54 protein-coding genes and 1 pseudogene (2 of these 55 cut by a window edge) are annotated in these 57161 nt (G+C 70.6%); 28 read left to right on the top strand and 27 right to left on the bottom strand.

Annotation, left to right across the window (positions count from 1 at the left end; genetic code table 11):
* Positions 1-972, bottom strand: partial view of a carotenoid oxygenase family protein gene (locus tag QNJ12_RS03635; RefSeq protein WP_300618925.1) — the 5' portion only. The gene continues 330 nt to the left of window position 1, outside the view; 972 of the gene's 1302 nt are visible here — the first part of the coding sequence; its start codon is at positions 970-972; its stop codon lies beyond the left edge, outside the window.
* Positions 969-1697, bottom strand: a complete 729-nt coding sequence (locus QNJ12_RS03630; protein WP_300618922.1) for an alpha/beta hydrolase — start codon at positions 1695-1697, stop codon at positions 969-971. Before QNJ12_RS03630 ends, QNJ12_RS03635 begins: the two co-directional genes overlap by 4 nt.
* A gap of 122 nt (positions 1698-1819) precedes the next feature.
* Between QNJ12_RS03630 and QNJ12_RS03625 the strand changes: the two genes are divergently transcribed.
* Entirely contained in the window at positions 1820-2428 is a 609-nt protein-coding gene (locus tag QNJ12_RS03625; RefSeq protein WP_300618919.1) for a TetR/AcrR family transcriptional regulator, read from the top strand.
* An 85-nt stretch (positions 2429-2513) separates the two neighbouring features.
* Complete coding sequence (locus QNJ12_RS03620; RefSeq protein WP_300618916.1) at positions 2514-2735, top strand: hypothetical protein; 222 nt, start codon at positions 2514-2516, stop codon at positions 2733-2735.
* Between the two features lie 26 nt (positions 2736-2761).
* On the opposite strand, the gene QNJ12_RS03615 is transcribed toward QNJ12_RS03620, so the two are convergent.
* Genes QNJ12_RS03615 through QNJ12_RS03600 form a run of 4 tightly spaced genes read right to left on the bottom strand, consistent with a single transcriptional unit; the run spans position 2762 to position 6049 of the window.
* Complete coding sequence (locus QNJ12_RS03615) at positions 2762-3868, bottom strand: PLP-dependent aspartate aminotransferase family protein (protein ID WP_300618913.1); 1107 nt, start codon at positions 3866-3868, stop codon at positions 2762-2764.
* Between the two features lie 10 nt (positions 3869-3878).
* On the bottom strand, positions 3879-4310 hold the full coding sequence (locus tag QNJ12_RS03610) for a PaaI family thioesterase (protein WP_300618910.1): 432 nt from the start codon (positions 4308-4310) through the stop codon (positions 3879-3881).
* A gap of 10 nt (positions 4311-4320) precedes the next feature.
* Positions 4321-5352: an alpha/beta fold hydrolase gene (locus QNJ12_RS03605; protein ID WP_300618907.1), complete on the bottom strand. Its 1032-nt coding sequence runs from the start codon at positions 5350-5352 to the stop codon at positions 4321-4323.
* A 40-nt stretch (positions 5353-5392) separates the two neighbouring features.
* The gene (locus QNJ12_RS03600; protein WP_300618904.1) at positions 5393-6049 is read right to left on the bottom strand and encodes a response regulator transcription factor; all 657 of its coding nucleotides are present in this window, start codon (positions 6047-6049) and stop codon (positions 5393-5395) included.
* Positions 6050-6112: 63 nt separating this feature from the next.
* On the opposite strand from QNJ12_RS03600, the gene QNJ12_RS03595 reads away from it, so the two are divergent.
* Positions 6113-7348, top strand: a complete 1236-nt coding sequence (locus QNJ12_RS03595; protein ID WP_300618901.1) for a histidine kinase — start codon at positions 6113-6115, stop codon at positions 7346-7348.
* A gap of 38 nt (positions 7349-7386) precedes the next feature.
* On the opposite strand, the gene QNJ12_RS03590 is transcribed toward QNJ12_RS03595, so the two are convergent.
* Entirely contained in the window at positions 7387-8628 is a 1242-nt protein-coding gene (locus tag QNJ12_RS03590) for a carboxypeptidase-like regulatory domain-containing protein (protein ID WP_300618898.1), read from the bottom strand.
* 180 nt (positions 8629-8808) lie between these two features.
* On the opposite strand from QNJ12_RS03590, the gene QNJ12_RS03585 reads away from it, so the two are divergent.
* The 5 genes and pseudogenes from QNJ12_RS03585 to QNJ12_RS03565 all read left to right on the top strand — a co-directional run bounded on the left by QNJ12_RS03585 (position 8809) and on the right by QNJ12_RS03565 (position 14101).
* Positions 8809-9408: a hypothetical protein gene (locus tag QNJ12_RS03585; RefSeq protein ID WP_300618895.1), complete on the top strand. Its 600-nt coding sequence runs from the start codon at positions 8809-8811 to the stop codon at positions 9406-9408.
* Between the two features lie 153 nt (positions 9409-9561).
* Positions 9562-10488: pseudogene (gene bioB, locus QNJ12_RS03580) on the top strand (biotin synthase BioB); the annotation flags it as partial.
* A gap of 68 nt (positions 10489-10556) precedes the next feature.
* Positions 10557-10871: a hypothetical protein gene (locus QNJ12_RS03575; protein ID WP_300618890.1), complete on the top strand. Its 315-nt coding sequence runs from the start codon at positions 10557-10559 to the stop codon at positions 10869-10871.
* 43 nt (positions 10872-10914) lie between these two features.
* Complete coding sequence (locus QNJ12_RS03570; protein ID WP_300618887.1) at positions 10915-12612, top strand: AMP-binding protein; 1698 nt, start codon at positions 10915-10917, stop codon at positions 12610-12612.
* Positions 12613-12655: 43 nt separating this feature from the next.
* Positions 12656-14101, top strand: a complete 1446-nt coding sequence (locus QNJ12_RS03565) for a hypothetical protein (RefSeq protein ID WP_300618884.1) — start codon at positions 12656-12658, stop codon at positions 14099-14101.
* Here the strand turns inward: QNJ12_RS03565 and QNJ12_RS03560 are convergent.
* Positions 14086-14406 (bottom strand): PRC-barrel domain-containing protein, encoded by a 321-nt coding sequence (locus QNJ12_RS03560; RefSeq protein WP_300618881.1) that lies wholly within the window; start codon positions 14404-14406, stop codon positions 14086-14088. The genes QNJ12_RS03565 and QNJ12_RS03560 overlap by 16 nt on opposite strands.
* 88 nt (positions 14407-14494) lie before the next feature.
* Between QNJ12_RS03560 and QNJ12_RS03555 the strand changes: the two genes are divergently transcribed.
* Positions 14495-15556, top strand: a complete 1062-nt coding sequence (locus tag QNJ12_RS03555) for a histone deacetylase family protein (protein WP_300618879.1) — start codon at positions 14495-14497, stop codon at positions 15554-15556.
* Between the two features lie 163 nt (positions 15557-15719).
* Here QNJ12_RS03555 and QNJ12_RS03550 read toward each other — a convergent pair whose 3' ends face one another.
* Positions 15720-16652 (bottom strand): hypothetical protein, encoded by a 933-nt coding sequence (locus QNJ12_RS03550; protein ID WP_300618876.1) that lies wholly within the window; start codon positions 16650-16652, stop codon positions 15720-15722.
* A 177-nt stretch (positions 16653-16829) separates the two neighbouring features.
* On the opposite strand from QNJ12_RS03550, the gene QNJ12_RS03545 reads away from it, so the two are divergent.
* Both QNJ12_RS03545 and QNJ12_RS03540 read left to right on the top strand, forming a co-directional pair.
* Complete coding sequence (locus QNJ12_RS03545) at positions 16830-17528, top strand: response regulator transcription factor (RefSeq protein WP_300618873.1); 699 nt, start codon at positions 16830-16832, stop codon at positions 17526-17528.
* Positions 17525-18895 carry an ATP-binding protein gene (locus tag QNJ12_RS03540; RefSeq protein ID WP_300618870.1) on the top strand — a complete coding sequence of 457 codons (1371 nt, stop codon included), beginning with the start codon at positions 17525-17527 and terminating at the stop codon, positions 18893-18895. The genes QNJ12_RS03545 and QNJ12_RS03540 overlap by 4 nt, the downstream gene beginning before the upstream one ends.
* A 24-nt stretch (positions 18896-18919) precedes the next feature.
* On the opposite strand, the gene QNJ12_RS03535 is transcribed toward QNJ12_RS03540, so the two are convergent.
* Together QNJ12_RS03535 and QNJ12_RS03530 are read right to left on the bottom strand one after the other, a co-directional pair.
* Positions 18920-19939: an LLM class F420-dependent oxidoreductase gene (locus QNJ12_RS03535; RefSeq protein ID WP_300618867.1), complete on the bottom strand. Its 1020-nt coding sequence runs from the start codon at positions 19937-19939 to the stop codon at positions 18920-18922.
* A gap of 467 nt (positions 19940-20406) precedes the next feature.
* The gene (locus tag QNJ12_RS03530) at positions 20407-21294 is read right to left on the bottom strand and encodes a proteasome assembly chaperone family protein (RefSeq protein WP_300618864.1); all 888 of its coding nucleotides are present in this window, start codon (positions 21292-21294) and stop codon (positions 20407-20409) included.
* 68 nt (positions 21295-21362) lie between these two features.
* On the opposite strand from QNJ12_RS03530, the gene trxA reads away from it, so the two are divergent.
* Positions 21363-22067, top strand: a complete 705-nt coding sequence (gene trxA, locus QNJ12_RS03525; RefSeq protein ID WP_300618861.1) for a thioredoxin — start codon at positions 21363-21365, stop codon at positions 22065-22067.
* Between the two features lie 56 nt (positions 22068-22123).
* Here the strand turns inward: trxA and QNJ12_RS03520 are convergent, their stop codons facing one another.
* On the bottom strand, positions 22124-23251 hold the full coding sequence (locus QNJ12_RS03520; RefSeq protein ID WP_300618858.1) for a DUF3179 domain-containing (seleno)protein: 1128 nt from the start codon (positions 23249-23251) through the stop codon (positions 22124-22126).
* Positions 23252-23346: 95 nt separating this feature from the next.
* On the opposite strand from QNJ12_RS03520, the gene QNJ12_RS03515 reads away from it, so the two are divergent.
* Entirely contained in the window at positions 23347-24051 is a 705-nt protein-coding gene (locus QNJ12_RS03515; RefSeq protein ID WP_300618855.1) for a helix-hairpin-helix domain-containing protein, read from the top strand.
* 11 nt (positions 24052-24062) lie between these two features.
* Here the strand turns inward: QNJ12_RS03515 and QNJ12_RS03510 are convergent, their stop codons facing one another.
* Complete coding sequence (locus QNJ12_RS03510) at positions 24063-24404, bottom strand: hypothetical protein (RefSeq protein WP_300618853.1); 342 nt, start codon at positions 24402-24404, stop codon at positions 24063-24065.
* On the opposite strand from QNJ12_RS03510, the gene QNJ12_RS03505 reads away from it, so the two are divergent.
* The gene (locus QNJ12_RS03505) at positions 24403-25962 is read left to right on the top strand and encodes a ComEC/Rec2 family competence protein (RefSeq protein ID WP_300618850.1); all 1560 of its coding nucleotides are present in this window, start codon (positions 24403-24405) and stop codon (positions 25960-25962) included. The two genes, QNJ12_RS03510 and QNJ12_RS03505, sit on opposite strands and share 2 nt — an antisense overlap.
* The gene (holA, locus tag QNJ12_RS03500) at positions 25937-26905 is read left to right on the top strand and encodes a DNA polymerase III subunit delta (protein WP_300618847.1); all 969 of its coding nucleotides are present in this window, start codon (positions 25937-25939) and stop codon (positions 26903-26905) included. Before QNJ12_RS03505 ends, holA begins: the two co-directional genes overlap by 26 nt.
* A 165-nt stretch (positions 26906-27070) precedes the next feature.
* On the opposite strand, the gene QNJ12_RS03495 is transcribed toward holA, so the two are convergent.
* On the bottom strand, positions 27071-27502 hold the full coding sequence (locus tag QNJ12_RS03495; RefSeq protein ID WP_300618844.1) for a hypothetical protein: 432 nt from the start codon (positions 27500-27502) through the stop codon (positions 27071-27073).
* A 125-nt stretch (positions 27503-27627) separates the two neighbouring features.
* Positions 27628-27873 carry a 30S ribosomal protein S20 gene (rpsT, locus tag QNJ12_RS03490; RefSeq protein ID WP_300618841.1) on the bottom strand — a complete coding sequence of 82 codons (246 nt, stop codon included), beginning with the start codon at positions 27871-27873 and terminating at the stop codon, positions 27628-27630.
* Between the two features lie 123 nt (positions 27874-27996).
* Here rpsT and QNJ12_RS03485 point away from each other — a divergent pair, with 123 nt between their 5' ends.
* The 4 genes from QNJ12_RS03485 (at position 27997) to QNJ12_RS03470 (ending at position 32408) form a co-directional block, all read left to right on the top strand.
* On the top strand, positions 27997-29019 hold the full coding sequence (locus QNJ12_RS03485) for a phosphotransferase (protein WP_300618838.1): 1023 nt from the start codon (positions 27997-27999) through the stop codon (positions 29017-29019).
* 32 nt (positions 29020-29051) lie between these two features.
* On the top strand, positions 29052-30836 hold the full coding sequence (gene lepA / locus QNJ12_RS03480; RefSeq protein WP_300618836.1) for a translation elongation factor 4: 1785 nt from the start codon (positions 29052-29054) through the stop codon (positions 30834-30836).
* 197 nt (positions 30837-31033) lie between these two features.
* Positions 31034-31513, top strand: coding sequence for a signal peptidase I (lepB, locus tag QNJ12_RS03475; RefSeq protein WP_300618833.1), 480 nt, complete (start codon positions 31034-31036; stop codon positions 31511-31513).
* Between the two features lie 106 nt (positions 31514-31619).
* Positions 31620-32408 carry an endonuclease/exonuclease/phosphatase family protein gene (locus QNJ12_RS03470; protein WP_300618831.1) on the top strand — a complete coding sequence of 263 codons (789 nt, stop codon included), beginning with the start codon at positions 31620-31622 and terminating at the stop codon, positions 32406-32408.
* A 29-nt stretch (positions 32409-32437) separates the two neighbouring features.
* On the opposite strand, the gene QNJ12_RS03465 is transcribed toward QNJ12_RS03470, so the two are convergent.
* The 5 genes from QNJ12_RS03465 to QNJ12_RS03445 form a co-directional block, all read right to left on the bottom strand.
* Complete coding sequence (locus QNJ12_RS03465; RefSeq protein ID WP_300618828.1) at positions 32438-32851, bottom strand: DUF5655 domain-containing protein; 414 nt, start codon at positions 32849-32851, stop codon at positions 32438-32440.
* Position 32852: 1 nt separating this feature from the next.
* Positions 32853-33314 (bottom strand): PPOX class F420-dependent oxidoreductase, encoded by a 462-nt coding sequence (locus QNJ12_RS03460; protein WP_300618825.1) that lies wholly within the window; start codon positions 33312-33314, stop codon positions 32853-32855.
* Between the two features lie 181 nt (positions 33315-33495).
* Positions 33496-33888, bottom strand: coding sequence for a nitroreductase family deazaflavin-dependent oxidoreductase (locus QNJ12_RS03455; protein WP_300618822.1), 393 nt, complete (start codon positions 33886-33888; stop codon positions 33496-33498).
* Positions 33889-33928: 40 nt separating this feature from the next.
* Positions 33929-38737 carry an extracellular solute-binding protein gene (locus QNJ12_RS03450; RefSeq protein WP_300618819.1) on the bottom strand — a complete coding sequence of 1603 codons (4809 nt, stop codon included), beginning with the start codon at positions 38735-38737 and terminating at the stop codon, positions 33929-33931.
* A 93-nt stretch (positions 38738-38830) separates the two neighbouring features.
* A complete protein-coding gene (locus tag QNJ12_RS03445) occupies positions 38831-39370 on the bottom strand; it encodes a hypothetical protein (RefSeq protein WP_300618816.1) in 540 nt (179 codons plus the stop codon).
* A 710-nt stretch (positions 39371-40080) separates the two neighbouring features.
* On the opposite strand from QNJ12_RS03445, the gene QNJ12_RS03440 reads away from it, so the two are divergent.
* The 4 genes from QNJ12_RS03440 (at position 40081) to QNJ12_RS03425 (ending at position 44850) form a co-directional block, all read left to right on the top strand.
* Positions 40081-40734, top strand: a complete 654-nt coding sequence (locus QNJ12_RS03440) for a hypothetical protein (RefSeq protein ID WP_300618814.1) — start codon at positions 40081-40083, stop codon at positions 40732-40734.
* A 55-nt stretch (positions 40735-40789) separates the two neighbouring features.
* A complete protein-coding gene (locus tag QNJ12_RS03435; protein ID WP_300618811.1) occupies positions 40790-41893 on the top strand; it encodes a hypothetical protein in 1104 nt (367 codons plus the stop codon).
* Positions 41894-41974: 81 nt separating this feature from the next.
* The gene (locus tag QNJ12_RS03430; protein WP_300618809.1) at positions 41975-43699 is read left to right on the top strand and encodes an amidohydrolase family protein; all 1725 of its coding nucleotides are present in this window, start codon (positions 41975-41977) and stop codon (positions 43697-43699) included.
* Positions 43696-44850 carry an amidohydrolase family protein gene (locus QNJ12_RS03425; RefSeq protein ID WP_300618806.1) on the top strand — a complete coding sequence of 385 codons (1155 nt, stop codon included), beginning with the start codon at positions 43696-43698 and terminating at the stop codon, positions 44848-44850. Before QNJ12_RS03430 ends, QNJ12_RS03425 begins: the two co-directional genes overlap by 4 nt.
* A 7-nt stretch (positions 44851-44857) precedes the next feature.
* Here the strand turns inward: QNJ12_RS03425 and QNJ12_RS03420 are convergent, their stop codons facing one another.
* Complete coding sequence (locus QNJ12_RS03420; protein WP_300618803.1) at positions 44858-45526, bottom strand: hypothetical protein; 669 nt, start codon at positions 45524-45526, stop codon at positions 44858-44860.
* Entirely contained in the window at positions 45523-47613 is a 2091-nt protein-coding gene (locus QNJ12_RS03415; protein WP_300618801.1) for a hypothetical protein, read from the bottom strand. The genes QNJ12_RS03420 and QNJ12_RS03415 overlap by 4 nt, the downstream gene beginning before the upstream one ends.
* A gap of 160 nt (positions 47614-47773) precedes the next feature.
* Between QNJ12_RS03415 and QNJ12_RS03410 the strand changes: the two genes are divergently transcribed.
* Positions 47774-49045, top strand: coding sequence for an MFS transporter (locus QNJ12_RS03410; RefSeq protein ID WP_300618798.1), 1272 nt, complete (start codon positions 47774-47776; stop codon positions 49043-49045).
* 16 nt (positions 49046-49061) lie between these two features.
* Here QNJ12_RS03410 and QNJ12_RS03405 read toward each other — a convergent pair whose 3' ends face one another.
* From QNJ12_RS03405 to QNJ12_RS03390, 4 genes are all read right to left on the bottom strand, one after another.
* Positions 49062-49307 (bottom strand): hypothetical protein, encoded by a 246-nt coding sequence (locus QNJ12_RS03405; RefSeq protein ID WP_300618795.1) that lies wholly within the window; start codon positions 49305-49307, stop codon positions 49062-49064.
* Between the two features lie 85 nt (positions 49308-49392).
* Positions 49393-50349 (bottom strand): NAD(P)-dependent alcohol dehydrogenase, encoded by a 957-nt coding sequence (locus tag QNJ12_RS03400; protein ID WP_300618792.1) that lies wholly within the window; start codon positions 50347-50349, stop codon positions 49393-49395.
* Between the two features lie 64 nt (positions 50350-50413).
* A complete protein-coding gene (locus QNJ12_RS03395; protein WP_300618789.1) occupies positions 50414-52801 on the bottom strand; it encodes an FtsX-like permease family protein in 2388 nt (795 codons plus the stop codon).
* Positions 52798-53547, bottom strand: a complete 750-nt coding sequence (locus QNJ12_RS03390) for an ABC transporter ATP-binding protein (RefSeq protein ID WP_300618786.1) — start codon at positions 53545-53547, stop codon at positions 52798-52800. Before QNJ12_RS03390 ends, QNJ12_RS03395 begins: the two co-directional genes overlap by 4 nt.
* A 153-nt stretch (positions 53548-53700) precedes the next feature.
* Between QNJ12_RS03390 and QNJ12_RS03385 the strand changes: the two genes are divergently transcribed.
* The 4 genes from QNJ12_RS03385 to QNJ12_RS03370 are packed head-to-tail and all read left to right on the top strand — an operon-like array spanning position 53701 to position 56723.
* Complete coding sequence (locus QNJ12_RS03385) at positions 53701-54999, top strand: deoxyribodipyrimidine photo-lyase (RefSeq protein WP_300618784.1); 1299 nt, start codon at positions 53701-53703, stop codon at positions 54997-54999.
* 10 nt (positions 55000-55009) lie between these two features.
* Positions 55010-55417 carry a hypothetical protein gene (locus tag QNJ12_RS03380; RefSeq protein WP_300618781.1) on the top strand — a complete coding sequence of 136 codons (408 nt, stop codon included), beginning with the start codon at positions 55010-55012 and terminating at the stop codon, positions 55415-55417.
* A 29-nt stretch (positions 55418-55446) separates the two neighbouring features.
* Positions 55447-55809 carry a VOC family protein gene (locus QNJ12_RS03375; RefSeq protein ID WP_300618778.1) on the top strand — a complete coding sequence of 121 codons (363 nt, stop codon included), beginning with the start codon at positions 55447-55449 and terminating at the stop codon, positions 55807-55809.
* Positions 55806-56723 carry a PaaX family transcriptional regulator C-terminal domain-containing protein gene (locus QNJ12_RS03370; protein WP_300618776.1) on the top strand — a complete coding sequence of 306 codons (918 nt, stop codon included), beginning with the start codon at positions 55806-55808 and terminating at the stop codon, positions 56721-56723. Before QNJ12_RS03375 ends, QNJ12_RS03370 begins: the two co-directional genes overlap by 4 nt.
* A gap of 5 nt (positions 56724-56728) precedes the next feature.
* Here QNJ12_RS03370 and QNJ12_RS03365 read toward each other — a convergent pair whose 3' ends face one another.
* Positions 56729-57161, bottom strand: the 3' end of a protein-coding gene (locus tag QNJ12_RS03365; RefSeq protein ID WP_300618773.1) for a 2Fe-2S iron-sulfur cluster-binding protein. The gene runs 668 nt beyond the window's last position; the window shows 433 of its 1101 coding nt (coding positions 669-1101); the start codon falls outside the window, past its right edge; it ends in the stop codon at positions 56729-56731.

Here is a 57161-nt window from a genome sequence, read left to right as displayed (position 1 = left end):
GATCCGCGGGAACTCCTGGATGCGGTCGTCGATCAGCTCGCGCTTGACCTCGGCGGCGTCGCGGTCGAGCGTCCAGCGCCACAGCTGGGGCGGGAACGGATCGCCGGGGCCGGTCGGGTCGACGTCGAAGATCCGGTCGAACTGGCACACGTCGACGACGACCCCGTGATCGGTCTCGTACGCGTTCACCGGGTGGAAGACCCAGCACGGTTCGATGTCGTACCAGCGGACCGGGGCGCCGGCGTCGTGCCGGTCGACGAGGCCGACGCGTGCGGCGCCCTCGCGGTTCCACCGGAACGGGACATCGGGGTCGGCGCCCTCGTGAACCATCTCGAGCGGCAGATCCCACACGACGGCGTGGTCCGGCGTGAACGCCATGTCGTGCACCGAGCGTGGACCGAGCAGGTCGATGCGGCGCTGCGACGCCAGCCGGCCGTCGCCGCCGATCGTGTAGAGCGTGCAGCTCGGGTCGTCGTCGGCGGCGTAGCCGACGGCGAGGACCTCACCCGTCGCCGGGTCGGTGTGCGGATGGGCGGTGAAGTGCTCGACGCCGGCACCGAAGTCCTCACGGCCGAGCGTGGCGAGGTCGGCGTCGAGGCGGTACGGCGGGCACGTCTCGGTGAGCGCCAGCAGCTGCCCCGCGATGTGCAGGGCGCTCGTGTTCGCGATGTCGGCACCGCTCGTGACCGGTGCGAGCGCGGTCTCCTCGCCGAGCTCGTCGCTGACCGGCACGGTGCGCACCCACCGGTTGACGAACCGCGTCGCCCGGCCACCGTCGAGGTCGATCGCGTGCACCATGCCGGCGCCGGCGAACCAGTGGTGCTCGTCGGCGACGGGGCCGATCGGGTTGGGTCCCATCCGGACGAGCCGGCCCGACAGCGAGGGCGGCAGCGCGCCGGTCACCTCGAGGTCGGCGACGTCGAGTTCGTCGTGGACCGGCGCCTTCGTGCCGGTCACCCACTTGCTGGTCATGCAGTGCTCCTCGCTGTCTCGTGCGCGGTGTGGCGGGCCGTGGACGCCGTGTCGGCGGCCAGCCGGATGGCGATGCCGGCCCAGACATCCGGATCGAGGCTCATGCCGACGTGGGTTGCGCGCACCTCGACGTTCTCGACGCCGGGCGTCGTGCGGTCGATGCACGCCTCGGGCGCGACCACGCCGTCGTTGCGGCTCCAGAACGCCGTCACCGGCACCGTGATCGGCGTCTGCTCGCGCTCGGCGATCGCCGCCTGGACCTCGGCGAGGTACGCCGGGTCGTACCGGTGGCCCATCGCGGTGTACGCCGGGCCGCCGACGACGGGCGTGCCGAACGTGACGACCCGCTCCACGGCGTCGGGCCGATCCCTGGCGGCCTCTCGTGACAGCACACCCCCGAGACTCCACCCGATCAGCGTCACCGCACGGCCGGTCTCGTCGGCGATCGCGGCCGCCCGCTCGGTGACGACCGGGAACTGGCCGGGCACGTCGTCGCTGATGCGGCCCATGCCGACGGGTCGAGCATCGTGGCCGAGGCGCGTCAGGAAGCGGCGGAGCGGCGCGAGCGCGGCGTCGGTCGCGCCGTACCCGGGCACCAGCACGACCGGGGCACCGGTGCCGTGCTGGAGGGTGCGGAGTCGTCGCGACCGCATGGCCAGTCGAGCGACGTCGCGGCCGAGCAGCAGTTCGCGGCTGCGCTGGCGGAGGTCGGGGGGAGCGATCATGGCCGAGATCCTAACATCGTTGGAACACTGTTGGAACACCGTTGGAGCACTGTTTCACGTAGACTTCACCATCGTGGAAGCCGGCAGCGTGACGGAGTGCTCAGCGTGACGGAGTGCCCGGTGTGAACGTCGACGTGCGTCGGTCGAGCGGGGACACCGCCGTCTTCGCCGTCGCCGAGCGGATCGTGCGTGACGAGGGCCCGCACGCGCTCTCCGTGCGCCGGATCGCCGACGAGGCCGGCACGTCGACCCAGGCGATCTACACCGAGTTCGGGGGGAAGCCGGGCCTCGCCGACGCCCTGTACCGCGAGGGCTACGCTCGCCTCGCCGACCGGCTCGAGCGCCTCGATCGGTCCGCACCCGTCCTCGACCGCATCCGCCGGCTCGGCGAGGCCTACCGCGACAACGCGCTCGAGAACCCGCACCTCTACGACCTGATGACGGCCCATCCGCTCCCCGAGTACGAGCCGCCGCCCGCGAGCCGCGGCTTCGCCCGCACCACGCTGCAGCCGCTGATCGACGCGGTCGCCGATGCGGTCGAGGCCGGCGAGCTCGCCGGCGACGCCGAGCGGATCGCGCACGAGATGTGGGCGTCGGGGCACGGCGTGCTGAGCCTCACGATCCACGGGCTGCTGTCGCGAGAGCGCGCCATCACGATGATCGACGACATGACCGAGATGCTCCTCGGGCAGCACGCGCCGGCGACGCAGGCGCCGTCCTCGTCGGCGTGACCGCGCCCATCGACGCAAGACGTGCCTGTTCCGGTCTTGCGAAGTCGGCGTGAAAGGTCGACGCTGGAGGTGAGGGGTGAACGCGATGACCGCCTGGATCCTGCTCGGGATCGTGTTGTTCGCCGTCGGCGCCGAGAGCTTCCGGCGCGCCGGCCGCCTCGGCGAGTACGTGGTGCTCTACCGAACGCCGCGGAACCGCGCCGACGCCGACCGAGCGCTGATGACGGTCACCGGGTTCCGCATCATCTTCAGCCTGCTCGCATCGGCGGGCGTGTTCTGCGTGCTCGGCGGGATCGCACTCGCCTGATCGTCAGCGGGCGTCGGCGGTGGTGCTCAGGCCGTCGCCGTCAGCGCGTCGTCGAGGTCGCGCCACAGGTCGTCGACGTGCTCGCAGCCGACGCTGAAGCGGATCAGCGTGGGCGGCATCGTCTCCTGACCCGGTACGAGCGCACGGCGCTCCATCGTCGACTCGATGCCGCCGAGGCTGGTGGCGTTGTTGATCAGCTCGGCCGCCTCGACGAAGGCGCTCGCCCGTTCGCCGGTGCCGGTCACCTCGAAGCTCATCATCGCGCCGAAGCCCCGCATGAAGCCGGCGGCGTGCGCATGGGTGTCGTGCGTCGGTAGGCCTGGATAGCGGACGCGTGCGACCTCGGGGTGTGCGTCGAGCCGTACCGCCAGCACCTCGGCGTTGGCCATCGACTTCTCCAACCGCAGTGCGAGCGTGCGGGCGCCGCGGATCGCGAGGTACGCCTCCATCGCGCCGATCGTTCCACCGTTGCGGACCCGCCGGTGGTACAGGTCGTCGTAGAGGGCCTCGTCGGTCACGGTGAGCACCCCCGCCAGCAGATCGGAGTGGCCGCCGATGAACTTCGTCGCCGAGTGCATCACGACGTCGGCGCCGAAGTCGAGCGGGCGCTGCACGAGCGGCGTCGCGAACGTCGAATCGACGGCGACCACGCACCGATCGGGACGCGAGGCGCCGCAGATCGCCGGCAGGTCGGCGACCGTCATCAGGGGGTTGGCGGGCGATTCGAGCCAGACGAGGTCGGCATCCGGCATCGCCTCGATCCATGCGCCGGTGTCGGCGAGGTCGAGTCGGAGCACGCTCCATCGACCCTGGTCCTCGCCCTCGACGGCCAGCCCGTTCACGGCGTGGTACGGGTCCTCGGGTATCACGAGCGTGGAGCCGACGGGCAACCCGTGGAAGAGGGTCGCCACCGCCGCCATGCCGGACGAGAACGCGAGCGAGCGTCCGCCCTCGAGCCCGCCCATCAGCGTCTCGAACGCGACCTGAGTCGGCGTGCCTTCGGTGCGGCTGTAGTACCGCTCGCCCGGCAGGCGGAAGTTCGACGCCATCACGGGCGGCACGTTCAGCGGGTCGCCCGACTCCATCGGCCGACCGCCGTAGATCAGCCAGCTGGACGGGTCGAGCTCGTGCATGGCGGCAACGCTAGGACGAGGCCGTCTGCGAGGGCACCTCGAACACGGCGAAGCTGCCGGTGGCGCTGGCGATCAGCCGCCCCTCGCCGTCAACGGTGCGCGCCTCGAGCTGGACGACCCGGCGTCCGGCTGTGAGGACGGTTGCCGTCGCGGCGAGCTCGCCCGCGAACGCCGGTCGGTGGAACCGGGTGTGCACCTCGATCGTCGCGCACAGGTGCCCCTCCTCGACGACGTCCATCACCGCTGCGCCCATCGCGGTGTCCATCAACGTGAACGCGACCGCGCCGTGGGCGGGCCCGTGCGGGTTGAGGTGACGCTCGTCGAGCACGACCGACGCGGTCGCCGAACCCGCGTCGTCGTGTCGGATCGTGAAGCCGAGGAACTCCTGGAGAGGGAAGTGCGGCGCGCCTGCCTGCTCGCGGGCCGCCTCGTCGCTGCTCACGTGTCGTCGCTCACACCGTGCGGCAGAAGTGGGCGATGCTCGCCGCGGTCTCGTGGCTGACGTCGGGGCACGAGATCGAGAAGATCTCGGTGCCGTGGATCGTCCCCATCACCTGCCGGCACTGGGCAGCGACCCCCGCCTGCACGAGCAGACGGTAGAACTCGACGCCTTCGTCGCGCAGCGGGTCGCACTCGTTGACGCTGATCATCGTCGGCACCAGCCCCTCGACGTCCATCACGGTCGCGAACGACGGCCAGGCGAGCGGGTCCTTGGCCTCGAACGCTTCGATGCCGTAGGCCATCCGCGGCCGGTTGTCGTGAAGGTGGAGGAGGATGCCCTCGTTCTCGGTCGACGACGGGAAGCGCTCCTGCGGCCACTCGCCGGCGATGAACGGGCACAGTGCGTAGAGGCCCTTGATCAGGCTGAGGTCGCCGTCGCGCTTGAGCTTCATGCCGGTCGCCAGCGTGAGGTTCCCGCCGCCGCTCTCGCCGGCGACGATGATCCGGTCCGGATCGATGCCGAGCTCTGCGGCGTGCTCGTGCACGTACTTCACGCCCGAGACGCAGTCGTTCAAGCCCGCCGGGAACGGCGCCACCTCGGGCACCGACGACGGCGTCAGGCAATTGCGGAAGTCGACCATGATCACGGCGACGCCGTGGCTCGCCATCAGGCGGCCCCATGACCGGTACATCCCGAGGAAGCACGACATCGACATCATCCCGCCGCCGTGGATGTAGTACACGCACGGCAGCGGATCGTCGCCGTGGGGCCGGATGACCTGCAGCCTGCACGTGTTGCCGTCGGGCGCGGACGTGTACTCGACGGTGCGGATGTCGACGCCCTCGGTCGGTGCGATCGTCTCGTCGTCGATCGCGTCGAGCAGCGTGTTCAGCTGCGAGTGGAAGGCGATCGCCTCGGGCGTCGACGCCTCTGCGAGCAGCTCCTCCCGGTCGGCGACGTCGGCGCGGGGCAGCAACGGGAAGCTGCCCATGAGCGCCTTGATCCGCGGATCGATCCGGGGGTCTTCCGTGATCCTGTTCATGTCCCGATTCTGACAGGGCGGCGACCAGCCGTCCGAAGCGCTACTGGGTGAGCCACAGCAGCACGGCCTTGACACGGCGGTGGGCCTGGGGTTCGCCGCCGAGGTCGAGCTTGGAGAAGATCGAGTTGATGTGGTTGGCGACGGCCTTCTCGCTGAGCACGAGCTCGCCGGCGATCGCGGCGTTGTTGAGGCCCTCGGCGATCAGACTGAGCACCTCGCGCTCGCGTGGCGTCAGACGGTCGATCGCCGACGGGCGACGGGTACGGGCCTCGACCAGCACCTCGACGATGCGCGGGTCGATCAGCGAGCCACCGGACGCGACGGCGCGGATCGCGCGCCCCAGTTCGCCGGGGCTGACGCGCTCCTTGAGCAGGTAGCCGAGGCGGTCGGACCCGTCCTGGAACAGCTTCAACACGTACGACGGGTCGTCGAACTGCGACAGCACGACGACGCCCGTGTCCGAGTGGCGCTGGTGGATCGCGATCGCCGCCGTGATGCCCTCGTCGGTGTGGGTGGGCGGCATCCGGATGTCGGTGATCACGACGTCGGGTCCGAGGGTCTCGACCGCGTCGTCGAGCTGGCCGACGTCCTCGCACTGCGCAACGAGCTCGACGTCGTCGAGCGCCTCCAGGATCGCCGCGACACCCTCGCGGATCAGGACGTTGTCGTCGGCGAGCACGACGCGCAGCGTGGACACCCCGTCAAGGTACTCACGCCGTCCGGCTCGGGCCGTGCCGATCCGATGTGTACCGTGCCGGGCATGCAGCCGACGGTCGGCGACGAGCACGGCGATGTCGGCCCCGACGGCGACCGCACGCTGATCTCGCAGTTCATCCGGATCGACATGATCGGCGCCGCAGGCGGTGTGGCGTTCGTGACGATCGTCAACGGCGTCGCCGTCCGCGAACGCGGCGTCTGGGTCGTCGTGCCGTTCCTGCTCGCGTTGATCGCCGCGCTCGCCGTGGCGCGCCGGCTCGTGCACACGGCGCTCGGTCCTGCGCTCGCGCTCGTGATGGTCGGCAACTGGATCGTCGCGGTCGCCGTGAGCGTGCTGTTCCCGTTCCTCTGGCCGGTCATGATCCTCGCCGTGCTGCTCCCGCTGGTGCTCGCCACGCCGTACCTGGCGCCGGGCACGCTCGGTGTGGCGATCGCCGGCTCGGCGGTGGTGGGCGCGGTGGTCGCCGGCATCGGCCTCCTGCTCGACGACGAGGGAGTCATCGAGGACATCGACGACACCGCGGAGCTGGTGCTCGTCATCGGCGCACTGGCGGCGCTGATCGTGCCGATCGCCCTCGTCATCCGCCAGAACAACGCACTGCAGCGCACGGCACTGGAGCGAGCCCGGGCGCTCAACGTCGAGTTGTCGCGTTCCGCGCGCGAGCTGCTCGCCTCGCGCCGACGCGTCGTCGAGGCGGCGGACACCGAACGCAGCCGGATCGAGCGCAACCTCCACGACGGCGCGCAGCAGCGATTGCTCGCGCTGGGCATGCGGCTGCGCCTCCTCGAGAGCCGTACGGCCGACTCGCCCGACGTGCACGAGTCGGTCGCCGGCCTGTCCAGCGAGGTCGACGCCACGGTGGAGGAGCTGCGCGAACTTGCGCACGGCATCTACCCGCCGCTGCTCGAGACGAGCGGTCTCGCCGAGGCGCTGACGGCCGCGGCGCGCCGGGCGCCTGGCGACGTGCAGGCCGACATCGCCGACGTCGGCCGCCACGGCCGAGGCGTCGAGTCGGCGCTCTACTTCACAGCGCTGGAGGCGCTGTCGAACGCCGCCAAGTACGCGCCCGGGGTGCCGGTCCGGCTGCGTCTCGAGCGCGCCGACGGGGCGATCCGGCTGGAGGTCGGCGACGACGGACCGGGCTTCGACACCGACGATGCCGTTCCCTCGCTCGGCTTGCTGAGCATGACCGACCGGGTCGCGGCGATCGGCGGCGAGCTCGCGATCGACTCGCGCACCGGTGCCGGCACCACCGTGGTCGCGGTGCTGCCGACGTAGCCGGCTCGGCAGGAGGTCGCTCGTGGCGCCGCCGGCGCTCAGCTGGTCTGAACCCGCCGAGCCGTTCGCATCGCCAGCGTGCCGGTCAGGATCGTCGCCAGCGCAACGATCGAGAGGCCGACGTCGAGCGAGCTGCCCGTCGGGGGGAGCACGTCGACGGGCTGCTGTGCGACGACCGTGGTGGACGTCGGCGGCGTCGTCGTTGTCGTCGCCGGGGGAGCGATCGGCGCAAGTGCCGCATCGATCCCGCCGACGGTCGAACGCGGCGCCGCGGTGATCGGGTCGCCGGGGATGCCGGCCAGTCCACTGCCGAAGTCGGTCCGGTCGTCCCAGCACTCGTCGACGTAGCCGTCCTTCGAGAAGCACACCAGCACGTCGATCGCGTGCAGCCCGCGGACCTGGTAGGCGCCGCGCTCGTCACTGTCGATCCCTGGGTGCGGGCCGAGGCGGCTGCCGTCGGTGTTGAGGCCCACCCAGTCGACCTCGACGCCCTCGAGGGGTTCGCTGGTCGACGCATCGGTGACGATGCCCTGGACGATGCCGCCGAACGCGAGGTCCCACTCGATCGTGGTCACCTCGCCGGCGAACACGGTGACGAGATCCGCCGAGCCGAACGTTGCGTCGTCGTAGTACTCGACGGCGTAGTCGGATGGCGTGAGCTCCACCAGGTTCCCTGCGACCAGGCGGTACTCGCCCGGGTCGAGGCCTTCGAAGCCGAAGCCTCCGAGATGATCGGTCGTCGCGCTGCTGGAATCCGAGTCGCCCGACGCCATGACCCGCACCCCTGCGATCGGCTCGTCGGTCTGGTCGTCGACGAGCGTGCCGCGGATGGATCCCGTGGTCACACCGATCGTGACCGAGGCGTCAGCGGTGATCATCACCTCGGTGTCGTCGGCGCGGATCACCCTGACCGTGATCGTGTCGGTCACCGTCCCCGGGTCGCCGGTGATCACGACCTGGTACTCGCACCCCCAGTCGTACGCCCCGAAGCTGTCGCCGGGTGCGACAGGGTCGGGCACCGTGCAGGTCGTCGCGACGATCGCTGGGTTGGTGGCGTCGGTGACGTCACCGTGCAGCCCGCTCTCGATCGACGTGATCGTCACCGCCTCGTCGACCGGGATCAGGAGCACGGGTGTGAACGTGACGTTCGCCCCCGAGAGCACGACGGTCTCCGGCGACACGAGGACGTCCAGGACGACGTCGGACTGTCTGGCGAGGCCGATCTCGGCCGGCGTCAGTGTCAGCAGGGCCGCTCCGAGTGCTACTGCCGTGGTACGCATCGCACGCCTCCGATCGGTGCAGGGCGTGGCGAGCGGTCGCCAGCCCGCAATTCCAGTGAAGGACGATTCCTCCGGAGGGGCAACCGAACTCGCCCGTGATCACGTCGATATCGCCGCGATCACCCGGCCCGGCGGCAGGGATCCTCGGAGCTGTCCGTACATTTCGATACGGTGAGCGTGGTGAGAAGCACCTCGTCCGTCGTCGCCGTCGTCCTCGTGCTCGTGCTCGTGCTCGTGCTCGGAGCGTGCGGCGACGACGATGCTGCGGCCGACACCGACGGCGTGGCCGAGTTCACGTTCCGCGAGCAGGTGGTCGAGCTCGACGACGCCGTCCGCACGTGGTCCGACACCGACACGATCGAGGCCGCGCACGCCGCCGCCGAGGCGGCCGCCAACCTCGTGGTCGGCGAGGGCGGGCCCGGCTACGGCGACCGCGACGGCGACGGCACGGTCAACGGCGCGTCGCCGTTCGGCCTGCTGCCGGGCCTCGACGGCACACCGTCCGGCCTCGCCGAACCGCTCGCCGACAACGACTGCGTGGCGGCGGACGTGCTCGGAGGAACCTGGCACGACCCGGCCGATCGGTGGGCGACCATGCTGGACGCCATCGACGCCTGGCGTCCCGACGGCAACACGATGCCCGGCCTGCCGAGTCATCCGATGCGCGTCGTCGGCTGGGCGACGTTCACGCTGGCGTCCGACTCCCTCGACGAGGCGCGTGAATTCGCAGGCCATGCCCAGCTCCACGTCGACGTCACGATCGACGCTCTCGACTGCTGATCGAGGTCTCGAGCGCCGAGCGCAGCGCCTGAACGAGCACGCCCGGGTCGGCCGCCGTCAGTTCACCAGGGTCTCGCCTCGGCGGGGAGCGCGACGGTGCCGGCCCCGCGGAAGCGTTTGGTGCCATCGGGCGCGATGCGGCACGGTGGCGGCATGTCAGCTCCACGCCACGACTGGACGGTCGACGAGGCCGTTGCACTGCTCGAGACGCCGTTCCACGACCTCCTCGCGGACGCCCACGCCGTGCACCGCGAGCGCTTCGACCCGCACGTCGTCGAGGCCGCGATGCTGCTGTCGGTCAAGACCGGCGCCTGCCCGGAGGACTGCGCGTACTGCCCTCAGTCCGCCGCGTGGAACACCGAGCTCGAGCCGGAGCGACTGATGGCGACGGACGAGATCGTGACAGCCGCACGGCGCGCGCAGCAGGCCGGAGCGACGCGGTTCTGCATGGGCGCCGCCTGGCGGGCCCCCAGCGATCGCCAGGTCGAAGCAGTCGCCGACGCCGTGACGGCCGTTGCGGAGCTGGGCATGGAGACCTGCGTGACGCTCGGCATGCTGACGGCGTCGCAGGCGAACGTCCTGGCCGGAGCGGGGCTCGACTTCTACAACCACAACCTGGACACATCGCCCGAGTTCTACGGCGAGATCATCACGACCCGCACGTACCAGGACCGGCTGGAGACGCTCGCCCACCTCCGCGCCACGTCGATCAAGCTCTGCTGCGGCGGCATCGTGGGGATGGGGGAGTCGAGGCGGGACCGTGCCGGGCTGCTCGTCCAGCTCGCACGCCTCGACCCGCATCCCGAGAGCGTCCCGATCAACCTGCTCGTGCGGGTGCCGGGTACGCCGCTGTTCGGCGCTGATCGGCTCGACCCGCTCGAGCTCGTCAGGACCATCGCGGCGGCACGGCTGATGCTGCCGGCTTCCGTTGTTCGCCTCTCCGCAGGACGCTCGGACATGACCGACGAGCTCCAGGCACTGTGCCTCCACGTGGGGGCGAGCAGCGTCTTCCTGGGCGAGAAGCTCTTGACGACCGCCAACCCGGGCGAGGCGCACGATGCCGACCTGCTCGATCGGCTCGACACCGAGCTCGTCGAGCCGGTTGCATCCGGCGAGGCCAGCGCCTGAGCACCGCTACCCTTCTGGCGATGGCGATCGACATCGTCTGTCCCCGCTGCGGCACCGACGACGACCTCCGCGGCACGCGTCGCGACGACGACCTGATCGAGCTGACGTGCGAGGCCTGCGACGTCAGCTGGACGCGCGACCCGAGGCCGACATGTCCCGCCTGCGGCGGCCATGACATGGAGGCCAGCCCGCAGCTGATCGTCGAGAAGTCGCGCGGGACCCAGATGTCGATCCAGGGCGTGCACCGCGAGTTCCTGTGCCGGGACTGCGACGCCGATCAGCTGGCGTCGAAGCGCGATGGTCACCTTCCCGACCGTCTGCCCGGAAGCCAGTGACGAAACCGACGCGCGCCCGCTGCAGGCAGTAGCGTCGTCACCCATGACTTCAGCGTCTCCGTCGACGATCGAACGTCTGGAAGCCGCCGCCGACATCGACACCGGTGTGCGGTTCGTCGGCCACTCGGTCGCCCCTGACGGCCCGGTCTACGTGCCATGGCGGCAGATCCACGACGAGGCCCGCGCCGTCGGCGCGGCCCTGCAGGCCCGCGGGCTGCTGCCGGGTGACCACGTCGCCGTGCTCGGACCGACCAGCCGTGACCTGATGACGATCGTCCGCGGCTGCTGGCTGGCCGGCATCACCTCGATGGTGCTGCCGCTGCCGATGCGGATGGGTTCGCTCGAGGAGTTCGTCAAGTCGACGCACGCCCGCATCCGCCACGGCGACGCCGAGCTCGTGCTGATCGACGAGCAGCTGGCGCCGTTCTACGAGACCACCGACACCGACCCGCCGGTCGTCCCGATGTCGGCGGTGCTCCCCGGCGCGCCCAACGTGCCGAGCGGCGATGCGCTCGAGCTGCCCGACCACGATCCCGAACGGCTGATCATCCTGCAGTACACGAGCGGCTCGACGAGTGAGCCGAAGGGCGTGATGATCCCCGACCGGGTGCTGTCGGCCAACATCGATGCCGCGTGCGACGCGGCGACGCTCGGCGACGGCGAGGTGATGGTCTCGTGGTTGCCGTTGTACCACGACATGGGCCTCGTCGGCTTCCTGGCGCTGCCGATGACGAAGGGCGTCGACCTCGTCCAGGCGGGCCCGCAGGACTTCATGGCCAAGCCGGGCAACTGGATGCAGTGGATCTCGGACTGGGGCGGTACGGCGACCGCCGGCCCGAACTTCTCGTGGGTGCTCGCGACCCGCGCGCTCCAGCGTGCGGAAGGGCTCGACCTGTCGTCGCTCACGCTCGCGCTGAGCGGCGCCGAGCCCGTGGACCCGAAGGCGGTCGAGGCGTTCGTGGCCGCAGCCGAGCCGTTCGGCTTCAACGGCGGCAGCGTGTTCCCTGCGTTCGGCATGGCCGAGGTGGCGATCGCCGGCTCGTTCCCCGAGCGCGGCGTGGGGCTCGTGTGCGACACCGTCGACCGCGAGGTCCTCGAGCGAGACCGCGTCGCCAAGCCGGTCGAGATCGTCGACCCCGACGACCTCGCCGTACGAGCTCGACGGCTCCCGATGCTCGGCACCGCGGTCCCCGGTCTCGAGATGAAGGTCGTGCACCCCGACACGTTCGAGGAGCTGCCCGAGCGCCACGTCGGCGAACTGCTCCTGCGGGGCACGTCGGTGACGCCCGGCTACTACAAGCGCGAGGCGGCGACGCAGGCGATGTTCCACGACGACTGGCTGCTGACCGGCGATCTCGCCTACCTGCTCGATGGTCAGCTCGTGCTCTGCGGGCGCATCAAGGACGTCATCATCGTCGGCGGCCGCAACGTGTTCCCCGAGGACATCGAGCGCGCGGTCGGCGGCCTCGAGGGCGTCCGCGCCGGCAACGTGATCGCGTTCGGCATGGAGGGCTACAAGGGCAAGGAGTCGGTCGTGGTGGTGGCCGAGGTGCGCGCCGGCGATCTCGAGGACATCCACCACGACATCCACCACCGCACGCTCGAGGTGTGCGGGCTGCCCCCGCGCGACATCATGCTCGTCCAGCCGGGCACCCTCCCGAAGACGAGCTCCGGCAAGCTGCAGCGCGCCAAGTGCCGCGAGCAGTACCTCGCCGAAGAGCTCGCCCTCGTGGAGGAGTGAACCGACGAGGGAACCGCGGCGCACCGGCGAGCGTCGGACCCACATGACCGTTCTGGTCGGCCGCCTGGTGGTGCTCACGCTCGTGTCGGCATCGCTCGGCGTCGCATCGGCATCGAACGGTGTCTCCGCGTGCTCGTGTCGCGTGACCGAGCCGCTGCATGCGCTGCTCGCCGCCGACACCATCGTCGTCGGCGAGACCATCGGCTTCGTCGACAACTCGACGGACGAGCGAGTCGATCGTCATTGGCTCGTGCGGGTGCACGAACGATGGCGCGGCGACACCACAGACACGATCGCGATCGATCTCGACATCGAGACCGGAGACTGTGGCGACACACGCACCGTGCTGCCCGGGGTGCTTGCGCTCGAGGATCTCGGCGACGGTCGCCATCACCTGCCCGGCTGCTACACCGGCATGAGCCACGAAGCGCTGAGGTCGTTCTTCGAGCCGCCGCCGGAGCCCGACGGCACCGGCCCTCCCCACTCGATCTCGGCCATCGATGTCGGTGGCCACAACCTGGTCGTCATCGACGAGCAGCGCCGGCCGCTGCGCTACCTGGAGGGTGCCGCGCCGACGTTCGGCCTGTCCGCGTGCCCTGGCGGCACCCACTTCGTGCAGGTCCGCGGATCGAGCGTCGACCGTGCGCGGCCGCAGATGCTCGAGCTGGTGCGGTGGCGACTCGACGACTGGTCGATCGTCGACGTCACTCCGATCGACAGCGGTGCCAGGCCGTTCCAGCTGCCGGTGCCGGTGATGTGCGGCCGGGCCGATGGCCTCGACGTGACGATGGCGCTTGCGGCACTGCGGCGCTACGTCGACGGCGAGCCGGTGCCGACGTTCGACTCGCAGGGGCCGTCGGTCGCCGGGCCGGGCGGCCTCTACCTCTCGCTCGAAGCGAGCCAGTGGATGATCCTCCGCGTGTCCGACGGCGACAACTCCGAGCTCGTCGCCGAGGTCGAGGCGCCCGACGACGTGGCGGGTGCCGACCCGTGGTTCGACCTGGTCTCGATCGAGTCGACCGACACGCACTGGCGGCTGTCGTTGCTGACCGGCCATCCGCCCGGTCTCTCGACCTACTCACGCTTCGACGTGTTTCCCGATGGTGCGGTCGTTCCGATCGACATCGTCGCCGGATTCGATCACGGCGGCACGCAGACCCTTGCGGTCATCGATCCGACGGTCGCGGTAACGCTGACGATCGACCCCGGCCCGAGGCCGACGGCGTTGTTCGAGCGGAGTGGCGACCGGGTCGATCGGCCGCCCCCGACGCTGCCACCGGCGCAGTCGATCGAGGAGCCAACCGGGGGCGAGGCGGAGCCACCAACCGATGTTGCGGCAGTCACCGATGTCGCGAGGGCTCGCGAGGTGCCGGATGCCGACAGCCGTACGACTGGCCTGATCGGACTCTCGATCGTGGTCGCCGTCGCCGCGGTGGCCGGTGGCTGGTGGCTCCGTGCTCGCCATCGCCGGCGTCAGACGCCGGCGTAGTGGACGTGGAGATCCGTGCGGTCGATCGGTGTGAGCAGGTGGTCCTTGCTCGCCTTCGGTGAGTGCTTGATCCACTGCTTGTTCCACGGCACGACGATCTGGCCGTCGTTCGTGTGATACGCGCCCTCGACCGGGACGTAGTGCGCCGCCCGGAAGATGCCGGGGTCGACGACGAGGAACTCGGGACGACTGCCGGTCTTGTCGTAGACGACGTCGGTGACCGCGCCGACGGGAACGCCGTGCTCGTCGATGACGCCGTGGCCGGTGTAGGTGGGGGTGGATCGCTCCTCGGATGATGAGCTCATGACATGGACCTCCGGATGATGGTCGATGCCCGCTGTCATCATTCTGTAACATTCGGACCGTCGTGTCGAGTCACCCCGCCGTGTGAGGATGCAGAGCGTGAAGGTGGTCTACACCCTGCGCCACCGCCTGCATCACCCGCAGCGCGAGCTCGAGGCGTCGGGCTTCCAGGAGCCCTACGAACACCCCGAACGAGCCGAGAGCATCCGCGCCGCGCTCGCCACCGACGACGTGTTCGACTTCATCGCGCCCGACGAGTGGGGCGTCGAGCCGATCGCCGCGGTGCACGATCCCGGGCTCATCCGGTTCCTCGAGACGGCGTGGGAGGAGTTCCAGCAGCTGCACGGCTACACCCACGACGTGATCCCGGATGTCTTCGCGATGCCCGCGCTGCGCGACGGCATGGGGCCGGCGGACGAGCCCGACAGCATCGACATCCGGCTCGGCTGGTGGTGCTTCGAGACGACCACGCCGTTGACGCACGGCACCTACGACGCGGCTCGCTCGTCGGTCGACGTCGCGCTCACCGCCGCCGACCTCGTCCTCGCCGATGAGCATGTCGCGTACGGGCTGTGCCGGCCGCCGGGACACCACGCGGCCCGCGCCGCGTACGGCGGCTACTGCTTCTTCAACAACGCAGCCGTGGCGGCACATCACCTCGCGACGGCGACCGACGGCAAGGTCACGGTGCTCGACGTCGACTACCACCACGGCAGCGGCACGCAGCAGATCTTCTACGACCGCGCCGACGTGCAGGTGGTGTCGCTGCACGCCGATCCGGCGCGTGCGTTCCCGTACCTCACGGGGTTCGCCGACGAGATCGGCGTCGGCGAGGGCAGGGGGACGACGTCCAACCATCCGCTGCCGGCCGGTACCGACGACGACGACTACCTGGCTGAGCTCACCGGCGCGTGCGGCGAGATCGAGGCGTTCGGGCCGGATGTGCTCGTCGTGTCGCTCGGCCTCGACACCTATTTCGACGACCCGATCTGCGACTTCGACCTGACCGGCGACGGCTTCGAGGCGTGCGGGGCGATGGTGGCCGAGCTGGATCTGCCGACCGTGGTGCTCCAGGAGGGTGGCTACGCCACCGACGATCTCGGCGAGAACGTCCGCACGTGGCTCGCAGCGGCCGGCCGAACGCCCGACTGAGCCAGCGCTCTCCGGTGGGCGACCGGGACGCGCCGCGGCCCCCGTACCGACGGCGGGTCGACACGGGGGCCGCAGCAAACGTTCGCCACGAACGTGCTCGACGGGCGGTGACGTGCTCGTCGGGCGAACGGTTCGTCACCCGGAGGTGACGAGATCGGTGGCGTCAGTCGTCGCGATCGCTGGAGTCGTCGTCATCCTCCGAGTCGTCATCGTCGCCGCCCGAGCTTCCACTGCCGGAGTCGTCGGATTCGTCATCGGAATCGTCGTCGTCGATGGTGGTCGCCGGCGCACTCCCAGCAGCCGAGTCGTCATCGTCGTCGGACTCGTCGTCGTCGTCGATCGTGGTCGACGGGACGGTCTCGCTCGGCACCGTGGTGCTCGGCGCAGTGGTCGAGGGCACGGTGTCGGCCGGCACGGTGGTGTCGGTGGCGCCGATGTCGTCCGAGCTGTCGTCATCCGAGCTGTCGTCATCGGACATGTCATCGCCGGACACGTCGTCGTCGGACACGTCGTCGTCGGAGTCGGCATCGTCGGACACGTCGTCGTCGGAGCTGTCATCGTCGTCGTCGTCGACCAGCTTCGACTCGACACGGGTGACGATCTCGCCGTCGACGTACATCGCTTCGAACTCGACCAGCAGCGTGTCGGAGGCGAGCTCGACCTCGATGCGGTTCTCGCTCGGGTACTCCTCGGCCTCGAGGATCTCCCAACCCGGCTTCGCCTCGGCGGACACGAGGATGAGCTGCTTGTCGATGACGTCGACGGTCACGACGGCGGCGTCGCCCACGTTGAACGCCGTGAGGAATCCCGTGGCCGGCGGGTCGGTGGACGGGGGCGTGGTGGGACCGGTCGACGGCACCGAGGGGATCGTCACGTCGACCGAGCTCGGCGGCGTCGAGACCGGCACGGTGGTCTCGACCGTCGTGTCGGGGACGCTCGGGATCGGGATGTCGATCGTGGTCGCCGGCGGGAGGATGGCCGACGAGGCGCCGGATTCGTCGGGTCCGTCGAGGATCTGCGTGTTGACGAGGGCGGCGGCCGAGCCGGCGCCCAACACGCCGACGACGGCGATGGCGGCTGCGATCTGTGTTCTCATGGTCTGCTCCGTTCGGGGGTGGGTCGGGATGCCCGTCGGTGTGGAGTGCAGGGTACGGAGCCGGTCTCCAGGGGGCGGGCTGCGAACATCCAAGAAACGTCCAAGAAGTGTCGCCGCTTCGGCAGAAGCGCCCCCAGACACCCTCCGTCGCACTGGTCAGCGACGAGAATGGCGTTCGTGCACGTGCTCCTCGTCGAAGACGATGCGTCGATCGCGAGCTCGCTCGTCGGCTCGCTCGAGTCCAACGGCTTCACCGTCGAGCATGTCGCGACCGGTCAGGCGGCGATCGACGCCGATCCCGGCGACGTCGTCCTGCTCGACCTCGGCCTGCCCGACATCGATGGCTACGACGTCTGCCGCCAGATCCGGGCCACCTCCGCGGTGCCGATCATCGTCATCACGGCGCGCGGCGAGGAGCTCGACCGCGTGCTGGGGCTCGAGCTCGGCGCCGACGACTACGTCGTGAAGCCGTTCGGCTTCCGCGAGCTCGTCGCGCGGATCCGAGCCGTCACCCGCCGCGCCACCGCAGCGGCCGCCGGCGCTCGCGGCGACGTCGTGGAGGCCGTCGACGTGATCGATGTCGGTCCGCTCCGCGTCGACCGGCGCACGCACCGCGTCACGCTGACGAACGATCGTGAGGAGTCCGAGCTGGCGTTGACGCCCAAGGAGTTCGAGCTGCTCTCCTTCCTCGCCGAGGACGCCGGAGCGGTCCGCAGCCGGACCGAGATCATCGAGCACGTGTGGGACGCGAACTGGTTCGGCCCCACCAAGACCGTCGATGCGCACGTCGCCGGCCTGCGGCGCAAGCTCGGGGATGCGCGATGGATCGCGGCGGTCCGCGGGGTGGGATTCCGGCTCGAGACACCCGAGCCGTGAGGAACCGTCTCCTCCTCGTGCTCGTCGGGGTCGTGGCGCTGGTGCTCGCGATCCACGACATCCCGCTCGCCGGCCACCTCAACCGTGTCGAGCGCGACCGGCTCGTGACCACGCTCGAACGCGACGCCTTCATCATCGCCGGCCGGGCCGAAGAGGCGCTGGAGGAGGGCACCGCAGCCGACGAGCCGGCGCTGCGCGCCCTCGTGGCCCGATACAGCTTCGAGGAGGACGTCCGGGTGGCGATCGTCGATCGGGACGCCACCGGCGTCGTTGCGTCACAGGCCGCCGACCTCGCCGAGGACTTCTCCAACCGACCCGAGTTCGCCCAAGCGCTCGGAGGTGAGCCGACGACGGACGACCGCTTCTCGGCGACGCTGGGTGAGGAGCTGTTCTTCGTGGCCGTCCCGGTGCTGTCGGGTGACGACGTCGTCGGCGCCGTCAGGATCAGCGCACCGTCGCGGATCGTCGACGATCGGGCGAGCGACCGTGTTCGCGGACTCCTGTTCGTGGCGCTGATCTCGCTGCTGATCGCGATCGCCGTCGCCTGGTTGTTCGCTCGCACGCTCGCACAGCCGATCCGGCGGCTCCGGCTGGCCACCGACGACCTCGCGGCCGGCGATCTCGGCGTCAGAGCCGACGACGACGACGGACCGCCGGAGGTCCGCGCGCTCGCCACGTCGTTCAACTCGATGGCGGGTCGGCTCGAACAGCTGGTCGATCGCCAGCGGGCGTTCGCCGGCACGGCCTCGCACCAGCTCCGCACGCCGCTCACCGCACTGCGGCTCCGGCTCGAGCAGCTCGCCGACCAGGTCGACAGCGGCCAGGCCGAGACGGTCGATGCGGCGCTCGTCGAGACCGACCGGCTGCACCGCATGATCGAGGGGCTGCTCGCGCTGAGCCGCGCCGACGACGCCGCCGTCGGCCCGGTCGAGGTCGACGTGGCCGCTGTCGTCCACGACCGGGCCGTGTACTGGACGCCGTTGGCTGCCGAGCGGGGAGTCACCGTCGTGGCGGATGCGCCGGAGACGGCGACCGGGTTCGCCGTGGCCGGCGCGACCGAGCAGATCATCGACAACCTCGTCGACAACGCGCTGGAGGTGTCGCCGGACGGTTCGGAGCTGATCCTCCGGCTCGTGCCGGACGACCATCATCTCGAGCTGCACGTCATCGATGCCGGCCCGGGTCTGTCCGAGGAGGACCGCGGGGCCGCCTTCGACCGGTTCTGGCGCGGCGCCGACGCGGTGCCGGGCGGCTCGGGGCTCGGTTTGGCGATCGTCCGACAGCTCGCGGCGGCGGGCGACGCCTCGACCGAGCTCCGGGAGGCGTCGACCGGCGGGGTCGACGCGGTCGTCACGTTCCGGGCGTGACGACCGGCTGCTGCGGCCGAGCGATCAGATCGCCTTCAGCTCCTCCATGACCCCCTGCCAGCGCTCGGGGTCGCTCTCGTACGGTGCGTAGAACGAGAGTCGGCTGATCACGTCGCCGTACCTCCGTGCGAGCTCGGGCGCCACGGACTCCGGCGGACCGACGACCGCGAACGTGTTGAGGATGTCATCGTCGATGAGCTCGCCCATCTCGGTCCACTCGCCCAACTTGGACATCGAGTTGAGGCGCTCTTGCAGGTCGCCCCACCCGTGGATGTCGAGCACGCCGCGATACGCCGGCGTCGAACCGTAGAACGCGATCTGCTGGCGGGTCGCGGTCGCTGCCTGCTCGATCTCCGCGTCGTTCCCGCCGGTGACGACGAACGAGGGCCCCACGATCTCGAAGCCCTCCATCGTCTTGCCGGCCTTGGCGCGGCCCCGCTCGAGCGCCGGGATCGTCACCTCGCGTAGGTACCGCTCGGTGGTGAATCCGTGGCAGAAGAAGCCGTCGCAGACCTCGCCGGCGACCTCGGTCATCAGCTCGCCGACGCCGGCGAGGAAGATCTTCGGCGGACCGAAGTCGCCGAGGTCGTCCGCGTCGGGCGTGAAGAAGGGCGTCATCAAGGTGTGCTTGTAGAACTCGCCGCGGAACTGCAGCGGCGTGCCGTGCTGCCAGGTGTCCCAGATGGCCCGGATCGCGAGGATCATCTCGCGCATGCGCGCCGCCGGCTTGCTCCACTCCATCGAGAATCGGTACGTGATGTGCGGCTTGATCTGGCTGCCGAGTCCGAGCACGAACCGGCCCCGGCTCAGCGTCTGCAGGTCCCATCCGATGTTGGCGAGCAGCATCGGATTGCGGGCGAAGGCGACGGCGATCGACGTGCCGAGCTCGATCTCGCGCGTGCTGCCCGCTGCCACGGCGAGCGGGAGGAACGGGTCGTGCGCCGTCTCGGCGGTCCAGCCACCGCTGTAGCCGGCGGCCTCCAGGTCGGCCGCCGCACCGGCCACGTTCGAGATCGGGACGTTGAGCGAACCGTCGATGCGCATGACCGGACCGTAGCGGTGCCCGCAGTGGGTCGCCGATCCGGTGGGCCGGGCGGATCCGCCTGCAAGGCTGGTCGGATGATCGACCACGAGGTGAAGGCTCACCTGCCCGACCACCTGCGATGAGTGCGCGAGGATCTCGTGTGGAAGCGCGACGGCCTCGCAGAGCACGAGATCCGGAAGCCACTCACCGCAACGGAACGAACCTCCTCGGTCTGGTGAAGCACGTCGCGATCTGGGACGCTCGACATCTCGGCGACGTCTTCGATCGGCCGTCCCGGAGCCGCTCCCACGCTGGGATGACCAATCGTGATCGGGCACCGATCACTGGGCGACCGAGACGGAGACCAGGTCCGACATTGTGGGGCTGTAACCGCCGGGTGTCGCGTCACACCGACGCGACGATCGATCGAGTGCGCCGCCCGACGAGCCGCGAGGTCAGCAGCCGACCGCCCTGTGATTCGGACCCGTCAATCCTGTTCGCGGAGGAACTCTTCGAGCTCGGCCGCCAGCTCGTCACCCGAGCGCATCTCGAGCGAGTCGTCGACGTCGTCGGTGAGTTCGACCGAGCCGTCGGACTCGTCGTAGATCTCCTCGAGTTGTGCGATCATCTGCGCGTGTTCGGCGTTGCCGGCGACCATCGCGTCGATGCGGCGGCCCTGGATCATCACGTCGCTGCGCAGCGTCGTGGCGTCGAGCACGACGTCGGTGGCTTCGCGCAACCCGTCGAGCAGTGCGACGCTCGCTGCCGGGTACGCCATCGTCGAGATGTAGTGGGGGACCTGCGCCCAGATGCCGATCGACGGGATGCCGCGATCGTGGAGCTCGTGCTCGAGGGACGCCGCGACGCCGGCGGGCACGTCGATCGAGCTGCGCAGGAACGGCACGCGCGCCAACACGTCCTGTGACGGGCTGCTGACCGAGATGCGGGCCGGTCGGGTGTGCGGCACCGCGAAGGGGTAGGCGCCGAGATGCGCCATGGCGGTGATGCCGAGCTCGGTGGCGGTGTCGCCGACGAGGCGGGTGAACCGGTGCCACGCCGTGTCGGGCTCGGGCCCCGACATCACCACGAGGTCGCGGCCGGCCTGGTCGACCCCGGTGCCGATGGTGATCCGCTCCCACTGGAGCACGGTGTTGAGCCCGTCGCGCAGCTCCATCACCGGCCGGCGGGCCCGGTAGTCGACGTACACGTCGTCGTCGAACTCGGCGACGGGTGTCGCCTCGGACTCCAGCTCGATCGCCTCCATCGCAGCTCGTGCCGCGCCACCGGCATCGATCCAGCCGGTGAGCATGACGATCAGCACCGGATCGGTCAGATCCGGTTTCGGGCCGAGCCAGCGCAGGCTGTCGTCGCTCACACCCGGCAGGGTATCTGCGGATCGGCGGGCACACTGGCGACGCCGGTGCGCGCCGGTACGCTGCCGCCATGGTCATCGACGTCACCGATGCAACGTTCCAGACCGAGGTCATCGAGCGCTCGGCCACCGTCCCGGTGGTCGTCGACCTGTGGGCCGAGTGGTGCGGTCCGTGCAAGACGCTGGGCCCGATCATCGAGAAGGTCGTCGCCGAGACCAACGGCAAGGTGGTCCTGGCCAAGATCGACGTCGACGCCAACCCGGCGGTGGCCCAGGCGTTCCGGGTGCAGTCGATCCCGATGGTCGTGGCGCTCAAGGACGGTCAGCCGGTCGATGCGTTCATGGGCGCGCAGGGCGAGACCGAGGTCCGGGCGTTCGTCGAGCGGCTCCTCCCGAGCGAGCAGGAGTCGCAGGTGGCCGACCTCATCGCCGCCGGCGACGAGGGGTCGCTGCGGATCGCCCTGCAGCTCGATCCGTCGAACGTCGACGCGACGGTCGCGCTCGCGGAGCTGCTCGTCATCAAGGGCGACAACGACGAGGCGCTGTCGCTGCTCGAGCGGATTCCCGAGTCCGACGTCACGCGGCGCATCGCCGCGAAGGCCCGGGTCGGCGTGACACCCGACGACGAGCACGACGAGACCCTGACGGCGTTGCTCGACCGGGTGAAGGACGACGACGAGGCCCGCCAGCAGTTCGTCGACATCCTCGAGCTGATGGGTCCCGACGATCCCCGCACGGCGACGTACCGCAAGTTGCTCACGTCGCGCCTGTTCTGACCCGGCGTCGCTGCCGGAACCTGGGTCGCCCCAGGAGTGAGTGGGCGTCGTGACGTTCAGCCGTCGTCGCCTCTGACCTCGACGTCGGGGAAGGCGCCGGCGACCGAGAACCAGAACGCGGTGCGGCTGGGAATCGGCTCGCCCGGCTCACCGTCGCCGTCGCCGTCGATCGCGACGACCGAGGCGCCGCCCGCGTGGGGCGTGACGCGGATGCCGAACCCATCGACGTCGTCGTCGAGTGGCTGGTCGAGGTCGTCGACTGCATAGGCGACGACCTGATCGCCGAGCTCGACCACGACGACCAGCTCGGCGAGCGGCAGCCGGTCGTCGAAGGCGGCATCGCCGACCGGGAACGCGAAGCGGCCCTCCGCGACCCGTTCCTCGTAGCCCGCGAACGAGTTGCGTTCGTAGTTGCGGCCGAAGCCGAGGTCGCGGCTGAGCACGAGCGTGTCGGGGTGCCGCTCGAGCCAGTCGCTCCACGTCGCCATCTCTGACGGCAACGTTGCCAGCTCGGCGCCGGTGAGCTCGCCGACGATGGCCCGACCCGCGACCTGCCACCAGTACGAGCCGGTCTCGCGGTCGACCATCACCATGTCGGAGTCGTGGAGGGCGCTCGTGTTCGAGAAAGTCAGCAGCTGTCCGTCGGGGAGGCGGCGGTCGTACACGACGGCGCTGTGGCACAGTGGGCAGTAGGTGACGAGGACCGCCGTGCCGGCCAGTTCGTCGTTGACGATCTCGTGGCCGTTGAGGATCTTGACCGGATAGGCGATGGGCGTGCCGTCGGCGATGTACCCGACGACCAGATCGTCGGGGCGCAACCACGCTCCGGCCGACGGATCGGCCGCGAGGTCGTCGTAGGGCGGCAGGTCGATCGGCCTGATCACGTCGAGCAGCCGGCGACGCGTGTCACGGTCGGATTCGGAGAGCCGGACGAATCCGCCGTCGAACGTGTCGAAGACGACCTCGGCGAGCGGGACGTCGTGCATCGACAGGTCGACGTCGGGAGGCGATGCATCCACCGCGCCGACGGCTTGCCGGGCGGTCAGCTCGTCGACCGGCGCCCGCTCGGGTGATGCGGTGGCCGACGCGCCCTCCGGTCCGTCGTTGCCGCAGGCCGCGACGAGTAGCGCAGCGGCGGTCAGTCCGGCGAGCGCTCGCGCCGGGCGCCGGGCAGGAGTACGCACGGTCAAGCAACCCCGGGGCGCTCGATGATCTTCCGACGCCGGTATGGTGAACGGTCCGGCTTCCTCCTGAGCGTTCCTGATCTCGGAGGTCGTCGATGTCGGACTCACCGACCCTGCCCCCTCGCCCCGAGCCGCCGCGGCGCGTCGCCGATGCTGCCACCGCGTGGCTCGCCTGGTTCGGCCCGGCGCGCCTCGCGGTGACCGTGCTGTCGGTGTTGCTGGTTGCCGCGGCCGGCTACTGGCTCGTGCGAGCGCCGGCGCCGCCGCCCGAAGCGGCCCTACCGGTTGCCGCCGGCTCGGTACCGGCCGTGACGCTCGCACCACCGGTCCCTGTCGAACCGTCGTCCGCCGGGTCGGCCGCGGCATCGACGGTGGTCGTGCACGTCGCCGGCGCCGTGCACGCAGCCGGTGTGCACGAGTTGAGCGCCGGCGCGCGGGTGCACGCGGCGATCGCCGCTGCCGGCGGAGCCACCGACGACGCCGACCTCGACGGGCTCAACCTCGCCGCACCCGTCGTCGACGGGCAGCGGATCTACGTCCCGGTCCACGGGGAGGTCGACCCGGCGACCGTGTCGACGGGCCCTGTGGGTGACGCCGGCGAGGCGTCGGGTCCGCTCGACCTCAACGACGCGACTGCGAGCCAGTTCGAGACGCTGCCTGGTGTCGGCCCGTCGACGGCCGCGGCGATCGTCGACGACCGCACCCGCAACGGTCCGTTCGCGTCGGTCGACGAGCTCGATCGGGTGCCCGGCATCGGTCCAGCGAAGCTGGCCGCGATCCGCGATCTGGTGACGGTGTGAACGACCGCGCGTCAGAGGATCAGCGACTCACCCAGGATCGTCGTGGCCGCGACCAGGGCGGCGATCGCGCCCATCACGACCGCAACGGTCAGCCACAGCAGCTCGCGCCAGTAGTCGCGCCATGACGCCACCGACGACGCGGTCGCCCGGCGCGAGGCCACGAACCCGAGCACGATCCACATCGGCACGCTGGCCAGCACGGCCAGCGGGTAGCGGCCCTCGTCGGCGAACGGGGCGCCGGCGACCAGCAGCCCCGGCGCCGCGGACACGCCGCCGATCAGCCCGATCAAGCCGCTGCTGCGACTGTCGCTCACACGCAGCGCCACCATCGCCGTCCCGCCCAGCACCGCCATGGGCAACACCCCGAACAGCGGGCCGAGCAGGCGGATGCGCGTGCGGTACCACCGGGGGCCGGCGGTGAGCGGCGCAGCTCCGGTCATCGGTCGGGGCGCGGGCTGGTCGTGGCGGGTCATCGTCTCGATCAGACGAGCCTACGGGGCCCTCGGTGCCGCGCGGCGCCACCCGCTGTCCGACGGGCTCGTCGTCGGGTGCGCGGCGGTCGCCGCAGTCGGGGCGTGGACGGCCGACTGGCGATGGTCGGTGGTGGTCGCTGCGGCCGGCGCCGTGGCGTTCCGCCTGTCGGGCGAGTCGCTGCTGCGTGCATCGTTGCTGCTCATCGTGATCGCTGTGGCGGCGGGGGTTCGTGCCGACGCAGCCTGGGACGGGCTCGCTCCCGACGCACTCGGCCCGTACGGCGGCTGGGTGCGCGTCGCCGACGATCCGCAGCCCTTCGCGTCGTCGACCCGAGTGCTGGTCGAGGTCGATGGTGAGCGGTTCGAGATGTGGGCCAGGGGCCGGGCCCGGCGCATCCGGGTGTCCGAGTGGCGGGCGGGCGAGTTCGTGTCGGTCGAGGGGCGGCGGGTGACACTCGAGCCCGAGCGGCGTGACCGCGTCGCATGGCAGCACGTCGTCGGCGAGCTGCGGGTCGACTGGGTGGCCGATCGACGGGCGGGCGGGCCGGTCGATCGGGCCTCCAACAGGGTCCGGGCGGCGATCGAGCGTGGCGGCGAAACACTGCCGGGCGACGACGGCTCGCTGTTCCGGGGTCTCGTCGTCGGCGACGACCAAGACCAGCCGAGGGCGATGATCGAACGGTTCCGCGCCAGCGGTCTGTCGCATCTGACGGCGGTCTCGGGGCAGAACGTCAGCTTCGTGCTGGCCGCCGCCGGGCCGCTGCTCCGCGCGCTGCGGCCGTGGTGGCGATGGGCCGTGACGCTGGGGTTGATCGCGTGGTTCATGAGCCTGACCCGATTCGAGCCGTCGATCGTCCGGGCAGGGGTGATGGCGGCGATGTCGGCGACGGCGTTCGTGCTCGGGCGCGAGCGCTCGCCGGCGCGGATCCTCTGGCTCGCGGTCGCCGCGCTCCTGCTCATCGACCCGTTGATCGTCCGGTCGGTCGGCTTCTGGTTGTCGGTCGGCGCCACCGCCGGCGTGGCGATCATCGGGCCCGAGCTCGCCGCACGCCTCGGTCGCCTCGGTGTCTTCGCGATGCCGGTGGGCGTCACGGTCGGCGCGCAGGTCGGCGTCGTCGTGCCGGCGGTGCTCGTGTTCGGGCGCCTGCCACTCGTCAGCATCCCGGCCAACCTGCTGGCGGTGCCGGTCGCCGGGTTCGTGATGCTCTACGGTTTGCCGGCGGGCCTCGTGGCCGGATTCGTCCCGGCGGTCGCCCCGGTCGTGATGCTGCCGTGTCGTCTCGGCGTCCGCTGGGTCGACACGATCGCGGTGCTCGGCGAGCGACTCGAACCGGGTGGTGCCGCGACGTGGGTCGGGTGGGCGGTGCTCGTTGCCGTGTTGTCGCTCATCGCTGCTATGAATCGTGATCGTCATGGCGATCCACCTGCTGACCGGTGACGACGAGTCGATCGTGCGCTCGAAGGCCCACGACCTCGTCCATGAACTGATCGGTGACGGCGACCGCAGCCTGATGGTCGACGAGTTCGAAGGCGAGGAGTACGAGCTGCGCGAAGTGGCCGACGCCGCGCAGACGATGCCGTTCCTCACCGACCGGCGCGTCGTCGTCGCCCGTGACGTCGGCCGGTTCAACAGCGACGATCTGCCGCCGATCCTCCACTACCTCGAGAGCCCGCTCGACACGACCGACCTGGTGTTCGTGTCGGGGGGCGGGCGGCTCGCCAAGAAGCTCAGCGATGCGGTCAAGGCGGCCGGCGGCCTGACCGTCAACACCAACCCGCCCAACCGCGCGAAGGACCGCCAGACGTGGGTGGCGGTCGAGGCCGAGGAGCACGGCGTGCGCCTCGACCCCGGTGCCGCGGCCAGGATCGCCGAACAGCTCGGCGAAGACGTCGGGCGCCTCGACGGCGTCCTGGCCGTGCTCAGGTCGACCTACGGCGACCGGGCGAAGATCACAGCAGGCGATGTCGAGCCGTTCCTCGGTGAGGCCGGCGGGGTGCCGCCGTGGGACTTCACCGACGCGATCGACGCCGGGAGAACCGCCAAGGCGCTGATGCTGCTGGGCCGGATGATCCACGGCGGGGAACGGCACCCGCTGCAGATCATGGCCATCCTCCACACGCACTACGGTCGCCTGGCGCGCCTCGACGGCGTCGACGCCACCAACGAGAACGAGGCGGCCGAGGCGATGGGCATCAAGCCGGGCTTCCCGGCCAAGAAGGCGCTCGGCAACTACCGGCGCCTCGGCGGGGGTGGCGTGCAGCGGGCGATCGAGCTGCTCGCACGGGCCGACCTCGACCTCCGCGGCGACACCGATCTCGACAGCGAGATGGTGATCGAGGTCCTCGTCGCCCGCCTCAGCCGCCTCGGCTCACGACGCTGAACCCTTGCCTGGCGAAGCCTCGCACACCGGCCCATCTCAGCGGCCGGTCGCGTCGCGCCGGCGGGGCGGGCCGAGCGAAGAAGCGGCGGCGCCACGGCGTCGTTGCGGAGACAGCGAGCTCGGGAGGCGCAGGGGAGCGGCCTGGCCGCAACCCGGAGCCCGTTGCTAGAACAGCAGCCAGCGGAGCGTCAGGGTCAACGCGGCGAGGGCCACGAACACGCCGATGCCGACCGCCTTGCCGTAGCGGTGGTAGAGCCAGGCGGTGAACGACCATCGCACCTCGTAGTCGGGGTCGTGCACCTGGCGGAGCTGCCCGGTGAGCCACATCACCGGACACCCGAGCGTCGCCACCTGCAGCACGACCATCAGCGTGAGCAGGAAGAAGAACGTCGGCCCCGAGAACCAGGCCGCTCCGACGACGACGAGGGCGATCACGATCGGGAAGTGCAAGATGTCGATCGCCGTCGCCAGGTGCCACCAGACGACGGTGTCCGACCGCCGGCTGTCGCCGTCCGCTGGTCGCCGGCTCCGTTCGGATCCGACGAGCAGGTCGAATCCGGCTCCGGCCGAGCCGACGTCGGGGCGTCGCTCCTTCATCAGGAACGATCGTAGGTCGGCGCCACGGCGAAAGCGCCCGGAACGCGACGAAGCCCGGGCTCGAGCCCGGGCCTCGTCCAGATGTGGTGGATCGACAGGCGACAGGCGCCGGCGACCCGGTGCCGCTAGGAAGCGGCGTTGACCCGCCGCATCAGGCGGCTCTTCTTGCGGGCTGCGGCGTTCTTGTGGATCACGCCCTTCTGCGCTGCGCTGTCGATCGTCTTGATCGCGGCGCGGACGGCCTCGTCGCTGTCCGGCTGGGCGACGGCGCTCTTCAGACGGCTCTTCATCTCGCTACGAACGGCCTTGTTGCGCTCGTGCGCCTTGGCGTTGGTGAGATTGCGCTTCTTCTGAGACTTGATGTTCGCCACGTGGCAGTTCCTCTTCGATCTTCGGGCCCGGCGGTCTCCACCGAGCAGCGCACTGAGGCTATCGGCGCGGCCGCGACATCCCCAACGCCTCGCCGGCCCGCCGGGGGCTAGCGTCGGCGCACCATGACGGCCCATCCGGAACGGTTCGAGGAGCTCCCGGTCCGCGCCCAGGTGCACCGGCTGCGGCAGGTCGCGCTACGAGCGCTCGGCGAGTACCCGATCGAGCCGGCCCGCGTCCGCTTGCTCGCACATGAGTGCAACACGTCGTTCCGGGTCGACACGACCGACGGGCGCCGATTCGCCCTGCGGCTCGGCATGGCGGCGACGTCGACCTCCGCCCAACTCCAAGCCGAGACCGCATGGCTCACCGCGCTGGCACGCGACACCGATGTGGTCGTGCCCGTGCCGCTCGCCAACTCCGCCGGCCGATTGCACACGTCGGCCTACTGCCAGTCCCTCGACCGCGAGCTTCCCGTCGCCGTCATGTCGTGGCTGCCGGGTCGCGACCTCGACGAGCCGACCCCGGCCGCCATGGTGGCCTTGGGACGGATCACGGCGCATCTGCACGACCACGCCGAACGCTGGCGCATCCCGCCGGGTGCTGGCGTGCCGAGCCACGCCGACGTGCTCGTGGGGGAGGACGACCTGCTCGTCGCCGCCCACATCGATCGGCCGCGCGCGGACATCGACGTCGTCAGGTCGGCCCTACGCGCCGCGCAGGACGCGACCGACGACGCCTGGTCGGCTGGCGGCGAGCGCATCCTGCACGGCGACCTCCACCCCTGGAACGTGAAGTGGCTTCGCGGCCGGATGTCGGTGTTCGACTTCGACGACGTGTTGACCGGCGTCCCGGTGCAGGACCTCGCGATCAGCGCCTACTACCTCGATGACGACGCGGCGTTGCGCGACGCGCTGCTCGCGGGCTACTCGGAGATTCGTCGGCTCCCCGCCTACGAGCCGGAGCAGTTCGATGCCCTGCTGGCGGGGCGGAACCTGCTGCTCCTCAACGACGTGGTCGTCAGCCAGAACGCCGACATCCGAGCGATCCGCGAGCGGTACGTCACGAACTCGATCACCAAGCTCCGGGCGTTCCTCGAGACCGGGCGGTATCGGCATCGGGTCGACGGATTGCTCCCGACGGATTGAAGTCGGAGCCGCCGGTAGCGTGGACACTCGCCATGGAGCTGTCTCGCATCCGCAACTTCTCGATCATCGCGCACATCGACCACGGCAAGTCGACGCTGTCCGATCGCATCCTCGAGATCACGGGCGCGGTGCAGGCGCGGGACATGAAGGCCCAGTTCCTCGACTCGATGGACCTCGAACGTGAGCGCGGCATCACGATCAAGGCGCAGAACGTCCGGGTCGAGTGGCACGGGCATGTCTTCCACCTGATCGACACGCCCGGCCACGTCGACTTCGGCTACGAGGTCAGCCGCTCGCTGGCGGCTTGTGAGGGCGTGGTGCTCGTCGTCGACGCGGCGCAGGGCATCGAGGCGCAGACGCTCGCCAACTGCTACCTGGCGCTGGAGAACGACCTCGAGATCGTGGCCTGCCTCAACAAGATCGACCTGCCGGCGGCCGACCCCGATCGCTATGCGATGGAGATCGAGAACGTGCTCGGGATCCCGGCCGAGGACATCCTGAAGATCTCGGCCAAGACGGGCGACGGCGTGCCCGAGCTGCTCGATGCCATCACCGATCGGATCCCGCCGCCCGTCGGCGACGCCGACGCTGCCCTCCAGACGCTGATCTTCGACTCGCAGTTCGACCAGTACCGCGGCGTGGTGTCGTCGGTGCGGGTGATGAACGGGCGGCTCACATCGGGCTCGCGCCTTCACTTCATGCAGGCCGGCGCCGACCACGAGGCGCTCGAGATCGGTGTCCGGCGACCCGAGAACACGCCGGTCGGCGAGCTCGGTCCCGGTGAGGTCGGGTACCTGATCGCCGGCATCAAGGACGTCGGCGAGGCGCGATCGGGTGAGACCATCACCACCGCGTCGAAGGGCGCGGAGGAACCGCTGCCCGGCTACCAGGACCCCAAGCCGATGGTGTTCTCGGGGCTGTTCCCGATCGACGGCGACGACTTCGAGGCGCTGCGCGACTCACTCGGCAAGCTGAAGCTGAACGATGCGTCGATCACGTACACACCCGAGTCGTCGGGCGCCCTCGGGTTCGGGTTCCGCTGCGGGTTCCTCGGGCTGCTGCACATGGAGATCGTGAAGGAGCGACTCGAGCGCGAGTTCGGGCTGGCGCTCATCGCCACCGCGCCGTCGGTCGAGTACCGCGTCACCGACACCGTCGGTGACATGACGGTGGTGAGCAACCCGGCCGAGCTCCCCGTCGTGCAGAAGATCGACGTCATCGAAGAGCCGGTGTTCAAGACCACCATCATCACGCCCAAGGAGTACACGGGCGCGCTGATGGACCTCTGCCAGAGCCGCCGCGGCGAGATGAAGCGGATGGAGTACCTGTCGCCCGAACGGGTCGAGCTCGACTACGAGATCCCGCTCGCCGAGGTCGTCGTCGACTTCTTCGACCAGCTCAAGTCGCGCAGCCAGGGGTACGCCAGCCTCGACTACGAGCTGGCGGGCTACCAGCAGGCCAACCTCGTCAAGGTCGACATCCTGCTCAACGCGATCCCCGCTGATGCGTTCTCGACGATCGTCCATCGTGAGAACGCCGAGGCGTACGGCCGGCGGATGTGCGAGAAGCTCAAGGAGTTGATCCCACGCCAGATGTTCGACGTGCCGATCCAGGCCGCCATCGGCGGCAAGATCATCTCCCGCGAGACGGTCAAGGCCAAGCGCAAGGACGTCACCGCCAAGTGCTACGGCGGCGACATCAGCCGCAAGCGCAAGCTGCTCGAGAAGCAGAAGGAGGGCAAGAAGAAGATGAAGTCGATCGGCCGCGTCGAAGTGCCCGGCGACGTCTTCATCAGCGCCCTCAAGCTCGACGATTGACGATCCGCCGCGACGCGGTTTCACGTTGTGTCAGACACAACGTGAAACGCTCGCCTCCGATGCGCTGTCGCCTCGCCCGGCCGTGCGGCGCGCTTCAAGCGGGGGAGGGTTCGTGACGATGGGCTCGTATGGACGAGGTGCGGGCGGAGCCGGTCGCGGCACCGGTTCAGGAGGCGGGCGCGGCGACAATGTGGCCGTTGCCGCAGTGGCTGACGGTGCTGTGCATCGTGGGCGGCGCGCTGGCCGCCGTCGTCCTGTCGATCCCGTTCGTCGTCTCGACGTGGGTCGTCGAAGGGGACTCGATGGCGCCGACGCTGCACGCAGGGGAGCGGATCGTCATCAACAAGCTCGCCGGCGATCCCAGCCTCGGCGATGTCATCGTGCATCGGGTCGTCACCCCGGGCGGCCGACGACATGACTACGTGAAGCGCGTCGTGGCCGTCGGTGGCGACACGGTCAGCTATCTCGACTGCGTGCTACACCGCAACGGGTCGGCGGTGGACGAGCCCTACGTCCTCGATGCCCTGGGCAGCTGCGGCGGTGATCTCGACGAGCTCGTCGTCCCCGACGGACACGTGACGGTGCTCGGCGACAACCGCGCCGACTCGGTCGACAGCCGCGTCTACGGGCCCATTCCGAATGCTGACGTCGCAGGCACGCTCTGGTTCCGACTCTGAGCATCCGTCGAGAGCGCGGTCACGTTCGGCGCACGTGGCATGATCATCTGGCCGCGTTGCCGTGGGGATGCGACGGAGCAGGCGGCAGCGAGACGAAGGGAACTCGATGCGGGTCGCGACGTGGAACGTGTGGTGGCGGAACGGGGACTGGGAGGCGCGCCAGCCGGCGATCCTGCAGGCGCTGCGCGACATCGACGCCGACATCGTCGGGCTGCAGGAGATGAGCTCGCGCGATCCCGACCAACCCGCCTGGCTGCGCGAGGAACTGGGCTATCACCTCGTGGCTTCGCCCGACGCCGATGAAGACGAGCACGCGCTGGTCAACGCGATCGCGTCGCGGTGGCCGATCGTCGATGCGGTCTGGCACTACCTCGACGTGGGCGACATGAAGCCGCACCGCACGGTGTTGCGCGCCACGATCGACATGCAGGGCACCGTGCTGCAGGTCTACTGCACGCACCTCTCACACGGCTTCGACCAGAGCGATCTCCGGCGGCGTCAGCTCGACCAGATCGCCGGCATGGTCGCCGCCGAGCGGGGCGACCCGGCGACCTCGTTCCCGCCGATCGTGCTCGGCGACCTCAATGCGGTTCCCGAGAGCGACGAGATCCGCCGAATGACGGGCCTGAGCGCGCCCGCCGCCGACGGCCTCGTGTTCACCGATGCGTGGGCGCAGATCGGGAACGGCGACGGAGCGACGTACTCGGCCCACAACCCGTACGTGGTCGACTCCGCCTGGCCCGAGCGACGGCTCGACTACGTGCTCGTCGGATGGCCCCGCCCGCGCCCGCAGGGCAATCCGGTGCGGGGTCGGCTGTTCGGCGTCGGTCCGGTGCGCGGCGTGGTCGCGTCGGACCACTATGGCGTCGTCGTCGAGCTGCAGGGCCCTGCCTGACGGCCGGGGCGGCCCGTTGCCGGGGTCGTCTACCGGTCCAGCTCGTAGGCCTCCGTCAACAGGTCGCGGAGGTCGTCGTCGATCTCGTCGGGGCTGGCGACGTTGGCCACGTGCCAGTACGTGCCGCTGTGCTCGATGATCTTGCGGGTGATCGTGGGGTGGGTCGCCCGGTGATCGAGGTTGAAGCCGATCGCCACCCAGCGGTCCTTCGGCCGGAGCTCGGCGAACTTGCGCGGGTTCTTGAGGAAGATGCCGACCGACACGACGTCGAGGTGCACCGGGCCGACCGTCTCGAGGTGCGCCATGACGGCGTCGAACACGGGGCGCTCGTGGGCGGGGCCGGTCTCGAAGTACTCCTCGAGCGACAAGCCCGGTGCGCAGTCGTGCGACTGCCCGCTGCGGCCGAAGAACCGGCCACAGTCGGGACAGGTCCAACCGGACACGTCAGTCGAAGCCCGCCACGTCGACCTTTGCGACCACCCGATCGGGAACGACCCGGATGACCATCTCGGGCTCGACCGCGTTGCGCCTGCCGTACGCCTCGGCCTGGTCGGCACCCATGTAGCGCCCCCCGATCCGTGTCGCGACCGCGAGGAGGTCGTCGGGATCGGTCGACGTCGTCGCTCGCCCGGTGACCGTGACGAACGAGAACGTCGGGCGTTCGTCGTCCCAGCACAGGGCGACCCTGCCGTCTCGCACGATCGACTTGCCCTTGACCGTGTCGGCGCTCGTCATGAACACGACGACGTCCTCGCCCTGGGGACCGGTGCTTCGTTCGAGGTCGACCCAGACCGGCGCGACGTGCGGACTGCCGTCCTTGCGGGTGACGGCCAGCTTGGCCGTGCGGGGCGGATCGGCGGTGACGAAGTCCTGCCACCAGCCCTCAGGTGCACTCTGGTATCCCACGTCGTGGAGTCTCGCGCCGAACCATGTCGACGTGTCGGTTCGTGGCGCTGGGACGAGGTCACGCGGCGGGGGTTCGCGCGTCGGGTGGCCGGGCCGTCGTTGGGCTGGGGGTCTTCGGTTGGGGCCGGTGTCGGTGTGCCAGGTGTTCCGTCGGGTTGGTGCCAGGTAACTCGGCGCTGGTTCACCCGGTCCGGTGCTCGGCGAGCTCGATCCTCATGAAGTCACAGACGCGAAGGCACCGCAACACGACCCGAACCGGGATCGGCAGCACCGGCCACGCTGTCACCCGGTCGACCACCGTGGTCCGTTCGATCGATGCCGTGTGGCCTCGCCGGTCGATGCGGGCCGGCCCGGCGAGCACGTTCTGCACCCAGTCCGCGGCGGGTCCGTACGTCAGGGCGACGATCAGGTCGCCGTCGAGGTCGAAGACGTTGACCGGCGTGCGGTACTCCTTGCCCGACTGTCGACCGGTGTGGTGCACCGTCGCGAAGCCCGGGAACCGGCGCACGATCGGCTCGATGAACCGGTTCGTGTACCGCCGGTTGAAGCGGGCGACGGCTCTCGGCAGCGGCACGGTCGCGACCCTACGATGCCGGCCGCATCGCCGACTCGGCCTACCCGCCCTCGGCCCGCAAGGCCTCCCATGCCGTCTCGATGTCGGCGAGCACCTGGTCGATCGTCCGCACGCCGTCGACCCAGTCGTTCATGCCGGCGTAGAACGCCGACTGCGTCGGCGGGTCGTCGATCCATCCGCCGATCACGGGTGGCATGAGATCCGACGCATCGAGGCGGAACGTGCCCCCCGCCAGCGCGTCCCGCGTCTGCTCGTACAGCCGGCCGCGCACCGCCGAGGACGGGTCGTCGGCAGCCGTCGCTGCGAACACACCGGCGTCGAACCGCTGGTTGAGCGAGATGAAGCCGTTGCCCGGCTCGGTCGCCCAGACCGCACCCCAGGCGGGGTCGGCCACGTACTCGAGGAACCGCCGCACCTCGGGGCGATCGACGAGCCCGTACTGGCTGAACACCGAGCCGATCACCGGCGTCGCACCGCCCAGTTCGAGCGGCGGCATCGGGAAGAAGTCGACGTCCTGGCCGATCACCGTGCCCGGCGGCACGGCGCCGAGCATGAAGTCACCCTGGAAGAACAGCCAGCAGTCCGGGTCGATCTCGCCGGTGGCCGTGTCGCGCTGCAACAGGTTGAACATCTGCTCGGTGAAGTTCTCGTTGCTGATGGCCTCGGGCCCGACCCGGACGAAGCCCGGTTCGAAGAGGAGTGAGTCCGCCAACCGTGCGCCTTCGACAACGGCTGGGTCGGTGAACGCGATGCGGCCGTCGGACCAGCCGTCGTAGACGTCCGCCCCGCCGGAGATCAGGACCATGCTCTCGATGAGGTCGGTGCCCGGCCAGCCGTTGAACGGGAAGCCCGACTCGAACGCCACGCACCACGGCGACCGGCCGTCGTCGACGATGCGTCGGGACAGCGCGAAGAGCTCGTCCCACGTCGCGGGCACCTCGTAGCCGGCGGCGTTGAAGGCGGCCTTCGGGTAGAAGACGACACCCTTGAGGTCGGCGTCGACCGGGAGGCCGTACGCCACCTCGTTCGGCTCAGCCAGCGAGGACGCGTCGTCGCTCACCGACACGTTGAGCGTGTAGTTGCCGAAGTCGGCGCGCAGCGTGTCGTGGTCGAGGAACCGGCCGAGATCGAGCACGCGCGGCCGAGTCCACTCGGGGAGCTTCCCGCCCCAGGTGATCGTATCGGGTAGGTCGAGGTTGCCGGAGGCCAGCGCCAGGAGGCCCTCGCCGGTGTTCGACACGACGTCGATCTCGATCCCCGTCAGCGCCTCGAAGTCCTCGTACTGCCGTTCCAGACCGGGCTCGGCGCGCAGCGCGGGTGCGGCGACGGTCACCCGCGTGCCGGCGAGCGCCATCGGACCATTCGGCACGGCACCGTACGCCTCCATCCCGCTCCTCAGCGGGAGGTCGGCGGGCAGCTGCGCGCGGTCGGGGCACGGCCCGTCGTAGATCGGCTCGCACTCCTCGTCGGTGAGCGTGCGGTCGACGGCGGTCTCGGCGAACTCGACCAACTCGGCCGGTGGCAGCGCGTAGACACCGGCGAGGCCGTTCGGGCCTGAGCGGATCGCCACCGGGGTCTCGGGCGTCACGTCGTACTGCACGCTGAGCTGGTGCAGCGCCCAGTGCACGGCGTCGACGGCGTCCTCGTTGGCGAAGCCGAGGTCGACCGTCTCACGAACGGCCTGCACCGCATAGAGCAGCGCCAGCTCCTGATCGTCGCTGGCGTACGCCACCTCCGACGCGGCCACCAGCTCCGACACTGTGAGCAGGCTCTCGGTGTCGGCCTTCGCGCCCGATGCGGAGCGCCACTGCACGATCCCGAACACCGCCAGGAGCGCAATCACCACGCCGATCGCGCCGAGCCCGACGACCTGGCGCGCCCGCTGTCGCTCGCGGCGCTCGGCCTCGACGGCGCGCTGCTCGCGCTCGCGCTCCTCGTCGGCGGCGCGCTCCCGCTCTGCGACGCTGGCGTCGAGGAAGTGCCGCTCGGGTTCGGACAGCGGGAGCGACGTGCTGGTGGCCCACCCGTGGAGTTGCTCGAGGCGGCCGCCCCGCAACAGGTACTGGTCGCTGTGATCGGCCGCTGTCCATTCGGCCATCGCCTCGGCGAGCCGGCGCTGGTTGCGGACGTCGTGGCGGGCACCGTCGATCCACTCCCGCAGCCGCGTCCACTCGGTGAGCAGCGCCTCGTGCGAGATCTCGACGGTCGGGCTCCGGGTGACCGGGTCGCGGTCGAAGCTCAGCAGCCGGTGCCGGCCGAACGTGTCGAGCACCGCCCGCAACATCGCCCGATCGACGGCGAGTTGCTCGAGCTCGCCCTGGAGCACCCGGCGGCGCGTGTCGTCGGCACCCTCACCGAGCGTCACCAGGCGGAGGAACACCTGCCGCGCGACGAAGTGCGCCTCGTTGCCGAGACCGGCGAGCAGGCCCTCGGCCCGCTGCACGAGTGCGCCCGACACGCCGCCGATCTCGCGGTACGTGGCGTCGGTGACCCGGACGCCCTGCCGCCGATCGAACAGCTCGGTCAGCGTGTACTGCAGGAGCGGGAGCGCACCGGCGCGGTCGACGACGTCGCGCACCAGCTCGGCCACGAGCGCCGGCTCGAACGTCACGCCCATCGTCTCGACCGGGCCGCTGATGGCACGTTCGAGCTCCTCGGGTGTCATCGGGGTGATGATCTGCGTGCCGTCGTGGAGCAGCTCGCCGATGCCCCGATGGCGCAGCGGCCGGTCGTAGAAGTCGGCCCGCAACGTGACGACCACCCGGATCCGGCTGTGCTCGTCGTTCACCGCATCGACCAGCGCGTCGAGGAAGCTCGTCGCGATCGACGGCGAGACCTGGGTGAACAACTCCTCGAACTGGTCGACGACGAGCAGGAGCTGGGAGCCGTCGGCGGGGAGCACCCGCTGCACGGCCTTCTGCAGCCCGTGGTCGCCGACCAGCTGCTCGAGCAGCGACGCCGGTGGGTCGACGGCGACGCCGAGCAGCGCCTCCTCCAGCGACTCGAACGGGTGCGGCGCCGGCGCCATCTCGACGGTGAACCACCGATCGGACTGCGGGATCGCACCACGCCGCAATGCTGGGAGCAGACCCGCCTTGACGACGCTCGACTTGCCGCTGCCGCTCGGCCCGACGACCGCGACGAACCTGCCGCGGACGCCGGGCGCACCGAGCCGGGCGAGCAACCTCTCGACGAGGCGTTCGCGGCCGTGGAAGTCGGCCGCGTCGGCCGCGCCGAAGGCGCGCAGGCCCTTGTACGGATTGTCGAACTCGACCTCTTCGACCGGAGGAGCCGGCTCCGACACCCCCAGGGCCCGGCGCAGATCGCCCACGAACTCGGCGACGTGACCGTGGCGCCGATCGGCGTCGGCGGCCGTCGCACGATCGACGACCCGGAGCACCTCCGGCGCCAGTGCGCCGCTGATCTGGCCGATCTCGCCGCGGAGCCCCGTCAGCGCCTGCGCCATGACGACGGCGAGGCTGAAGATGTCGGAAGCCGCCGTGACCGGCCCCCGGTCGAGTTGCTCGGGAGACGCGTACGGCGGGCCGGCCGTCGAGATGCCCGACCCGTCGTCGGACGGCTCGCCGTCGGCACCGACCGCGATCCCGAAGTCGGAGAGGTACGCGTTGCCCTCGTCGTCGATCAGGATGTTGGCGGGCTTGATGTCTCGGTGCACGACGCCCGCCCGGTGCGCGGTCTCGAGCGCGCTGCCGAGCTGGTCGACCACCGTCGTCGCCCGCTCGGCCGTCAACGCGCTGCCCGCGAGGACGTCGGCGAGGCTGCCGCCCCGCATCAGCCGCATCACGAGGTAGGCGGCGTCGGGTTCGCGCCAGTAGTCGTAGAGCGGGACGATGTGCGGGTGTTCGAGCCGGGCGACCAGCTGTGCCTCCGCCTCGAAGCGGCGGATGAACGCCGGGTCGTTCGCCAGCTCGGGCCGGATGACCTTGATCGCCACCTCGCGCCCGACCGCGGGCTGGAACGCACGGTAGGCGACGCCGAACGCGCCCTCGCCGATCTGCTCGCGCAGCTCGTAGCCGCGCACGGCGAGGCCGGGCACGGCGCCACCGGCCGGGGCGCCAGCGGCCCCGATGTCGAGCGCCTCGTCGCCGGTGACGATCTGCTCCTCCAGCCGGCGGAGTCGGTTCGACGGCTCGATGCCGAGCTCGTCGCCGAGCTGCGATTGCAGGAGCTGGTACGCCCGCAGCGCCTCGGCCTGACGGCCCGACCGGTACAGCGCGAGCATCAGCTGGCCGGTGAGCTCCTCGCGCAGCGGGTGCTGGCGCACGAGCGTCTCGAGCTCGGACACCAGCTCGCGTGACAGGCCGCGCTGGAGGTCGGCGTCGATGCGGGCGCCGACCGCTTCGAGGCGCAGCTCCTCGAGCCGGGCGATCTCGGTCTGGGCGAACGACTCGTACGTGAAGTCCTCGTAGGCGCGGCCGCGCCACAGCGCGAGCGCCTCGCCGAGCGCGAGCGACGCCGCCGCCGGGTCGGTCTCGGCCAGCGATCGACCCTCGACGACGAGCCGCTCGAACCGCACGGCGTCGATGTCGTCCGGGTCGATCTCGACCAGGTAGCCGGGCGGCCGGGTGAGCAGGATCGTGCCGTCGGTGCGCTTCTCCCGCTCGGGTTCCAGCGCCTTGCGGAGACCGGAGACGTGGACCCAGAGCGCGTTCTGGCGGTCCGCGCCGACGTCGTCGCCCCAGAGCCCGTCGATGATCTGGTCGGTCGACCAGACCGTGTTCGGCGACGTCAGCAACAGCGCTAGCAGCGCTCGCTGGCGGAACGCCCCGAGATCGACGGGATCGCCGTCGCGCAGCACCTCCAGCTTGCCCAAGACCCGGTACTCCATGTGGCCCCCTCGCTCGACACTACGTGGTCCGGAGCAGTCTGCGCGACGGCGCTTAGCCAGGACTTAAGCCCTGGTCACGGTCCTGGTAGCCGCTCAGAACCCCTTCACCGTGCCGAAGTCGGCCGCTTCGTCGAAGTCGGCGAAGATCTCCTCGAGCGTGCGGACCTCGCGCACCCAGTCCATCATCCCCTCGTAGAGCAGCATCGGCTGGCCGTCGGCGAGGCGGCCGAGCGAGACCGGCAACACGTCGGACGCATGGCCGCGCAACGTGCCTGCGTCGATCGCGGGCCCGCATGTCGCCGAGCATGCGCAGGTGCACATCGACCTCGGGTCGCTCGCCGGGCCGAACGCGGCGGTGTCGAAGCGGCGGTTCGGCGGGACGAAGCCGGTGCCCGGCGGTGCGACCGAGCCGGCGTCGAAGGGCCGGTCCTCGGCCGCCCAGATCGTGCCGAACTCGGGGCTCGCGAGATGCTCGAGCAGCAGCCGCACCGCCGGCTCGTCGGCGAGGCCGGCCGCCAGAATCGTGGTGCCGACCGCCGAGTGCGGGGCGTTGGCGTCGACCGGCGGCACGAGGTAGTAGTCGAAGTTGACCCCCATATCGTTGCCGGGAAAGCGGCCGTAGATCCGGAACATCAGGCTGCGCTGGTGGTGGAACCAGCACGTGGACGGCGCTAGAACCGCAGGTCAGCAGCGGTGTCGACGATCATCCGTCCCGCTCTGCGAGGGCCCGGTCGATCTCGTCTTGGATGATCAGGTACGCGGGGCGACGAGCCGTTGCAGGCGTGGTCGCGGCCGGTTCGACCGCCCGGTCCGTTGCGAGCTCGACGGCTGGTGCGGTGGCGGGCTGCCCCTCGACGACCTCGTCCGAGTTGGCCGCTGCGCGGCCCCGGTCGGCGATTGCGGCGTCGATCTCGGCCTGAATGATCTCGGCCGCAGCCCGGGGCGGCGGAGGGCTCGGTTCGGCGGGTGCCGGCACCTCAGCGGGGGCGTCGAGTACGGGGTGCTCCGGGTCTACCGCATCGTGGCCGTCTACCACGGCGCCGACGACCGCAGATCCTGTGACCGCTGCAACACCCAGCGTGGCGGCGAGCCGGACGATCCGGCGCCGGGGGCGATCCAGGGCGGGCGCGGCGGGCCCGGGTCGTGGGTCGGTTCGTGTCAGTTGCTGTGTCATGGCGCCACCGTCTCGCACCGGTCTTCGCACCGGCTGAAGCCGACTGAGGCGCAACTAAACGCGACGTCGGCCAGCGCTCTGACCAGGACTTATGTGGCCCTTAAGTCGCTGACAGCCGGGCTTGAGTGCTCGAAAGCGGCCCCGAAGCCGCGACGCGGACGGTGGCTGCATGACCAGCCACCAGCTCCTCCGCACCGCCGCCTCGATCACCATCAACGTCGCCGTTCTGATCGGCGCCTTCGCCGCCGTCAACACGCCCACCGACGCCCTCACGGCGGCGTCGACGCACACCGACGAGCACGCCGACTCGCCCGTTCGGCACGAGATCGACGCCGACGCACCGGTCGAGATCCAGGACGCCGTGCACTGGGCGCTCTCGCTGTTCGAGGAGGCGGACATGGAGCTGCCGTCGATCCGCTTCAACTACCACGGCGAGGACCGGACCGGCTGCAACGGCGCCCAGGGCCTGCACCGGCACGCTCCCGAGGGCAGCAACGTCGAGCTGTGCATGACGGCGCCGGGGTTCCCGACCGCCGTGACCATCCTGCACGAGTTCGCCCATGCGTGGGTCGACCACAACGCCGGCGACGACGCCCGCTCGGCGTTCCAGGAGCTGCGCGGCTACGACCACTGGTCGAACTACGACGAGGTGATCTGGCACGAGAACGGCATCGAGCAGGCCGCCGAGATCATCGTGTGGGGCCTCGTCGACCGGCCGCTGGCGATGCTGCGCATCACCCAGAACAGCTGCGCCGAGCTCGAGGCCGGCTTCGTGACGCTGACCGGTCAGCTCCCGCTCCACGGCTTCCAGGACCACTGCTGAGCCATGACCGAAGCGGTGCCTCAGGGCGGCCGCAGCCGTCGTCGATACTGGAGGCGTGACCGGACGAAGCCCCACCGCCGCCGTCGCCGTCGCCCTCGCGGTGGCGGGTGTCGCCTCCGTGGCCGCCGCGCTCGGCTCCGGGATCGACGGCGCGGCGACGGCCGACGAGCCGGCCGAGCGGGTGCCGCTCCAGCGGGCCGACGACCCGGGCGACGTTCCCCTGCCTTCCGAGGCACGCCTCGTCGACACGTCGAACCCCGATCGGGTGATCGGGACCGGCACCCCTGCGAGCTGCACCTCTCGCGCGGTCGTCGACGCCGTCGCCGCCGGCGGGATCATCACGTTCGACTGCGGGCCCGACCCGGTGACGATCACGATGACGCAGACCGCCAAGGTGGTGAACACCTCGCCGATCGTCGTGCTCGACGGGGGCGGCATCGTCACGTTGAGCGGTGCCGGGCAGCGTCGCATCCTGTACATGAACACGTGCGACCGGGCCCAGATCTGGACCACGCCGCACTGCCAGAACCAGGACCACCCGCAGCTCACGATGCAGGGCCTGACGTTCAGGGACGGCAACAGCACCGGCGACGTCACCGAGGGGGGCGGCGGGGGAGCGGTCTTCGTCCGGGGCGGTCGGGTCAAGGTGCTCGACTCGACGTTCATCGACAACCGGTGCGACTCCGCGGGGCCCGACCTCGGCGGCGCAGCCCTGCGCGTGCTCAGCCAATACGAAGGGCTGCCGGTCGTCGTCGCAGGGAGCGAGTTCCGTGGCAACGACTGCTCCAACGGGGCCGCGATCTCGAGCATCGGCGTCTCGTGGCGGATCTACAACAGCGAGTTCACGAACAACCACGCGATCGGCAACGGCGCCAACCCGGCCCGAGCCGGTACGCCCGGCGGTGGCAGCGGCGGCGCGATCTACCTCGACGGCAACCGATTCACGCTCGACCTGCGGGGCAGCGTCATCGAGGGCAACAGTGCCCGCGAAGGCGGTGGCGCCATCTTCTTCGTGTCGAACAACCGCACCGGCGAGCTGCGGATCGAGCGGTCGCTGCTCGATGGCAACCCGAGCCTCGGCTTCGAGACCAGAGGCTTCCCGGGGATCTTCTTCCTCGGTCGTGGCGCCCCCCAGGTCGTCGATTCGACGATCCGCTGACCTGCGTCCGCTCGACCCGTACGACCGGGGGCGCCAGTTGCCGGGGCAGTACCGTGGCGTGCCGGGGCGAAGGGGGTCCGCATGGCTGAGCACGATCTGGTGATCCGGAACGGAACGGTGGTCGATGGGACGGGCGGTGACCGATTCGTCGGCGACGTGGCGGTGTCCGGCGGTCTCGTCACCGCGGCCGGCGACGTCGACGGCAGCGGGCGCCGGGAGATCGACGCCGAGGGCCACCTCGTCGCACCTGGCTTCGTCGACATCCACACGCACTACGACGGCCAGGCGACGTGGGACACCCAGCTCGCGCCGTCGAGCTGGCACGGCGTCACCACGGTCGTCATGGGCAACTGCGGAGTCGGCTTCGCGCCCGTCCACGAGCAGGACCGCCAGCGCCTGATCCAGCTGATGGAGGGCGTCGAGGACATCCCGGGAACGGCACTCCACGAGGGCCTGTCGTGGGAGTGGTCGAGCTTCCCGGAGTACCTCGACGACCTCGACGGCAAGCCGCGCGACATCGATCTCGGTGCCCAGCTCCCGCACGGCGCAGTCCGGCTCCACGTGATGGGCGAGCGTGGAGCGAACCAGGAGCCGGCGACGCCCGACGACATCGCCCGGATGGCCGAGATCGCCCGTGAGGCGGTCGAGGCCGGCGCGCTCGGCTTCACCACGAGCCGCACCCTGAACCACAAGTCCTCCCTCGGCGAGCCGACGCCGGCGCTGCGAGCCGAGGCCGACGAGCTCGTCGGGATCGCCCAGGCGATGGGCGCCGCCGGCCAGGGCGTGCTCCAGGTCGTCAGCGACTTCATCGACATGGAAGCCGAGCTCGACCTGTTCCACGCAATGGCGGCCGAATCCGGCCGGCCGATCTCGGTCTCCATCGCCCAGGCGCCCCGCCGGCCCGACGACTGGAAGATCGAGCTCGACCGGTTCGCCGAGGCGACCGCAGCCGGCGTCACGATGCGGGGCCAGGTCGGCGCCCGGGCGGTCGGCATCATGCTCGGCCTCGAGACGACGCTCAACCCGTTCATGTTCAGCGCGGCCTACTGCGAGATCGAGCACCTCTCGCTCGCCGAGCGAGTTGCGCGCATGCGGCGCCCCGAGGTCCGGCAGGCGATCATCGACGGCGCCCACGTCGAGAAGGGCGGCAAGCTCGGCAGCGGTGTCGTCGGCTGGTTTCCGCAGATGTTCCGGCTCGGCGACCCGCCGAACTACGAGCCGGACCCGGCCGACTCCGCGGCGGCGACGGCCGACCGGGAGGGCCGCGCCGCCGTCGAGGTCGCGTACGACTGGTTGCTCGAGGCCGACGGCCGGGCGCTGCTCTACGTGCCGAGCCTGAACTGGGCGAACGGCAACCTCGACGTCGTCGGCGAGATGCTGCAGCATTCCGCGGCCGTGCCCGGCTTGAGCGACGGCGGCGCCCACGTCGGCACGATCTGCGACGTCAGCTTCCCGACCACCTTGCTGCAGTGGTGGGGCCGTGACCGCCCCCGCGGCCGGATCCCCGTCGAGACGCTGATCGCCAAGCAGTGCCGCATGACCGCCGAGACGGTCGGGCTGCACGACCGCGGCGTGCTCGCGCCGGGCTACCGGGCCGACGTCAACGTCATCGACTTCGACCACCTCCGTCTGCACGTGCCCGACATCGTGCACGACCTGCCGGCCGGTGGTCGTCGGATGCTGCAGCGGGCCACCGGCTACCGCCACACGTTCGTCGCCGGGACCGAGATCATGGCCGACGGCGAATCGACCGGCGCGACACCCGGGCGGCTCGTCCGTGGTGCCCAGCCCGCACCGGTCCGATGAGCTACCCGTTCCCCGTCATCAGCGCCGACTCGCACATCACCGAGCCGCCGAACTGCTACGTCGACCACATCGACCCGGCGTTCCGCGACCGGGCGCCGCACATGGTCGGCGACGACGAGCGTGGCGACGTGTTCGTCATCCCCGGCATGGGCCGCCCGATCGCGATGGGCCTCGTCGCAGCCGCCGGCAAACCGGCCGAGGAGCTGACGATCGGCGGCGTGCGCTTCGACGAGCTCCATCGCTCGGGCTGGGACCCGAGCCACCGACTCGCCGACCAGGCCCGCGACGGCGTGTCGGCCGAGGTGATCTACCCGACCGTCGGGATGATGATCTGCAACCACGACGACGCCGACTTCAAGAAGGCCTGCTTCGACGCCTACAACCGCTGGATCGCCGGATACTGCTCCGAGGCCCCCGACCGGTTGCTCGGCTGCGGCCAGACCGCGCTCCGCACGATCGAGGAGGGGATCGCGGACATCGAGGCGATCGAGGCGGCCGGCCTGCGCGGCGTGATGATGCCCGGCGAGCCCGGCACGCTGACACCCGACGGCGGCGGCGCCGACTACGACGACCCCGCCTGGGACCCGTTCTGGGAGGCGGCCGTCGACCTGGGACTGCCGCTCAGCTTCCACATCCTGACGTCGCGCAGCAGCGCCTTCAACGGCAAGCCGCGCGGCTCGCGCCTCAACGGCTTCCTCGGCATCATCCGCGGCATCCAGGACATCATGGGGACGCTGGTCTTCGGCGGCGTCTTCGAGCGCCACCCCGGTCTGCGGATCGTGTGCGTCGAGGCCGACGCCGGCTGGGTGCCGCACTACATGTACCGGATGGACCACGCCTACAACCGGCACCGCAACTGGATGGCGCCCGGCATCGAGCTGTCGAAGCTGCCCTCGGAGTACTTCGCGGAGCACATCTACACGACGTTCCAGGATGACTGGACTGCCTTCCGGCAGGCCGATCACATGAACTGGCGCCGGCTGATGTGGGCCAACGACTTCCCGCACTCCGACTCGACCTGGCCGTGGTCGCAGGAGATGCTCGCCGAGCAGGCGGCCGGCCTCACCGACGAGCAGCGGCAAGCGATCCTGTCCGGCAACGTCGCCGAGCTCTACGGCATCGACACCGGAGCGCTGCCCGTCGCAGCGTGAGCCACGATCACCTCGGTTGCGTCGTGGCGTGCACGGCGACCGGGATCGGGAGTTCGCCGTCGTAGGCGTCGAGCCCGACCTGCGCGAGGATCGTCGCACCCGGCGCGACGACCGCATCCGGCACCTCGATCTCCAGGCGCCATCCCTCATCGACCACCGTCGACGCGATCACGTCTGCGTAGCCCCGGGCGCTGGCGGTCAGTTGGCCGCCGAGCCACGTCTCGACCACGGCCGCCGGCTGGATCAACTCGACGTGGAGTCCTTCGGTGCCGACGTGGACGAGGGTGGGTCGGGTCGGCTCGGTGAGGTCGATCGACAGGGCTGCGAGGGGATGGGCGCGGAGGTCGTCGAGCAGACCACGGCAGCGCTGCAGCAGATCGCCCCACGGTCCGTCCAGCTCGTCGTCGGCCGAGACCTGGAGCATCGTCTCGTCGTCGATCATCAGCCGCTCGACGGACGAGTCCGGCAGGAGCGGCTCGGCCCGTGGTGGCCGCCGGTCGATCGCCCGATTGATCTCGGCCTCGATCTCGTCCAACTCGTCGAGCGAGCCGGCGAAGCGGCCGACGCGGTCGCCGGTCGATCGCCACATGGTGAAGCTCCCGTCGACCTCGATCTCGAGGACCTCGCGCTCGGGTGGTGACGTCACCGATCGGCGATCGAAGCGAAGCTGCTTCATCGCGCGCCGATCGACCAGTTCTCGCCGGGGAAGCGCCGTTGCACGATGGCGACGAACTCCCGGAGGTGGCGCGGCTCGACCGGATGCGTGTGGGGTGCGGGCCCGAACACCTCCGGGTTGCCCATCACCGACCTGCTCGCATACGAGAACACGGTCTGCAGCACCCAGCGATCACCGCGGTCGGCGTCCTGGTCGAGCTGATCGACCAGGTCGTCTTCGAGCGAGCCATGCCGGCTGTCGTACTCGGCCAGGACCGCCTGGGCGAAATCGCCCTGCTGCGGGATGCCGCCGACGAGCAGGCCGACGGTCGTGAGCAACGCCCTCGCTTGAATGCGCCGCTGTGCCTGCGGATCGGCGTGGAGTGCGGTGTGGAGGTCGTCGGCGATCTGCGCATTGGTCTGGCCGGAGGTGTTGGCCGGGCCGGTCGGCACCGCGCCGGTGATCTGGCGGAAGTCGTCGTGGCTGCGCTGGTACTCGTCGGGGAGGCCGATGAAGTGGCCGAACTCGTGGGGCACGGTCGACGGGCGCATCATGACGTAGAACTTCCCGGCGTTCGCACGATCCTCGGGCGAGATCTGTCCGGGGATCTTGTTCTCGACGACCTCGACTTCTCGCGACGCGTTCGAGTCGTTGACCATCGTGAACTGGATGGGGATCCTCCGCCCGCCGGGTTCGCGCACGGCGAACTGGTTCCAGGTGTTGTTGATCTGCGTCTGCCAGAGCGCGTACGGAGGTGTCACGCCGGACGCGGGCTCGAAGTCGATCGGGACCCGCACGTCGAGACGGTCGCCGACGAGCGTCCAGTCGAACAGCCCGTGGCCGACGGTCGTGACGCCCTCGAACATGTCCTGCTCGAAGCGGTTCTCGAACCGGCCGAACGTGGAGAGCGACTCGGGGATCTCGGCGCCGCGACTCCGGCTGGTCCGGTACAGGGCCTGGTTCTGCGCAGCGGGCTCGGCCATGTCGGGCGCCAGCCAGATGCGCTCGAGCACCCCTTCGTCGTCGTCGCCCACCACGGTCTCGGTGTGGACGCGTCCCACGAGCCGGAGCCGTTCGGCGGTGGTCGCGAACCCGAAGTCCGCGACCTGGTGGAGGAGATCCGGGTCGGCCCCGTTCAGCACTTCGAAGCACGCCGCCTCGTCGCCGGCGCGGCCGAGCAGGTCGCGGGCACGGTCGAGCTCGCCGCCCGACAGGTCGTCCTCGAGGGCCACGAGCAGGCTGCCGTACTTCCGCTGATGTTCGGCCAGCAGGGCGGTGACGGCGGCCGGCGACGCGCCGACCTGTTCGAGCACGCGCATGATGCGGCCCTCGTCGGTCCCGAGCCCCGTGATCGCCTGGTGCAGCTCGTCGGCAGCGGAGAGCTCGCCTTGACCGAGGAGGCGCATCGCCTCGGTCAGCTCGGCACCGCTCATCTCGTCGCGGAGGTCCGTCTCGAGCGACCGGCTGTAGATCCGGGCGTAGGTGTCGCGGATCTCCTGGCGTTCTGCCGCGCTGCGCCCCGTGAGGACGGCGAAGATCGCATCCTCGTCCGTGCCGAGCCCTTCCATCGCGGCCCGGAGGCGTCGCGCCGCGGGCTCCGCCCGGTTGACGCGTTCGGCCGCTGCTGCGAGACCGCCACCCGCGGCTCCGGCGGCCGGCGACGGTTCCTGAGGGGCCAGCGCGGCGAGGCGCCGCAGCTCGCCGGCGTTCAGCTCGTCGTGCAGGTCCGCCGTGAGATCGCGGTCGAACAGCGCGCCGTACGCGCGCTCGATGGCGTCGACCTGCGACTGCGTTCGTCCGGTGAACACCCCGTAGATCGCGTCCTCGTCCGTCCCCCACCCCTCCATGGCGTCCCGGAGGCGGCGTGCGAGCTGCTGGGCCATGCTCGGGCTGAGCTGGTCGGGTTCCGGAGCGCCGCCGCCTGCGCCCGCTCCGCCGCCGCCCGCCCCGGCATCGGCCTCTCGGAGTCGTTGCGCGAGCCGCTGCACGCCGGTGTTGCCGAGGCGACGCTGGAGGTCGTCCACCACCTGGTCGTCCCGGCGCGGGAGAAGATCGGGTGCGGGCGCCGCGTGGGGGCCGGTCCCGACGTCGCCGTGTGCGCGCCCCATCCCCGCAGTGTCACTCCGGTGCCGTCGCCCGTCAATCACGGCGATCCGGCCCCTCGGGCGAGACCGTGTGCCCGATCGGGCACACGGGCCACGGCGCCGGTGTGTGCGACGACGCCTCCGAGCCCGCCGTGCTCGGACGGGTCGGGCAGGATGGGCCGCCATGGCCGCGACGTTCCGTTCCCTCCGCTATCGGAACGCACGCTTGTTCTTCAGCGGGCTGATGCTCTCGAACATCGGCACGTGGATGCAGTTCACCGCCACTGCGATCCTCGTCGACCGTCTGACGGGTCGCACCACCGCCATCGGTGTCCTGACGGCGCTGCAGTTCCTGCCGATGCTGTTCCTCGGTGCGTGGGCCGGTGCGGTCGCCGACCAGCGCGACCGGCGGCGGCTGTCGATGATGACGCAGGGCGGCTTGGCGATCCAGGCCGTGGCGCTGGCTGTCTTCGACCTGACCGGCACGATCAACCTCGGCATCATCTACGTGCTCACGTTCGTGCTCGGCGTGATCTCGGCGATCGACAACCCGGCCAGGCGCGGATTCGTCACCGAGCTGGTGCCCGAGGAGGACATGGCCAACGCGATCTCGCTCAACACGGCGACGATGACCGGCTCGCGGATCTTCGGGCCGGCGATCGCTGCGCTCCTGGTCGGGCCGATCGGCACCGGCTGGTTGTTCACGATCAACGCCGTCTCGTTCCTGGCGATTCTCGGCAGTCTGTTCCTGCTCGACGAGAGCGAGCTCCACCGTGCGCCGCTCGCCGAGAAGGGCGGTACCCCGATCCGCGACGGGCTGCGGTTCGTGCGCGACACGCCGGCGCTGTTCGCGCCGTTCGTCGTGTTCGCGATCGTGGCGACGTTCGGGTTCAACCACAACGTCGTGTTCCCCCGCATGTCCCGCGAGATCTGGGGCGACGAGTTCTGGTTCGGAATCGTGCTCACCACGCTGAGCATCGGCAGCATGCTCGGCTCGCTCCTGACCGCCGGGCGTCGGGTGGTCACCCTGCGCTGGATGGTCGCCAACGGGTTGTTGCTGGGCATCGCTGCGCTCGCCCTCGCCTGGTCCGGCCGGGTCTGGTTGGCGCTGGTGCTCGCCGTGCCGCTCGGGTTGGGCGGCGCCGGCTTCGTGACCTCGATGAACGCGATCACCCAGCAGCTGTGTCCGCCGGACATGCGAGGTCGCATCCTTGCGCTGACCGCAGTCGCCTTCCTCGGCTCGTACCCGATCGGCGGGCCGATCACCGGCCTCGTCGGCGACTACGTCGGTCTCGAATGGTCGCTGGGGTACGGCGCGCTGATCTCGCTCAGCGCGGTGTTCGCGCTCATCTGGTGGGCGCTCGGGCGCGACGCGCACGAGTCACGGTTCGACGTGCTGCGCAACCTGCTCGGCGCGTCCACGCCCGTGGCACCCAGCCCGAGCGAGCACCCCTGAGCTACTGGTTGAGTGGTCAGACCGAGAGCAGGACGGCGATCCCGACGGCGATCGCCATCATGGCGATCCCGATCAGGGCGGTGCGCAACCGGTGCTGGCTCGGACCCTCCACGACCTCCCGCTTCCGGCGGTTCCACCGGTGGCCGATCTCCAACGCGTACGCGTCGGGATCGGCACCGACGATGCCCGTCACCACCAGGATCACGCCGAAGAGGAAGAGCAGGAAGACGCCGCCGACCACGAGGAGCATCCCTTGGTCCACGTTCCTCACCTCCGCTTCCATCGTCCTCCGATCGGGCCTCCCTTGCCAAGGGGGGCCGCCTGCCGAGGGGCCGCGACGGCGGACGTCAGGCCAGCTCGACGACGACCTTGCCCAGGGCGCGACCCTCGCCGATCTCGCGCAGGGCGTCCGGGACCTCGTCGAGCCGGAACGTGCGGTGGATGTGGATGTCGACGTCGCCGGCGACGCAACGGTCGGCCAGCGGCGCGAAGTGCTCGGGACCCTGCCGCACGACGAGCATGCCCAGCCGCCGACCGGTCAGGCGACCGGTGACCGCACCGGCCGTCACCAGCCGCAGGAGCATCGACACCGAGCCGCCGACCCAGCGGTACCGGCCGCCATCGGCGAGGACACGACGGATCGCGAGCACCGACCTGTCCGCGACGAGGTCGAGGATGATGTCGTACCGCTCGTCGGTCCGCGTGTAGTCGTGCTGCCGGTGGTCGATCACCTCGTCGGCACCGAGCGACTGCATGAAGTCGAGCTTGCCGGCGTTGTCGACGCCGGTCACGTGGGCGCCGGCCTGCTTCGCCACCTGGATCGCGAACGAGCCCGATCCACCACCGGCGCCGTTGATCAGCACGCGCGTCCCGGGTGCCGCTCCGGCGGTTCCCTGGAGCGCGATCGCGCCGGACTGCGGGATCGCCGACGCCTCGCCGAACGTCAGCTCCGGGGGCTTCGCGGCGAGCGCGGACTCGGGTGCCACGGCGTACTCGGCGAAGCCACCTTTGAGTCCGAGGTTGTCGCCGTAGACCTCGTCGCCGGGACGGAAGCGGGTGACGCCCGCTCCCACGGCTTCGACGTGACCGGCGATGTCGGAGCCGAGCGTGCGCCTCGCCGGCACTCGCAGCCCGCCGACCCGGGCGAAGAGCGGTGTGCCGCGCAGGCACTCCCAGTCGCTGAGGTTGACGGAGGTGGCGGCCACCCTCACCAGCACCTGGCCGGCGGCAGGTGTCGGCATCGGCACCTCCTCGAGGCGGAGCACGTCGGGTGGCCCGTACCGGTCGTAGACGACCGCCCTCACGCCGGCCGCCCGTCGCGCACGGCGTCGCTGCAGGCGGACATCGCCGCCGAGCGTACCCGGCGGCCTACTCGTAGCGGAGGGCGACGCTGGGTGGGAGCCGGCCGGCGCGGCGGAGCGGGCGGCGCAGCACGAGCACGGCGACCAGCAACGTCAGCACCAGCGTCACGGCGATCGGCCAGAGCGGGTAGCGGAGCGTGAACGTGACGTCGAACGCGTTGCCCATCGCGTGGAGGATGATCCGCCCGATCGCATACCCGAAGGCGATCCCGAGCAGCCATCCGAGCACGACCAGCACCACCGCCTCGGCGAGGAACACGCGACGGATGTCGCGCGCCCGCGCCCCGATGCTCCGGAGGATCCCGATCTCGCGCGTTCGCTCGACGATGTTGGTCGTCATCGCCGACACCAGCCCGATCATGCCCATCGCGACGATCGGGATGCCCATCGACATGATGATCGTCACCACGATGCGGTCCTCGGCGCGATCGGCCTCGCGCTCGATGTACCGGACGTCGGCCCCGTAGGCGTACCGCTCCCGGTCGAGCAGCTCGCGGATCTCGACGTGCACCCGATCGATGGCGGCGGTGTCTCGTGAGGTCGTCGTCACCCAGAACCAACTCGGCTCCTCGCGCTCGCTGAGCGCCAACGCGGTGTCGATCGGGACGAACAGCGCCCGGCCGTCGCCGACCATCGTGCTGTCGATCCCGACGACCTCGAGGTCGACCGGACCGCTCAGCGTGTCCGCTCGTACCGAGTCGCCGACCGACAGGTCGTGGATGGTCGCCAGCGCCGGTCCGACGACTGCGACGTGGGACCGGGCGTCGTTCTCGGCCTCGGTGAACCAGCGTCCCTCGCTCAGCTGGTACCCGAAGACGGGGTCGGCGGGGAGGCCCCACGCGAACGTCTCGGTGTCGCCGACCAGCAGATCGGCCCCGACGGTCGGCTGGACGCTGTCGACCCCCTCGATCTGCGCGATCTGCTCCGCGGCTCGTGTCCCGAGCCGGCGCCCGGATCCGAAGCCGTACACCTCGATGTCGCCGCCTTCGGCAGCGCGGCTCTCCTCGCTGACCTCGATCAGGGTGATGGCGAGCGAGGCGAAGCCGAGCAGCGTGCCCACGGCGAGCGCGATCTGGAGTTGTGTGGCGATGCTGCGGGTCCTGCGTCGTCCCGCGGCGCGCAGGCCCAGCTGGGCCGTGCGCGGCAACCACCGGCCTCGCGTCGTCAGGCGATCGACGCGCGACGCGCCGAACGACGCATCCGAACCCGGCTGCCCGAGCGCCTCGCGAACGGTGATGCGGGTGCCTCGCAGCAGGGGTGGCACCGATGCGAGCAGGGTTGCACCGATGCCGACCACTGCGCTCGAGGCGAGCGCGAGACCGCTGACGCGCCACCCGGGCTCGACACCCTGGAACCGGCCCAGGTAGTTCGTGAGGAGGTTGGCGACCGGCAGCCCGATCGCCGTGCCGATCACCGTGCCACCGACACCGAGCAGGGCGCTCGTCGCCAGGTAGGTCGCGAGTATCTGCCGGCGCCGGCCGCCGATGCTCTTCATGATGCCGATCTCGCGTGCCTGTTCGCGGGCGAGGGTCGTCATGGTCGAGGCGACCAGCACGAGCGCGGAGAACACCGAGACGCCGGCGATCACCCAGAACAGCACCTGGAAGTTGTCGAAGTCGTCCTGGCCCGGCCACTCGCCGGCGGGGCGGATGTCGACGAGTGCGTTGTACCCGACGTTCGGCTTCACATCCGCGAGTCCGTCGCGGATCGCATCGATCGTCGCGGCGAGCACCGCGTCGTCCCGGCGACCGACCCTGACGTCGATCTCGGTGAAGAGCCGATCGAACGGCGCGAGCTCCCAGACCGCTTCGGCCGGCATGTACAGCACCGGGATCCAGTCGGATGCGTTGTGGCTGAAGTAGATCGAGCTGCCCTCACCGGTGATCGTGGTGTCCTCCCAGGCGCCGCTCGCCGTGCGGAGTTGCACCACGTCGCCGACCCGGCCCGCGGCACGACCGTGCAGGTCGTTGACCGGATCGGTCAGGGCCTCGAGCGAACCCCCGTCGAATCGTGGTGCGTCGCCGTGCGCGACGTCGACCACGTTCACCTGTTGATCGGCGAAGTCCAGGACGCCGATCAGCCAGACGTCCTGGATGCGATCGCCGATCCGCAGCTCGGTGATGTGCGTGGTGCGAGCCTCGAGGCCGGCGACGTTCGGGATCTCGCGCAGCGCGGCCAGGTCGTCGTCGGCGAGCGCGACGCCGTCGGGTCGCAGGACCAGGTCGTGGAGCAGCTGGGAGTCGACGCGTTCGTCCATCGCTGCGTCGAAGTCGCGTGGCGCGGCGAACAGCCACGTACCCACGACCGCTGCGGCGAGCGACGCGACGGTGAAGGCGGTGCGCGCCCGGTGATGGGTGAGTTGGCGCCAGGCGTACCGGGTCAGCGCGGTCGTCATCGCCCGTCGTCCACGACGACGCCGTCACGCAGCGTCACCACGCGGCCGGCGCGCGCACCGAGCGTGACGTCGTGGGTGACGTACACGACGGTGGTGCCGGTGCGGTTCACCGACTGCAACACGTCGAGCATCGCCGAGGCGGTCTCGCTGTCGAGGTTGCCCGTCGGCTCGTCCGCGACCAGCAGCAACGGATCGCATGCCATCGCCCGCGCGATCGCCACCCGCTGCTGCTCGCCGCCCGACAGCTCGCTCGGGAACCGATCCACCCGATCGCCCAGGCCGACCAGCTCGAGTCGCTCGTTCGCGGTGGTCAGCCGCTCCTCCACGCTGCCCCGGCGCGCGAAGTCCAGCGGCAGCATCGTGTTCTCGAGTGCGGTGAGCGTCGGGAGCAGCTGGAAGAACTGGAACACGATCCCGACGTGCTCGCCGCGCCAGACCGCCAACTCGTCCTCGCTCATCGAGTCGAGCTCGCGTCCGCCCACCGTGACCGAGCCGGACGTCGGGCGGTCGATGCCCGTCATGATGTTGAGCACGGTCGACTTCCCGCTGCCGCTCGGCCCGGCGATGGCGACCATCTCGCCGGCGTCGACCGTGAGGTCGACCCCGCGCAACGCCAGGTAGTCGAGGTGCCCCGACCGGTACACCCGCTCGACGCCCCGCAGCGCGATCACCACCTCGGTGTCCGCTCCGCCGTCCCGTCCCGTCGCCGCGGTCGCCGCCGCCGCTGCATCGATGTCGGGCTGCATGCCACTCACCTCGCGCGCATCTCTCACCCCAATCGTTCGCCTCGCCGGGGGCCTCTCCTAGGGCCGGAGGTCACCCTGGGTTGCCGGGTCGCCGGGTCGCCGGGTCGACTGCTCGACCGCGCGTTCGCGTCGCTCGGCGATCACACTGTTCCGGTGGCCGACCGATCGATCATGTGGTTCCGGCGCGACCTGCGTGTCGACGACCATCCGGCGCTGGCCGAAGCGTGCGCGGTGGGCGAGGTGTTGCCGCTGTTCGTCGTCGACCCGGCGTTCGCATCGGCCGGGCAACCGCGCCGCGCGCTGCTGCACGACTGCCTCGCCGCGCTCCGCGACGCCACCGGCGGAGCGCTCGTCCTGCGGCACGGTGACCCGGTGGACATCATCACCGGCGTGGCCGAAGAGGTTGGCGCGACGACCGTGTACGTCTCGAAGGACGCCGGCCCCTACGGCCGGGCGCGTGACGCGGCGGTTGCCGATGCTCTCCGGGCCGGTGGCCGTCGGCTGCGCGGCGTCGGGTCGCCGTACGCGGTCGAGCCCGGCACGGTGCGCAAGGACGACGGCGGCGCCTACGCCGTCTTCACGCCGTTCTCGAAGCGGTGGCGCGCCACCGGCTGGGCCGACCCGATCGATGCGCCAGCAGATCCCGGGTGGATCGAGGCACCGTCCGACCCGCTGCCCGAGCGCCCCGAGATCGAGCTCGAGGTGCCCGATCCGGCGGCGGCCGGCGCACGCTGGCAGGAGTTCCGCGCCGCGGGCCTCGACGGCTACGCCGATCGTCGCGACCTGCCCGCCGTCGACGGCACCAGCCGGCTGTCACCGTTGCTGAAGTACGGCGTGCTGCACCCGCGCCGGCTGCTCGTCGAGTCGGACCCGTCGATCGACGGGCACCGGGTGTTCCAGTCCGAGCTGGCGTGGCGTGACTTCTACGCCGACGTGCTGCTCCGCCGGCCCGACACGGCGTGGGAGAACCTCGACCGCCGCTTCGACCGGATCGACCTCGACACGGGTGCCGCGGCTCGCACGAAGTTCGAGCGGTGGTGCGAGGGCCGGACCGGCTTCCCGATCGTCGACGCCGGGATGCGCCAGCTCGCAACAACGGGCTGGATGCACAACCGGGTCCGGATGATCGTCGCCAGCTTCCTCGTCAAGGACCTCCATCTCCCGTGGCAGTGGGGTGCGCGCTGGTTCATGCAGCACCTGCTCGACGGCGACCTGGCCTCGAACAACCACGGGTGGCAGTGGGCGGCCGGCACCGGCACCGACGCGTCGCCCTACTTCCGGGTGTTCAACCCGACGGCGCAGCAGGAGCGGTGGGATCCGACCGGCGAGTACGTCCGCCGGTGGATCCCCGAGCTCGACAGCTCGGACTACCCGGCGCCGATGGTCGACCACGCCGCCGAACGGCGCGAGGCGCTCGCTCGCTATCAGGCCGTCAAGGCCGCCGCTCGCTAGCGTCGAGCTGATGCGGCGTCTCGGAGTGGTGGTACTGACGACCCTGGTAGTGGTGGCGTGCGGGGGTGATGACGACGATGATGCGAGCGGCGGTGGTGCCGCCGGCAGGTTGATCGGTGAGGGCGCCGTGACGTTCGTCGAGGTCGAGCCTCCCGCGACGGTGACCGGCCGCCTGGAGATCACCGTCGAGGAGGGACCGGTCGGCAGCGACGAGCTCTCCGAGATCAACTTCGGCTCGATCAGCACCGACGAGGGCGAGGTGCTCATCGAGCTCGAGGCCGAGATCGTCCGCGCCGCCGGCTTGACGCGCGACGACCTGCTCGCCGGGCCGAGGGTCTCGGCAGCGCTCGAGGCCCCCGAGTACGAGGTGACCGGCGTGCCGAGCTACCGGATCGTCTCGATCGAGATGGACGGCTGAGACGGCGCCCTCCTGGCTACCGTTCGGGTATGGCCAGCCGTCAGCTCGCGATCGTGATCGACGCTGCCGACCCCGACGCACTGCGCGAGTTCTGGGTCGCCGCCATGGGGTACGAGCCGTTCGGTGCGGCCGGCCCGTACCGCTCGGCCGTACCGCCGGCCGGTTCGACCGGCCTGAAGCTCGTGTTCCAGCAGGTGCCCGAACCGCAGACCGCGACCAAGAACCGGCTCCACCTCGACATCATCGTCGGCGACGAGATCGAGGCCGAGGCCGAGCGCCTCGTCGGTCTCGGTGCGAGTCCCATCACCGAGCTGATCGTCGAGGTCGGCACGAAGTGGATGGTGCTCGCCGACCCCGAGGGGAACGAGTTCTGCCTCGTGTACGACACGTGAGCTCGCCGAGCGCCGCCGCCCTCCGCGACCTGCGCGCCGCCGAATGCTCGAACGGCGCACCGAGCGCACGCAACCTGCTGGTGACGGTGTTCGGCGATGCGCTGCTCCCGCACGGCCCGTCGACGTCGGTCTCGGTCCGTGCACTGGCGGTGCTCCTCGGTGCGTTCGGCGCCAGCGAGCGGCTCGTCCGCACGTCGCTGAGCCGGCTCGTCAAGGACGGGCTGCTCGACACGCACGTCGAGGGTCGGCGGAGCTTCTATCGCGTCGCCGACACCGCGCGGGACCTGTTCGCGCAGGCCGACGCACGCATCTACGGGTCGACGCCCACCGCGTGGGACGGTTCGTGGACCCTGGTGGTGATCGACGGTGCCGAGTCGACGCCCAAGCAGCGGGCGCGGCTGCGTCAGGAGCTGACGTGGGCCGGGCTCGGCGTGGTCGGCCCGAACGTGCTCGCGTCGCCGGTCGTGCCCGCCGACGTCGCGGCCGGCGTGGTCGCCCGAGTGGGCGGCTTCGAGCACGTGCTCGTGTCGCGGTCGGAGGTCGTCGACGGCGAGGGCACGCTCGGTGCCGAGCGGCTCGCCAGGCGGTGCGCACCGCTCGACGACCTGGCGCAGCTCTACCGGGCATTCACCGACCGGTTCGAGCCGTTCGCGGACGCCGGCTCCTTGGCGCCCGAGGATGCGTTCAAGCTCCGCACGTTGCTGGTCGCGTCGTTCCGCCGGATCGCACTCGCCGACCCGCAGCTGCCGGCCGAGCTGTTGCCGGCCGACTGGATCGGCACCCGGGCCCGGCACGTCGCAGGTGCCGTCTACCGCTCGGTCGCAGCCGCGAGCGAGCAGCGCCTGCTGTCCACCGTCGTGCCACCGCTCGGGTCCGGGGCGCCGGGACTACTCGATCGGTTTCGGGTGTCGTAGTCGTTTCAGGTGTCGTAGTCGACGTCGACGTGGTCGGTCGTCGGCGTCGATTGACAGGTCAGTACGTAGCCGCGGCCGACCTCGTCGTCCGTCAGCCCGTAGTTCACCGCCATGTCGACCGCACCGTCGACGACGACCGCCTGGCAGGTCGAGCACACCCCGCTCCGACACGAGAACGGTGCGTCGGGGCGCACGCGCTGCACCGCATCGAGGACGGAGTCGCCCTCGTAGAGGTCGAACTCGGTCGTGCGGCCGTGCAGCGTGGCGCGACCGGTCGCGACGGCGACCGAGTCCTCGCTGATCTCCTGCGGGGCGAGCGTGGCGGTTCCCTGCTGCTTGGTCGTGAAGATCTCGCGGTGGATGCGATCGATCGGCAGGCCCGCCTCGACCAGCGCCTCCCTGACGTCAGTGGTCAGCTCGATCGGCCCGCACAGGAAG

The organism is Ilumatobacter sp. (assembly GCF_030065885.1).
GTDB lineage: Bacteria > Actinomycetota > Acidimicrobiia > Acidimicrobiales > Ilumatobacteraceae > Ilumatobacter.
This window is presented reverse-complemented; position numbering and strand designations above follow the sequence as displayed.

Coding starts and splice junctions, on each gene's coding strand:
- QNJ12_RS03510 (WP_300618853.1), bottom strand. CDS start 24,404: ATGGCGGTGCTGGGCGGGACGGCGATGGTGGCGCTGCGTGTGAGCGAC.
- QNJ12_RS03535 (WP_300618867.1), bottom strand. CDS start 19,939: ATGCGCATCGACGGTTCGCTCAACGTCCCGATCTCGAACGTGGCCGGT.
- QNJ12_RS03620 (WP_300618916.1), top strand. CDS start 2,514: ATGACCGCCTGGATCCTGCTCGGGATCGTGTTGTTCGCCGTCGGCGCC.
- QNJ12_RS03380 (WP_300618781.1), top strand. CDS start 55,010: ATGCGGCGTCTCGGAGTGGTGGTACTGACGACCCTGGTAGTGGTGGCG.
- QNJ12_RS03440 (WP_300618814.1), top strand. CDS start 40,081: ATGACCAGCCACCAGCTCCTCCGCACCGCCGCCTCGATCACCATCAAC.
- QNJ12_RS03420 (WP_300618803.1), bottom strand. CDS start 45,526: ATGAAGCAGCTTCGCTTCGATCGCCGATCGGTGACGTCACCACCCGAG.
- holA (WP_300618847.1), top strand. CDS start 25,937: ATGGCGATCCACCTGCTGACCGGTGACGACGAGTCGATCGTGCGCTCG.
- QNJ12_RS03550 (WP_300618876.1), bottom strand. CDS start 16,652: ATGAGAACACAGATCGCAGCCGCCATCGCCGTCGTCGGCGTGTTGGGC.
- QNJ12_RS03505 (WP_300618850.1), top strand. CDS start 24,403: ATGGGCAACACCCCGAACAGCGGGCCGAGCAGGCGGATGCGCGTGCGG.
- QNJ12_RS03395 (WP_300618789.1), bottom strand. CDS start 52,801: ATGACGACCGCGCTGACCCGGTACGCCTGGCGCCAACTCACCCATCAC.
- QNJ12_RS03410 (WP_300618798.1), top strand. CDS start 47,774: ATGGCCGCGACGTTCCGTTCCCTCCGCTATCGGAACGCACGCTTGTTC.
- QNJ12_RS03590 (WP_300618898.1), bottom strand. CDS start 8,628: ATGCGTACCACGGCAGTAGCACTCGGAGCGGCCCTGCTGACACTGACG.
- QNJ12_RS03630 (WP_300618922.1), bottom strand. CDS start 1,697: ATGATCGCTCCCCCCGACCTCCGCCAGCGCAGCCGCGAACTGCTGCTC.
- QNJ12_RS03425 (WP_300618806.1), top strand. CDS start 43,696: ATGAGCTACCCGTTCCCCGTCATCAGCGCCGACTCGCACATCACCGAG.
- QNJ12_RS03495 (WP_300618844.1), bottom strand. CDS start 27,502: ATGAAGGAGCGACGCCCCGACGTCGGCTCGGCCGGAGCCGGATTCGAC.
- QNJ12_RS03555 (WP_300618879.1), top strand. CDS start 14,495: ATGCAGAGCGTGAAGGTGGTCTACACCCTGCGCCACCGCCTGCATCAC.
- QNJ12_RS03565 (WP_300618884.1), top strand. CDS start 12,656: ATGACCGTTCTGGTCGGCCGCCTGGTGGTGCTCACGCTCGTGTCGGCA.
- QNJ12_RS03485 (WP_300618838.1), top strand. CDS start 27,997: ATGACGGCCCATCCGGAACGGTTCGAGGAGCTCCCGGTCCGCGCCCAG.
- lepA (WP_300618836.1), top strand. CDS start 29,052: ATGGAGCTGTCTCGCATCCGCAACTTCTCGATCATCGCGCACATCGAC.
- QNJ12_RS03375 (WP_300618778.1), top strand. CDS start 55,447: ATGGCCAGCCGTCAGCTCGCGATCGTGATCGACGCTGCCGACCCCGAC.
- QNJ12_RS03575 (WP_300618890.1), top strand. CDS start 10,557: ATGGCGATCGACATCGTCTGTCCCCGCTGCGGCACCGACGACGACCTC.
- QNJ12_RS03470 (WP_300618831.1), top strand. CDS start 31,620: ATGCGGGTCGCGACGTGGAACGTGTGGTGGCGGAACGGGGACTGGGAG.
- QNJ12_RS03560 (WP_300618881.1), bottom strand. CDS start 14,406: ATGAGCTCATCATCCGAGGAGCGATCCACCCCCACCTACACCGGCCAC.
- QNJ12_RS03390 (WP_300618786.1), bottom strand. CDS start 53,547: ATGCAGCCCGACATCGATGCAGCGGCGGCGGCGACCGCGGCGACGGGA.
- QNJ12_RS03595 (WP_300618901.1), top strand. CDS start 6,113: ATGCAGCCGACGGTCGGCGACGAGCACGGCGATGTCGGCCCCGACGGC.
- QNJ12_RS03445 (WP_300618816.1), bottom strand. CDS start 39,370: ATGTTCCGGATCTACGGCCGCTTTCCCGGCAACGATATGGGGGTCAAC.
- trxA (WP_300618861.1), top strand. CDS start 21,363: ATGGTCATCGACGTCACCGATGCAACGTTCCAGACCGAGGTCATCGAG.
- QNJ12_RS03605 (WP_300618907.1), bottom strand. CDS start 5,352: ATGAACAGGATCACGGAAGACCCCCGGATCGATCCGCGGATCAAGGCG.
- QNJ12_RS03450 (WP_300618819.1), bottom strand. CDS start 38,737: ATGGAGTACCGGGTCTTGGGCAAGCTGGAGGTGCTGCGCGACGGCGAT.
- QNJ12_RS03615 (WP_300618913.1), bottom strand. CDS start 3,868: ATGCACGAGCTCGACCCGTCCAGCTGGCTGATCTACGGCGGTCGGCCG.
- QNJ12_RS03415 (WP_300618801.1), bottom strand. CDS start 47,613: ATGGGGCGCGCACACGGCGACGTCGGGACCGGCCCCCACGCGGCGCCC.
- QNJ12_RS03430 (WP_300618809.1), top strand. CDS start 41,975: ATGGCTGAGCACGATCTGGTGATCCGGAACGGAACGGTGGTCGATGGG.
- QNJ12_RS03570 (WP_300618887.1), top strand. CDS start 10,915: ATGACTTCAGCGTCTCCGTCGACGATCGAACGTCTGGAAGCCGCCGCC.
- QNJ12_RS03515 (WP_300618855.1), top strand. CDS start 23,347: ATGTCGGACTCACCGACCCTGCCCCCTCGCCCCGAGCCGCCGCGGCGC.